Consider the following 55,533-nt stretch of genomic DNA (forward strand, 5'->3'; position numbering starts at 1 on the left):
CGTTTCCTCTCCGTCGCCGCTGTTGCCGCTTTCGCCGCTTTTGGCGCCCATGCCGATGAAGCCGATGGCTCGCAATTTGCCCTGAAGTTCGACACCAACCGCACCCGCGCTGAAGTGGCTGCAGAAGCTGTTGTCGAAGCCCGCACCCACAACATGGAACCCGCAGGCTCGCGTGTGGTGACCTACCAATCCACCGCTGACCGCGCTGCCGTGCGTGCACAGGCTGCCGAAGCCGTGCGCACCGGCCAAATCCCTTCGGGCGAATTCAGCGCCATGTAATTTGGCAGACCAACTGCTTGGGTTGGATTGAAGCAGTTGCGGGACTTCCCATGGTGGTGGCACTTCGCGCGGTGCGGGTGCTGCTGCCATGGGGAGTGTTAACTGAACCGCAGGGGCGGGCAGGCAAAAAGGGCTCCTTTTGGGAGCCCTTTTTGTTGTTGGGCCGCATAGACTTGCGGGTGGCCACACGCTCGGCACGGTCAGCCCTTCATAGAATGACGGACTGTTCGCACGCCGCTTCATGTCCCTCCCACCTTTCCCCATCCGTACCGAATGCCCCCCTGGCACCTGCGTGTGCGACCGGGAGGCGTTGCTGCAAGCACCGGGGGGAGATCTGCGCATCCTGATGCTCACGCGCAGCGAAGAAAAGAAGATGCTGGAGCGCCTGGAAAACCTGGGCAGTCTTGCCGACCTGCGCAGGATGCAGGAGCGCATGGAGCAGCAACTGGGCATCCGCCTGTCCATCACCCAAAGCCCGAACGAGGTGCGCAGCCTGCGGGGCATTGCGATCCTGGTGCACGAACAGCCGGGCCTGTGCCGCAAGACACGGCAGGCCATCCCGGCTGCCATCAAGAAAAGCATGGACACCCACCCCCAGATCACGTTTGACCTGCTGGACGAGAGCGGGCTGTTTGGCAGCTCGTAGCGCAACCTACCCCGCCGTACCGCACCAAACCTCACCACCGCAGCGCATGCAAGACGATCTTTTTGGCGACACGCTGCCCAAGCCCCCGTCGGCAGACGTGCCGGCCAACGGGCCATCGGCACCATCACCCAAGCAAGGCGCTGAGTCCACGGCACGGCGTACCCGGTCTGGCACGGTGGCCCCGATTGTTCCGGACGATGCTCTGGAAGCCTTGGCTGCTGCCCTGCCCCGCCAGTTGCGCCTGGGCACTTCGTCATGGACCTACCCCGGCTGGAAAAGCCTGGTGTGGGAGGGCGAGCATTCCGACACGCAGCTGTCCAAACAGGGGCTGGCCGTGTACGCCCAGCACCCGCTGATGCGCACGGTGAGCATCGACCGCAGCTTCTACCGACCGCTCACGGTGAGCCAGTACGAGCGCTATGCGTCGCAAGTGCCCGACGACTTCCGATTTGTGGTCAAGGCGCCCGGCGTGGTGACGGATGCACTGGTACGCAGCGAAGACGGACGCGGCCGCCAGCCCAACCCGGCGTTCCTCAGCCCCGAGCTGGCCCGCAGCGAATGTGTGGAGCCGGCGCTCCAGGGCCTGGGCCACAAGCTGGGCGCGCTGGTGTTCCAGCTCAGCCCCCTGCCGCTGGCGCAGCTGGATCGCATGCCCGCCTTGCTGGATCGCCTGCGTGCCATGCTGCTGGCCCTGCCCCCGCTGGCACCACTGGCGCCCGATGGGGTGATTGCCGTGGAGGTGCGCGACCCCGAGTGGCTGACGCCCGACTTTGCGGCCGTGCTGCGTGAAGCGGGCGCCACCTATTGCCTGGGGCTGCACGCCAAGATGCCGCCGCTCCACGACCAACTGCCCCTGCTGCGTGCTCTGTGGCCTGGCCCGCTGGTGTGCCGCTGGAACCTGAACCCTGTGCACGGCCCCTACGGCTATGAAGAGGCCGAGCGGATGTACGAACCCTACGACCGCCTGCACCACCCGGACCTGGACACCCGGGCGGCACTGGCCGCAGTGATCGCAGGCATCACAGGCCGTGGACAGAACGCCTTCGTGACCATCAGCAACCATGCCGAAGGCTGTGCGCCACTCACGGTGCGGGGCGTGGCGGAAGAATTCGCTCGGCTGGCGGCCAGGTAAAACCGACCCACCCCGTTTTATTGCTCCGGCGCCTGCTCGATGCGGTTGCGGCCGCCTTGCTTGGCACGGTACATCGCGCGGTCCGCGCGGCGTACCAGCTCTTCGGCCAACTGCTCGCGCTGCGGCGCCATGGTGGCCACGCCGAAGCTCACCGTCACGATGCCCCACGGCGCACCCTCGTGCGGCAGGGCCAGTGCCCGGATGGCTTGCTGGATGTGCTGGGCCATCTCCAGGGCGACCCGGGCATCGGCGCCGGGCAGCAGCACCACAAACTCCTCGCCGCCAAAGCGCGCCACCAGGTCACCGTCGCGCCGTCCCCCGGTCTGTGCCAGCGTCAGGGCCAGGGATTTCAGGCAGGCATCGCCCGCCAGATGGCCGTAGTGGTCATTGAAGTGCTTGAACACGTCAACGTCCAGCATGATCAGCGACAGCGGTCCGTGGGCCCGTTGTGCGCGAGCCCATTCATGGGCCAAGGTCTGGTCAAAATGGCGGCGGTTGGCGATACCGGTCAGGCCGTCGGTGTTGCTGAGCAGCTGCAGCTGGTTGTTGGCCTGGGCCAGTGCCTGGGTGCGCTCATCCACCAATGTCTGCAGCTCCTGGTTGCGCTGCTGCAGGCGGCTGACGGGGTACACCTCGCCGTCTCGGGCCAGTCCATACGGGATGGAGATGCTGCTGTGCGCAATCTTCCAGTCATCGCCCTCCTGCCGGAAGACGAGCACCAAACGGGCGGTCTCGCTGGCAAACAGCGGGTCGGGATGGGGCAAATGAATATGAAAAAACGCGGTCATGGCCAGCACATCGGCGCCCAGTTCCTGCGGGAACAGGTCCAGCACCTCGATGCCGATGCGCCCGGGCACCTGCGCAAAGTCGGTCTGCGTGATGTCCACCCATTCGCTGCGGGTTTTGATGAGCTTGTCGCTGCTGCCCGCAAAGCCGCTGAAGTTCTCGCTGAAGCGATCCACCAGCCGGGCATCGCGCCCGGCATACATCTCGATGTACTCGTCGAAGAGCATGCGGATGAGCCGTTGGCGATCTGGAGACATGCGACGGTTCCTCAGCGAAGACAGTGACATTCGGAAAACAGTCCAGCAAATGGCGCTCACTGCAGCGGATGCTACGGACAAATGTAACACTCGCAACCGCCATCTTGAGGCCTGCTGGCGCTGCGTCTGACAGGTCTCTATGCGCTGCCAGACGGTGATGAAGAGGTGCTGCGTCCAGACTGGGTCACTGTCCTGTCCACCCTGCAGAAGCTGGCGCCATGCTTTTGCGGTCTATGGCAGACACACCGGCGCGGCGCCAGTGCTGAGAGGTGCTCGCCCCACGCCGCGCGGTGTCGCCATCTGGCGGCGCATATGGGCCGCAAGCAAAGACCGTACGTACGGGGCAAGGTCTGGACAGCATCGGGGGCCCACGGGGCGCAGTTGAATGAAGCAATCCATGCAATCGCCAGCGGCCGATTTGTCTAAAAACCGTCGGGCAACCGCCGCTCGGTACCAGCACGGCAAAAGTCAGCGCTGGTCCATCAGCGGCCCATGGCTTTTCAGAAGAGACGTTGACCGCACACCACCGCGCGCGCACATCGCTCAGACAACCTGGGCGGCCTCGCGCAGGCTGTCCACCAGCGCCCGCAGCCCGGCCAGGTAGGAGTGGGGACCGAAGCCCTGCACCGTGGCCTTGACGGCGGGCGAGATGATGGAATGCGCGCGCCAGGCCTCGCGCGCGGCGATGTTGGACATGTGCACTTCGATCACCGGGAAAGGCATGGCCTTGATGGCGTCGTGCAGCGGCACGCCGTGCTGTGTCAGCCCCGCAGGATTCACGAGTGCGCCCTGCGCCACATGGATGTTGGCGTGCAGGAAGTCGATGAGCGCGCCTTCGTGGTTGGACTGCACGATATCGAGCTCCACACCCAGCTCCGCAGCGAGCTTGAGCAAACGCTCGTTGATCTGGGCCAGCGTGGTGGTGCCGTAGATGTGGGGTTCGCGGCGCCCGAACAGGTTGAGATTGGGGCCGTGGAGGATGAGGATTTTCATGGGGTGTTCAGGGTTGGGAGCGGCTGACAAAGCTCAGCGAATCGGTTCTGGCTAGGCGCTGCGTCGCAGGCAGTGCGAATAGCACGACAAGACGCAGCAACGACGCCAGAAGAGTTTTGCCAGGCGCTCTTACTTGCGGATGCGGGCGAGTTCGTCGTTGTAGAGCTTCACAATCGCCGGGTCATAGGTGGCCGCGAACTTCTCGATCACGGGCTTGGCGATCTGCTGCATGCGGGCCAGCTCGGCGGGCGTGATCTCGTTGTAGGCCATGCCTTTGGCCTGCAGGTCACCCACCGAACGCTGCGCTGCAGCGCGGCTCACCTGGCGCTGGTAGCCACGCGACTCGTTGGCAGCGTCGTGCATCATCTTCTGCTCGGCAGGGGTGAGCTGGTCCCAGAACTTCTTGCTCACCAGCACGATGTTGGCGGCGTACACGTGGTTGGTGGCGCTCACGTACTTCTGCACCTCGAACATCTTGTTCGACAGGATCACGGCATAGGGGTTCTCCTGGCCGTCCACGGCCTTGGCTTCCAGCGCGCCGTACAGCTCGGCAAACGGCATGGGCACAGGGTTGGCCTTGAAGGCCTTGAAGGTCTCCAGGAACACCGGGTTGGGGATCACGCGCAGCTTGAGGCCATCAAAATCATCGGCCTTGGTGATAGGGCGCCTGCTGTTGGTCACGTTGCGAAAACCGAGGTCCCAGTAGCCCAGGGCCACCAGGCCCTTCTCGGGCAATCGGGCGATCAGCGCCTGGCCCAGGGGGCCGTCGAGCAGCGCATCGGCCTGCGCAAAGTTGGCCACAGAAAAGGGAAAGTCCACCAACCCGAATTCCTTGACGATGCCGGCCAGCGAGGTGGTGGCCGGGGCCGACATCTGCTGCACACCGCCCTGCAGCGCCGACTGCTGCTGCATCTCGTTGCCCAGCTGCGAGGCGGGGAACTCCATCACCTTCATCTTGCCGCCGCTCTTGGCCGCCAGCAGCTCGCCAAAACGCTTGACGCCAAAGCTCACGGGGTGGTCGGCATTGTTCAGGTGTCCGAAGCGGATCACGCGCTCCTGCTGCGCGGCGGCGGGCAGCGCCATCAAGAAGGACAGGCCAGCGGCCGCCAGAAGGCAAGCAGTTTTTTTCACAGGGACTTCTCCAACAAAAAGAGACCAGCAATGTGCACACCAGGCCCGGAGTGCATCGGGAACTGCATCGTATGAATAAAGTGGAAACTGTTTCCACAGTAGAAACCCTTTAACAATTTTTGATACATTGCGCCCGAAGAACCAGCGCCTGGGTATCCTGGAAAAACCGGTCCACGATCACGAAGAGCCCCCGCCATGAGCAGCATCCTTGAACGCAGTTTCAAAGTCCTGGAGCACCTTGCTCCACACCCTGAAGGCAAGGCCCTGTCGAGCCTGGCCTCCGAACTGGACATGCCACTGAGCGCCACGCACCGCCTGCTGGCCGAGTTGATCCGTTGCGGCTACGTGCGGCAGGACCAGAGCCAGGGCAACTACATGCTCACCATCAAGCTGGTGTCGCTGGGCCTGGGCTATCTGAGCGCCACGGGCGTGGTGGACATTGCCCAGCCCCTGCTGGACCGGCTGGCCGCCGAATCTGGCGAACTGGTGCGTCTGGCCGTGGTGGATGGCGACGCGCTGACCTTTGTGGCCAAGGCGCAAGGGGCCGTGCGCGGCCTGCGCTACGACCCGGACATGGGCCTGTCGGTCAACCTGTCGTGCAGCTCGGCCGGCCATGCCTGGCTGTCCACGATGAGCGATGAAGAGGCTCTGGCCCTGGTGGCGCGCCAGGGCTTTGGCAAACCCGAGGAGTACGGCCCCAACGCCCCCACCACCGTGAAGGCCCTGCTGGCCTACCTGCGCACCGCACGGCAGCAGGGCTTCAGCACCATCGTCGAGGTGTTTGCTCCGGCCATGACGGCCATGGCCGCACCCATCCGGCAAGGCAACGGCCCGGTGATCGGGGTGGTGACCATTGCGGGCCCGCTGGTGCGCCTGACGCCCGAGCGCATGCAGGCCCTGGGCCCTGCCCTGCTGAACACCACGCACGAGCTGGCCATGGCCAGCGCGGGGTCGCCCCTGCTCAAAAAGCGCGGCTGAACCCCTTCAGCCCCTGGGTGCAAACAGCGCCAGGGTCTCGTGCGCAAACGCGCCCTCGATGTCCAGCATGCGCATCTTGGTGGTGGCGCCGCCACCGGCCGAAAAACCGCCGGTCTTGCCGTTCGCCGCCAGGATACGGTGGCACGGCACCACAGGCGCAAACGGGTTGTGGCCCAACGCCTGGCCCACGGCGCGCGCAGCACCCGGTTCGCCCAATGCGGCAGCCATCTCGCCATAGGTCATGGTTTTGCCGGGTGGAATGCGGCGGGCCAGCTCGTACACGCGGGCGTGAAAGGGAGGCACGGCGTCGAGCGCCAGGGGCACATCACGCAGGTCGTCCTGCGCACCTTCAAGCAGGGCCACCACGCGTGCTGCCCAGGCTGCCACATCGGGTGGCATCGCACCTTCGGCAAGCTGCGGAAACCGGCGCTGCATGCGGGCACGCGTTGCCACCTCGCCCGCGTCTTCCGGCAACTGCACCCCCACCAGCAGCGCCCCCCGCCATGCAATGCCGCAGTGGCCGATGGCCGTGGGGAACAGCGCATAGCCGCCTGTGGGGCGGTGCGACGTGTCGCTGGCGTGCAGCTCTGCGGCCATTTGCTACTCTTTGAATAGCATTCAGGGCATGTAAATCAAGCGCCTCTGGCTTAATCAGCCCTCAGCGCTGCCCGCAACTGTGCACCCAGCTCGGGCTTGGCGGCAAACGGGTCGGTGGGGTTGCGGCCCATCATCACGTCTTCCATGCGCGTCTGCACCGAGGCCAGGGCCTTAGGGTGGCTGTAGATGTAGAACTGGCCCTGGGCAGCAGCGTCGAAGACCTTTTGCGCGACCTCGGCCGCCGTCACCTTGCCACTGCCCACGGCCTTGTCGCTCATCGCCTGCCCGATGAGCTGGCTCTTGGTGGGCTTTTCGGCAGGCAGGTCGCCGGGGCGGTTGCGGTGGCTCTGGTTGATGCCGGTGGGCACAAAGAACGGGCACAACACGCTGGCGCCGATCTGGTCAGTGACCAGCGACAAATCCTGATACAGCGTCTCCGACAGACTGACCACTGCGTGCTTGCTCACGTTGTAGATGCCCATGTTGGGCGCTGCCAGCAGGCCCGCCATGCTGGCGGTGTTGATGATGTGGCCGCGCCACGCCGGGTCGGCCTTGGCGGCTGCCAGCATCATGGGTGTGAACAGGCGCACGCCGTGCACCACACCCCACAGGTTCACGCCCAGCACCCATTCCCAGTCCTTGACCGAGTTTTCCCACACCAGGCCGCCCGCGCCCACGCCTGCGTTGTTGAACACCAGGTGCGGTGCGCCAAAGCGCTGCTGCACGTCGGCGGCGAGTTGCTCCATCTGGGCGGCGTTCGACACGTCCACCTTGCGCGCCAGCACCTGCGCGCCTGCGGCCTGCATCTCGACCGTTGCAGCGTCGAGCGCGTCCTGTTGCACATCGACCAGCACCAGGTTCATGCCGAGGCGAGCGCCAATACGCGCGCATTCCAGGCCAAAGCCCGAGCCTGCGCCGGTGAGGACGGCGGTTTTACCGGCAAAGTTGTCGATCATTTTTCTGTCTCCTTGAAATCGTTGCCATTTACGGCGTTGGTCAAAACTGACGGGACCCAGGCCAGAGACGCCTAGCAAGGGCCGCCGAGCCGCGTATGCGGCGCCTCGCTTGCGTGCGAGGGCGCCGTCCCCCTTCCAGAATTGCCACTGCAATTCGAGAGAAGGGGCTGAGGGCCGCGGCTCCAAGCCTGCCTGCGCAGGCTTGGACGTGCCCGAAGAGCGGTCGCCTCTGGCGCCAGCACGGAGGGGCGCTCCTCAGGGGGTTGCTCTCAAAACGTAGCCGATACGGGGGAAGTGAACGTGCACCGTGCCCGCACGCGGATCGGTACGGCGCAGCGTGTAGCGGGTGCGGGTGGCGGCAATCAGCTCACCTTCCGTGGGCTCTGTGCCAAAGCTCTCGGCGGCAATCGTGACCTGGGTACCCAGCGGGATGCCGTGCTCGTCCTGGAACACGTCGTCGGTCAGCGGCAGCGGCTCCATGCCCGCGGCCACGGTGATGGCGTCGGCGGCACTGAACTTCTCCATGCGGCCGTGGCCCAGCGCAGCGATGCGGTCCATCCACTCCAGCACGGCGGGTGTGGCGGTAAAGATGTCGGCCATCACGGGCACGCACTGGCGCGTGAACCACAGCGGGTGGTAGGCCGCAAAGTCGGCCAGGCAAGGCTCGGCGCCGAACAGGAAGTCGTGTTCCTCGGCCATGTGCGCAATACGCCGCAGGTACGAGCGGTAGGCGGCTGTGGCATCGGCCGGTCGCAGGCGCTGCATGCCCGCGCTCATCTCGCGGCGGTCTTCGCCAAACACTTGCGCGGCAGCCGGCGGCAGGTTGGCAAACAACACGGCGGCGCCCTTGGGCTGCAGGTTGTAGGCCATGGCAGCCCAGAACAGCGTGGTGTCGGCCCACTGCGCAAACACGCGCGACACGCCTTTGAGGTGCGGCGGATACAGCACGGGTTCGGGATGCTCATGCTCCAGCACATCGCAGATCAGGGCCGAGTCGCAATAGATGTCGGCGCCGATCTGCAAGAACGGCGTCTTGCGATACCCGCCGGTCAGCGCCACCACATCGGGCTTGGGCATGACGCTGGGGACGATGACGGACTTCCAGGCCAGCTGCTTGAAGCCGAGCACCGCACGGATCTTTTCGGAAAACGGGGACGAGGGGTAGTGGTGCAGGATGAGGTGGGACATGGGTTTCTCCGCAAAATTCTGTGGGATGGCTCAGGCCGGAAGTGCGCGGTCCAAGATGGCTTCAAGGTTGACACCCGCGCCCAGCGTGCCAAAGCTGTAGCCCCAGTCACCAGAGAGGCGCGAGTCGCAAAACGCGCGGAACACTGCGCCGGGCGCACTGCGCAACAACAGGGCCGCCTGCACTGCCAACGCTACATCCTGGGCGAGTCGCCGGGCCTCGGCCTCGGTGGTCATGGCGTCTACACGCAGGGGCAGTGCGCCGGCCAGACGGTCCAGCGCCGGGTGGGCGCCGCGTGCGGGTGCCAGTTCGGCGTCCAGCGCGGCAGCGGTGTCGGCGCGGCGCACGGCGCGCATCAAATCCAGCGCCATGATGTTGCCCGCGCCTTCCCAGATGGAGTTGAGCGGCATCTCGCGGTAGATGCGAGCCATGACGCCTTCACCGCCCTCCTCCACATAGCCGTTGCCGCCCAGGCATTCCATGGCCTCCTGCGCAAACACGCTGCCGCGCTTGCACACCCAGAACTTGGCGACGGGCGTGAGCAGGCGGGCCATCACGGCTTCGTGCTCGCTGGTGGCCTTCTTGTCGAAAGCGCTGGCCAAGCGGATTGACAGCGCGGTGGCGGCTTCGCTCTCCAGCGCCAAATCGGCCAGCACGTTGCGCATCAGCGGCTGCTCGATGAGCTTTTTGCCAAAGGCCGATCGCTGGCGCGTGTGGTGCAGCGCAATGCTGAGCGCCTGCCGCATGAGCCCGCTGGTGCCCAGGGCGCAGTCCAGCCGCGTCATGGTGCCCATCTCCAGGATCTGCGCCACACCCCGGCCCTCTTCGCCCACGCGCCAGGCCATCGCGCCGATGAACTCGACCTCGGAGCTGGCATTGGCGTGGTTGCCCAGCTTGTCTTTCAGGCGCTGGATGCGAATGGTGTTGACCGCCCCTTCGCCACCATCAGGCAACACGCGCGGCAGGAAGAAGCAAGTGAGCCCGCCGGGCGCCTGCGCCAGGATCAGGAAGGCATCGCACATGGGCGCCGAGAAAAACCATTTGTGGCCGGTGATGCGATAGCGCGCGCCCCAGGCATCGTCGCCATCGTGGACAGCCTGTGTGGTGTTGGCACGCACGTCCGATCCGCCCTGCTTCTCGGTCATGCCCATGCCCATGGTGAGCGCGGATTTCTGCGAGAACAGCGCCAGGCGCGGGTCGTACTGCGTGCTTGCCAAACCCTTGCTCCAGTCCGCCCATACTGCTGAATTGCCTCGCAGTGCCGGGGTCACGGCGTAGCTCATCGACACGGGGCACAGCACCGAGGGCTCGGCCTCGGTGAACAGCATGAAGCCCGCCGCGCGCTCCACATGCGCGTGGCCCGTGTCCTGGCGCGACCACGGCGTGGCGTGCAGGCCGTGGCGCAGCGCGGCGCCCATCAGCGCGTGGTAGCTGGGGTGGAACTCCACCACATCCGTGCGGTGGCCAAAGCGGTCGTGCGTGCGCAACTGGGGCTTGTGGGTGTTGGCCAGGCGCGCGTGGGTCAGCATGTCGGCCGAGCCCATCTCGGCGCCCAGCGCGGTGAGGCCCTCCACACGCAGGCCAGGTGCATGCAGGCGCAGCGCGTCCTGCAGCGGCTGGTTGGTGGTGAACAGGTTCACATCCGCCCACGGCGTGCTCTGGTTGAAGACGTCATGGGTACGCGCCAGGGTGGCGGTGGGCAAGGTCATGTCGGCTCCTTCACGGGTGGGCTGTGTGAATGGTCGAAGGGGCTGCGGCTGTGTCAGCCCGCCTTTCGCAGCATTTCAATGTGCGGGATATCGTCTTCCAGGTATTCGTCGGACACCGCCTCAAAACCCAGGCTGCCGTAGAAGCCCCGCAGGTGCGCCTGCGCACTGATGCGGATGCCCCGGCCCGGCCACGCCTGGCTGCAGCGGGCGATGCCCTCTTGCATCAGCGCCCGGCCTGTGCCGTTGCCGCGCGCCTCCTTGGCGGTGACCACGCGGCCAATGGAGGGCTCGGGGTAGTTCACGCCCGGGTCCACCACGCGCAGGCAGGCTTGCAGCGCACCCGCCTCGTCGTAGCCCAGCAGGTGGTAGGACTGCTTGTCCGCTTCGTCCGGGTCCTGGTAGGGGCCTTGCTCCAGGATGAACACCTTGCAGCGCAAGGCCAGGGCGTCATGCAGCGCATGCACGCCCAGGTCATCGAAGCGGGCCCAGGTCCACGTCAGCATCATCAGATCAGCTTGACCAGTTGCTTGCCAAAGTTCTTGCCCTTGAGCAGGCCCAGGAAGGCCTCGGGCGCGGCGGCAATGCCTTGGGCAATGGTTTCGCGCGGGCGCAGCTTGCCGGTGCCGACCAGCGTGCCCAGCTCCTTGAGGGCATCAGGCCAGACTTCCATGTGCTCGCTGACGATGAAACCTTCAACCTTCATGCGGTTGATGAGCATGAGCGCGGGGTTGGCCATGGGCAGCGGTGCGCCGTCGTAGCCGGCGATCATGCCGCACAGGGCGATGCGGCTGAAGGCGTTCATGCGCAGCATGACGGCGTCCATGATCCAGCCGCCCACGTTCTCGAAGTAGCCATCGATGCCGTTGGGGCACGCTTCCTTCAGGGCCTTGGACATGGCCTTCACGTCGCTGTGTTGCTTGTAGTCGATGCAGGCGTCAAAGCCCAGTTCTTCCACTGCGTACTTGCACTTGTCGGCACCGCCCGCAATGCCCACCGCGCGGCAGCCACGGGCCTTGGCGAGGGCCGTAAAAGCGCTGCCCACGGCGCCCGTGGCGGCGCTCACCACCACGGTGTCGCCTTCCTTGGGCGCAATGATCTTGACCAGGCCGTACCAGGCCGTGACACCCGGCATGCCCACGGCGCCCAGGTAGTGCGACAGCGGCACATGGGTCGTATCGACCTTGCGCAGCGCGCCGGGCTGGTCGGCATTGACCACGCTGTATTCCTGCCAGCCGCCCATGCCCACCACCTTGTCGCCCACGGCGTACTTGGGATGCTTGCTCTCGGCCACTTCACCCACGGTGCCACCGATCATGACTTCGCCCAGCGCCTGCGACGCGGCGTAGCTCTTGCTCTCGTTCATGCGGCCGCGCATGTAGGGGTCCAGGCTCAGGTAGTGGTGGCGTACCAGCACCTGGCCATCCTGCAGCGCGGGCGTGTCGGTCGCGACCAGCTTGAAGTTGCTGGCCACCGCTTCGCCCTGGGGACGGTTGTCGAGAACGATTTGTTGGTTGCGTGGCATGGAAAGCTCCTTCAGAAAATTCAACACTATGTTTTTGATAGCTGCCAGCGCATATATACATTGCGCTTGCAGGCAAAAAGGCTTTAAAAACTGCTGGCGACCTCAACCACTGGCTCAGTCGGTGGAGATGACCTTGAGGTCATTCACATTGCGCCCGTCCACCGGCAGGCGCTTGACGTACTTGAACGTGCCGGTGGCGTGGCAGCACACCTTGCCTTGGGCGTCGTACACCGTGCCCTCGGTGAACGCCATGGTGGCCGTGCGGTGAATCAATCGCCCCTTGGCCACCAGCGGCCCGCGCGCGGGCTGCATGAAGCTGGTCTTCATCTCGATGGTGACCACCCCCATGTCCGGCGTCACGCTGCGCGCGGCCGTCGCCATGGTCACGTCCAGCAGCGTCATCGACGCGCCACCGTGGGTCACGGCAAACGAGTTCAGGTGCTCAGGCTTGGCTTCGTAACGCAGCTCGGACTCGCCGTCCTCCATGCGGTGCAGCGTGAAGCCCAGGTGGCTGACAAAGGGGATTTCGACACCAAAACTAATCAAGGTTTTTTCCTTTGGAAATGTAGGTCGCAACGGGCGCGGCACAGGCGAGGGACGCAGAGCAAGGGCCGCCCCGCAGCGATTGCGTCGTCCCCCTTCCCGAATCGCGCAGCGATTCGAGAGAAGGGGGAAGCGGCGCAGCCGCTCAGGGGGATGTTCACCCTCCGGTCACAATGCTCACGCCGCCATCCACCGCCAGCCATTGGCCGGTGATGTGCTTGCCCGCATCCGACGCATACAGCGCGCACAGGCCCTTCAGGTCTTCATCATCGCCCAGGCGGCCCAGGGGGGCGTGTGCAGCCAGCGCTTCTTCGCCCATGGCCTTGAGTGTGCCCACCGTCATCTTGCTAGGGAAGAAGCCCGGGCAGATCGCGTTGACGCGGATGTTGTAGGCCCCCCATTCGGCCGCCAGCGCCCGGGTGAAGTTGATCACCGCGCCCTTGGAGGTGTTGTAAGCAATGGTGTTCATGCCCTTGGGGTTGCCGCCCAGGCCGGCGATGGACGCCACATTGATGATGCTGCCGCTGCGGCGGCCGATCATGCTGTGCTTGGCGATGTGCTGGCTCAGGATGAAGTACCCACGCACGTTGAGGTTCATCACCTTGTCCCAGGCCTCCACGGGGTGGTCTTCAGCCGGAGAGCCCCAGGCCGCGCCTGCGTTGTTGACCAGGATGTCCACATGGCCCAGGCGCTGCAAGGTCTCGTCGGCCAGGCGGCGGATGTCCTCTTCCTTGGCGCAGTCGGCGGCAATCCAGCGCGCGTCGATGCCTGCGGCTTGCAGGTCGGCCGTGGCTTCTTCCAGGTCAGACGCCTTGCGCGAGCTGAGCACGATCTTGGCGCCCGCCTCGCCCAGCGCGTGGGCCAGTTGCAGGCCCAGGCCGCGCGAGCCGCCGGTCACCAGGGCGGTCTTGCCCGTCAGGTCAAACAGTTGTTGGATGGTGCGTGTCATGTGAATGTCTCCTTGGATTTTTGCCAGTCGATGGATGTTCTCGGACCACAGCCCGGCGCTGGGATGCGCCAGCCAGGGGGTGGAATACAGGCAGCCATTGTGCGGCGCCAGAAGGCTGCATTGTGTCGCCGCCGCGTCCGCTCCGCAGTGGGCCGGCCAGGTGGCTACAGCGGTGCCGCAGCGTCAGCCCTGGGGGTCGGCCTTGAGCCGCGCACGCACGGCGATCAGCACCACGCCCACTGCCGCCACCACGCCCCCACCCACCATCAGCACCCAGCCCGTGGCCGCGTCGGTGCGGGCGGTGGCAATGCCCAGCACCAGCGTGAGCAGGCCGCCGTAGATCAGCACCCAGATGAGCTTTTGCAAGCGCTGCAACGTGCTCAGAGCCGCCATCAGAAAGCCTCTTCCGGAAAGCTGGCGCAGGTCGCGTCGCGTGCACTGACCACTTGCAGCCAGGCGCCAATCTTGGGCAGCTCGTAATGGAAGAAAAAGCGCATGGCGCCCATGCGGCCCACGCTGGCGGGCTGCGCCAGGGCTGCATCGGCCGCCAGGGTGGCCAGCGCCACGTCCAGCCACACCCAGGCCAGCACCGTGTGGCCAAAGGCCTGCATGTAGGGCACGGCGTTGGACAGCGCATCAGCGGGTTGGCCCGTGGCCCAGGCGGCCTTGGTGGCAGCGCCCACGTCCTGCAGCGCCTTGCCCAGCGCGTTGGCGTGGGCGGCGAGCGCGGGCACCTGGATGGCACGCTCGATGGTGGCGTTGATGCGCCCAGCCAGCAGTTGCAGGCCCCGGCCGCCTTCCATCAGCACCTTGCGACCCAGCAGGTCCATGGCCTGGATGCCGTGGGTGCCTTCGTGGATCATGTTCAGGCGGTTGTCGCGCCAGTACTGCTCCACCGGGAAGTCGCGCGTGTAGCCGTAGCCGCCGTGGATCTGGATGGCCAGGCTGTTGGCCTCCAGGCACCATTCGCTGGGCCAGCTCTTGGCGATGGGGGTCAGCACCTCCAGCAGCAGGCGGGCTTCGTCGGCCGCAGCGGCATCGCCCGTGTGTTGCTCGTCCACCAGCCGCGCGCAGAACAGGTTGAGCGCCAAGGCGCCCTCGCCGTACGACTTTTGCGCCAGCAGCATGCGCTTGACGTCTGCGTGCTCCACGATGCGCACCTGGGGCTGGGCGGCGTCCTTGACCACGGCAGCCGCGCCGTCCTTGGGGCCCTGCACGGGCCGGCCCTGGGGTCGGTTCTTGGCGTAGTCCAGGCTGGCGTAGTAGCCCGCCAGGCCGAGCATGGTGGCGGCCATGCCGATGCCAATACGCGCCTCGTTCATCATGTGGAACATGCAGTGCAGGCCCTTGCCGGGCTGGCCGACCAGGTAACCCACGGCGCCTGCCTGACCATCCACGGGGTACTTGCCCTCGCCAAAGTTCAGCAGCGTGTTGGTGGTGCCGCGCCAGCCCAGCTTGTGGTTCAGGCCCGCCAGCGCCACGTCGTTGCGCACGCCGGTCAGCTGGCCGTTGGTGTCCACCAGCTTCTTGGGCACGATGAACAGCGAGATGCCCTTGGTGCCGGGCACCAGCTTGCCTTCTGGCCCCGGGATCTTGGCCAGCACCAGGTGCACGATGTTTTCGGTCAGCTCATGGTCGCCCGAGCTGATCCACATCTTGTTGCCCTTGAGGCGGTAGCGGGGACCGAGCGGGTCGCTCTCAAAGCCCTCGCCATCCGGCACGGCGCGTGTGGCCACGTCGGACAGGGACGAGCCCGCCTGTGGCTCCGACAGGCACATGGTGCCCGACCAGCGGCCGTTGAATTCATTGAGCGCAAACACCTGCTTTTGCAGATCGGTGCCATGCACCATGAGCAGGTTGGCGTTGCCCGAGGTCAGCAGGTTGGACCCAATGCTGATCGAGGCGGCCGCAAAAAAACTGTTGGCCGCAGCCTCCACCGTGTAGGGCAGCTGCATGCCGCCAATGTCGTAGTCCTGCGCGGCGCTCAGCAGGCCCGACTCGGCGTAGGCGCGCCGTGCTTCGTAGGTGGCTTGCGGCAGCACCACGCGCAGCGTGCCGTCGGGCTCGGTCTCGGTGCGGGGTTCTTCGGTGTCCACCACGCGGTTGAAGGGCGCGTACTTCTCGCGCGCGATGCGCTCGGAGGTGTCGAGCACGGCATCGAAGGTTTCGCGGGAGTGGTCTGCAAAGCGCTCGCGAGTTTGCAGCTTCTCGGCGTTCAGCCACTGGTAGAGCAGGAAATCGACGGTGGGACGTAGGCTCATGGCATTTCAGGGTTAAAACAGCCACAGGCGCAGATAAATCATGCGCCAGCAGCTATCAAATAAGGAGTTAACGGCGCAAGAGTGAGGAGGAACATGCTCCCATCCCTTGCCACCATCAGGCGCCTGCAGGGGCCGGCGCTGCGTCTTCGCGCGGTGGCAGTGCGGCAATGGTGCCTTGCGCCATGGCGCACAGCTTTTCGGTGCCTGCCTGCACCACCAACACATCGCAGCGGCACACCGCCTGCGCACGGCCATGGTGCACCGCCTGCGCACGGGCGATGAGCAGTTCGCCCACCGCAGGGCGCAGGTAGTTGATCTTGAACTCGGAGGTCACCACGGGCACCCGCATCGCGGTGCCTCCTGCGTAGGTCAGGGCGTTGTCGGCCACATAGCTCAGCACGCCCCCGTGCACAAACCCGTGCTGTTGCAGCAACTGGGGCGTGATGGGCAGGTGCAGCTCGCAGTGCCCTGGGGACAAGGCATGCAGCCGCGCCCCCACCAGGATGCTGAACGGCTGCGATGCCAGTACCTCACGCCCCATGGCCAGGAAGACCTCGGGCGACACCACGACATCAGGGATGTCGGTGCGCGGTGGCGACGAGGCCTGCCCGGACATGGCTTACAGCACCTCGAAAATGCCCGCAGCGCCCATGCCGCCGCCGATGCACATCGTCACGCACACCTTCTTGGCGCCACGGCGCTTGCCTTCGATGAGGGCGTGGCCCGTGAGGCGCTGGCCCGACACACCGTAGGGGTGGCCCAGAGCGATGGCGCCGCCGTTCACGTTCAGACGGTCCGCCGGGATGCCCAGCTTGTCGCGGCAGTACAGCACCTGCACGGCGAAGGCTTCGTTCAGCTCCCACAGGTCGATGTCCTGCACCGTGAGGCCCAGCTTCTTCAGCACCTTGGGCACGGCAAACACAGGGCCGATGCCCATTTCGTCAGGCTCGCAACCGGCCACTGCAAAGCCGAGGAAACGGCCCAGGGGCTTGAGGCCCTTCTTGCTGGCGTACTCTTCGCTGGTGATCACGCAGGCACCGGCGCCGTCAGAGAACTGGCTGGCATTGCCGGCCGAGATCAGGCCACCGGGCAGTGCCGACCGCAGGCCGCTGATGGCCTCCACCGTGGTTCCTTCACGCGTGCCTTCATCCTTGCTCACGGTCACTTGCTTGGTGATCAGGCCCAGGGTCTTGTCAGCCACACCAGCCGTCACGGTGATGGGGGCGATTTCTGCATCGAACAAGCCGTTGGCCTGAGCGGCACAGGCCTTTTGCTGGCTGCCTGCACCGTACTCGTCCATGGCTTCGCGGCCGATGTTGTAGCGCTTGGCCACTTGCTCGGCGGTCTGCAGCATGCTCCAGTAGATCTCGGGCTTTTGCTTGGCCAGAGCCAGGTCCTGGATCATGTGCAGGTTCATCTCCTGCTGCACGCAGGAGATGCTTTCAACACCACCGGCCACGAACACATCGGCTTCGCCAGCGATGATGCGCTGGGCGGCCATGGCAATGGTCTGCAGGCCCGAAGAGCAAAAGCGGTTGACCGTGACGCCGGAGGCGGTGATGGGCAGACCGGCCTTCAAGGCGATCTGGCGCGCGATGTTGCTGCCGGTGGCGCCTTCGGGCGTGGCGCAACCCATGATGACGTCGTCCACGTCAGCGCCATCAATGCCGGCGCGCAACACGGCGTGCTGCACGGCATGGCCGCCCAGGGTGGCGCCATGCGTCATGTTGAACGAACCCTTCCAGCTCTTGGCGAGCGGCGTGCGGGCGGTGGAAACAATCACTGCGGAGGTCATGTGAATTCCTTTGATTCTGTAGATGGGTGCACGCGGCTATTTACTGGAAGGCCTTGCCTTCGGCGGCCAGCTTGGCCAGCAGCGGAGCGGGCTTCCAGAACGCTGCGTCATCCAGCGGGTTCTTGGCAAAACGGTCCATGGCCTGCACCACGTTGAACAGACCCACTTCGCTGGCGTAGTGCATGGGGCCGCCACGGTGGATGGGGAAGCCGTAGCCGGTCAGGTACACCATGTCGATGTCGCCGGACTTGCTGGCAATGCCGTCTTCCAGGATGTGCGCGCCTTCGTTGACCAGTGCGAACACCAGGCGCTGCACGATTTCTTCGTCCGAAATCTTGCGCGGCGTGATGCCCAGCTCCTTGCGGTGGTCTTCGATCATCTTGTTGACCAGGTCGCTCGGGATCGCGTCGCGCTTGCCGGCCTGGTAGTCGTACCAGCCTGCGCCGGTCTTCTGGCCGAAGCGGCCCAGTTCACACAGCTTGTCGGCCGTGCGGCTGTACTTCATGTCGGCGCGCTCGACGGAGCGGCGCTTGCGGATGGCCCAGCCAATGTCGTTACCCGCCAGATCGCCCATGCGGAACGGGCCCATGGCAAAGCCAAACTTTTCGATGGCCTTGTCCACCTGCTGGGGAGTGCAGCCTTCGTCCAGCAGGAAGCCAGCCTGGCGGCTGTACTGCTCGATCATGCGGTTGCCGATGAAACCATCGCACACGCCCGAGACCACGGAAGTCTTCTTGATCTTCTTGCCGATGGCCATCACGGTGGCCAGCACGTCCTTGGCGGTCTCCTTGCCACGCACCACTTCCAGCAGCTTCATCACGTTGGCAGGGCTGAAGAAGTGCATGCCCACCACGTCCTGCGGGCGCTTGGTAAACGCTGCGATCTTGTCCACGTCAAGCGTGGAGGTGTTGGAGGCCAGGATGGCGCCGGGCTTGGCCACAGCGTCGAGTTGCTTGAACACAGCTTCCTTGACGCCCATCTCCTCGAACACGGCTTCGATGATGAGGTCGCAGTCCTTGAAGTCGTCGTAGCTCAGCGTGGTGCTCAGCAGGGCCATGCGCTGCTCGTACTTGTCCTGCTTAAGCTTGCCCTTCTTGACCTGGGCTTCGTAGTTCTTCTTGATCGTGGCCACGCCACGGTCCAGGGCTTCCTGCTTCATTTCCAGGATCTTGACGGGGATGCCTGCGTTCAGGAAGTTCATAGAAATGCCGCCACCCATGGTGCCCGCGCCAATCACGCCCACCAGCTTGATGTCGCGCTTGGGGGTGTCGGAGGCCACATCAGGGATCTTGCTCGCCGCACGCTCAGCCATGAACAAATGGCGCAGTGCACGCGACTCGGGCGTCCACATCAGGTTGATGAAGATCTCGCGCTCGACCAGCATGCCTTCGGCGAACTTCTTCTTGGTGGCGGCTTCAACAGCGTCCACGCACTTGGCGGGTGCGGGGAAGTTCTTGGCCATGCCCTTGACCATGTTGCGCGCGAACTGGAAGTACGCGTCGCCTTCGGGGTGCTTACAGGGGAAGTTGCGCACCAGGGGCAGCGGGCGGGCATCGGCCACGCTCTGGGCAAACGCCAGGGCTTCTGCGGCCAGCGATTCGGCCGACGCGGCCATCTTGTCAAACAGCTTCTGGCCGGGCACGGCGCCGATCATTTCGCTCTTGACGGGCTCACCGCTCACGATGAGGTTGAGCGCGGCTTCCACACCAATCACGCGGGGCAGGCGCTGCGTACCGCCTGCGCCGGGGATCAGGCCCAGCTTGACTTCTGGCAGTGCAATCGAGCAGCCAGGCGCCGCAATGCGGTAGTGGCAACCCAGGGCCAGCTCCAGCCCGCCACCCATGGCCACGCTGTGCATGGCGGCCACGACGGGCTTTGCCGAGTTTTCAATGGCGGCAATCACCGACAGCAGGTTGGGTTCTTGCAGCGACTTGTCGGTGCCGAACTCCTTGATGTCGGCGCCGCCAGAGAACGCACCACCGGCACCGGTGATCACGATGGACGTGACCGCTGCATCGGCATTGGCACGGCCAAGGCCGTCCACGATGCCCTGGCGGGTCGCCAGACCGAGTCCGTTGACAGGAGGGTTGGCCATGGTGATCACGGCAACGGAGCCGTGGACTTTGTATTCAGCGGTCATGGTGCTGTTGTTCCTTGGAAAATGAAAAAGAACGATCGTGCGTTTTTATTGTAGAGACTTCAAACCCATTTGGCGTGTCAATTTGTCCCGGGCGGGACAAGGGGGTTTCAGACATTCCCTGAAGAGCACACTCCGACAGGCAAAAAAAGAGGCACCACCGAAGACAGGGCACCTCTGCAGATCGACATGGGAGCAGCTTCTCAGGCTTCACCATGACCTCAGTCGGTGAAACTGGCGCGCCGCAGACAAGCGCCTCCGCGCAAGGGCCGCCCCGCCGCGCTGGGGGCGTCCCCCCAATGGGGGGAAGGCGCCGCCAGGCGACTCAGGGGGGCTTCACACCTCAAGCCATTCCTTGCGGATGTAGTTGTCGGCCCGCAGGCTGTCTGGTGTGCCCTGGAACACGATGGAGCCATGCCCCATAACCAGTGCGCGGTCTGAGATCTTCATGGCAATGGTCAGCTTCTGCTCGATCAACAGCACCGAGATGCCGCGCGACTTGATGGTCTGCAGGTACTGGCCCACCAGCTCGACGATCTTGGGTGCCAGACCCTCGGTGGGCTCGTCGATGATGATGAGGTCCGGGTCACCCATGAGCGTGCGGCACAGGGTCAACATCTGCTGCTCGCCGCCCGACATCACGCCCGCCTCGGTGTGCTGGCGCTCCTTGAGTCGGGGGAACATCTCGTACATATCGTCAAACGACCAGCGGCTGTTCTTGCCACTGCCCTTTTGGCCGAGCATCAGGTTCTGGTGCACGGTGAGGTTGGGGAACACATCGCGGCTTTCGGGCACATAACCCACCCCCAGGTGGGCGATCTCGTAGGCCTTCCTGCCATTGAGGTCCTGCCCCTTCCAGTTGAGTGTGCCCTCCCAGTCCACCAGACCCATGATGGCCTTGGCGGTGGTGGAGCGGCCCGAACCGTTGCGCCCCAGCAGGGCCACGATTTCACCGGGTTGCACATCAAAGGTCACGCCATGCAGCACATGGCTCTTGCCGTAATAGGCGTGGAGATTTTCGATTTTCAGCATGTCAGTGTCCCGCCCCTTGCTCGTCCGCAACGACCGAGCCCAGATAGGCCTCTTGCACGCGCTGGTTGGCGCGCACCTTGTCGGGCGTGTCAAAGGCAATCACCTCGCCATACACCACCACAGCGATCTTGTCGGCCAGGCCGAACACCACGCCCATGTCGTGCTCCACCGTCAACAGCGTGCGGCCTTCGGTCACTTCCTTGATGAGGTGGATGAAGCGTGAGGTCTCGGTCTTGCTCATGCCGGCCGTCGGTTCGTCCAGCAGGATCACATTGGCACCGCCCGCGATGGTGATGCCAATCTCCAGCGCGCGCTGCTCAGCGTAGGTCAGGTTCATCGCCAGCGTGTCGCGCTTCTTGTCGAGCTTGATCATCTCCATGAGCTGCTTGGCGCGCTCGTTGGCATCGTGCAGGTTCGACAGGAAGCGCAGGAACGTGTACTTGTAGCCCATGCTCCACAGCACGCCGCACCGCAGGTTTTCGAACACCGACAGCTTGGGAAAGATGTTGGTGATCTGGAAGCTGCGCGAGAGCCCGCGCCGGTTGATCTCGTACGGTGCCATGCCGTTGATGCGCTGGCCATTCAGGATCACATCGCCGCTGGTGGGCGCAAAGCGCCCGCTGATCAGATTGAACAGCGTGGACTTGCCCGCGCCGTTGGGGCCGATGATGGCCACGCGCTCACCGGGCGCGACGGCCAAGTTGGCGCCGCGGATGATCTCGGTCTTGCCAAAACTCTTGCGCAGGTCGCGCAGTTCGAGCGCATAGGTTGCGTTGTCAGCCGCCATGGTTACAAAGCCTCCCCGCGCTTGATTTCATGTTCTATTTCTTCCTGGATCCTGCTCCACTGGCGCACAAATTGGCGGCGGCAGAGTTCAAACAGGGCAAAGCCCGTCACCATCACAAACACCGCGCCAAACCAGCTGGTAAAGCCCTTGGCGTTGAGCGTGGCGCCGAGGAAGGTCAACTCTGGCCCCAGTGCGGCATTGAGCTGCAGGTGGTAGGTCATCTCGATCATGCAGGCCGCGCCCATCACACCCACCAGGGCAGTACCGCCCAGCGCAAGGTAAGAGGTCCACAGCTGGCGGAGCTTGCCGAACTTGGCCAGGCGCAGGTTCATCATGATCAGGCTGGCCACGCCACCGGGCGCATACATCACCATGAACAGGAACACCAGGCCCAGATACAGCAGCCAGGCCTTGGACAGCTCGGACAGCAGCACAGACGCCAGCACCAGCAGCACGGCACCAATGATGGGGCCGAAGAAGAACGTGGCCCCGCCCAGGAAGGTGAACAGCAGGTAGCCACCCGAGCGCACCACGTTCAGGCTGTCAGCACCCGTCACGATCTCGAAGTTGATGGTGGCCAGACCACCACCAATGCCGGCAAAGAAGCCCGCAATGATGAAGGCGAAGTAGCGCACCCGCTGCGTGTTGTAGCCAATGAACTCCACACGCTCGGGGTTGTCGCGCACTGCGTTCAGGATGCGGCCCAGCGGTGTGCCAGTGAAGGCAAACATCGCCGCAGTGCACACGAAGCAGTACACGGCAATCAGGTAGTACACCTGAATGGCAGGACCGAAGGTGATGCCGAAGAACGACTGGCCATACACGCGGTCGGTGGTGATGCCGCCTTCGCCCCCGAAGAACTCGGGGAACATCAGCGCCATCGAAGCCACCAGCTCGCCAATGCCCAGCGTGATCATGGCGAATGTGGTGCCCGACTTCTTGGTAGTGACGAAGCCCAGCAAGATGGCAAAGAACGCCCCCGCCAGCCCGCCCACGATGGGGATCAGCACCAGCGGAATGCTGAAGCTGCCTTTGCTTGCCATGTTCATGGCGTGGATGGCTATGAACGAACCAAGACCGGTGTACACGGCATGGCCGAAGCTCAGCATGCCGCCCTGCCCCAACAACATGTTGTAGGACAGGCAGATGATGATGAGGTAGCCGATCTGCGAGAGCATAGTCAGCGCCAGGCTGCTGCGAAACAGCATGGGCGCCACGATCAGTGCTGCGGCAAACAGCGTCCAGATCACAAAGCGCCCGACGTTCCAGGGCTTGAACCGGTAGTGCGACGTGGCACTGGAGACAGGATGAGTGGTTGAATTCATGGCATCAGTCCTCCCGCGTGCCCAAAAGGCCCTTGGGGCGGAAGATCAGGATCAGCACAAGGAACAGGTACGGCAGGATGGGCGCCACCTGGGAAATCGTGAGCTTGAGCAAGGGATAGCCAAAGGTCTGGTCGGTCACCGCCACACCCACGGCCTTGAAGACGTGGATCAGCGAGTAGTCCAGCGCCACGGCAAAGGTCTGCACCACGCCGATCAGCAGCGAGGCAATGAAGGCCCCTGCCAGCGAACCCATGCCGCCCACCACCACCACCACGAAGATGATGGAGCCCACAGACGCCGCCATCGCAGGCTCGGTCACATAGGTGTTGCCACCGATCACGCCCGCCAGGCCCGCCAGCGCGGCACCGCCACCAAACACCAGCATGAAGACACGCGGCACGTTGTGGCCCAGCGCTTCCACCATTTCTGGGTACTTCAGAGCCGCCTGGATCACCAGCCCGATGCGGGTGCGTGTGAGCAGCAGCCACACCGACAGCAGCATCAGCAGCGCCACCAGCATCACAAACGAACGCGACTTGGGAAACTGCGTGCCGTACAGCGAGAACAGCGGGCCCTGCAATTGCTCTGGCAGGCCGTAAGGCACCGTGGAGCGACCCCAGACCAGCTGCACGACTTCCAAAATCAGGTACGACAGCCCGAACGTGACCAGCAGCTCGGGCACATGGCCAAACTTGTGCACCCGGCGCAGGGCGTAGCGCTCGAACGCAGCCCCCAGCACAAACACCACAAGCGGTGCCAGCACCAGCGCAGGCCAAAAGCCCACCACCCCGGAGATGGTGAACGCGAAATAGGCACCCAGCATGTAGAAGCTGGTGTGTGCGAAGTTGAGCACGCCCATCATGCTGAAGATCAGCGTGAGGCCGGAACTCAGCATGAACAGCAGGAGCCCGTAGCTCACGCCGTTCAGCAAAGAGATCACGAAAAACTCAGGATTCATTGGAATTTTTCATCACGGAGGGAAAAAAAAGGCCCGAGTACGTCGGGCCTCGAAGTTCTGGCGCCGAAACGCCAGCGCCGGATTTAGGGGCGCTTCATCTGGCACGACGTGGGCGTGCTGGCCACGTAGGGCTCGTAGTACTTCAGCGGCACGAAGGTGTAGCCGGTGTTTTCCGAGTCGATGGGGTACTTGCCGCCGGCCTTTTCCCACTTGGAAATGAACAGACCCTGCTGCAACTGGTGGTCGGTCTTGCGCATCTCGACTTCCCCGTTGAAGCTCTTGAACTTCATGCCTTCAAACGCTGCGGCCACCTTGACGGGGTCGGTGGACTTGGCTTTCACGAAACCTTCGGACAGCATGGTGAAGGCGTGGTACACGGCGCCGGTGTACATGTCGTCGTTGAACTTCTTCTTGTAGTCCACAACGATCTGGTTCAGCGGGCCAGGCAGGTTCATGTGGGCGTAAGCCACCATGTAAACGCGGCCTGCAGCGGCAGAGCCCATGGCAGTGGGGCTGCCGGTGACAGAGCCGTAGTAGGTGTAGAAGTTGACGTTGTTCAGGCCCGCGTCGTTGGCGGCCTTGATCAGCAGTGCCAGGTCAGAACCCCAGTTGCCGGTGATCACGCTGTCAGCGCCCGACGCCTTGATCTTGGCGATGTAGGGCGAGAAGTCGCGCACCTGGGCCAGGGGGTGCAGGTCGTCACCCACAAACTGCACGTCGGGGCGCTTGCGCTGCATCATCTCCTTGGCGAACTTGGAGACCTGGTGGCCGTGCGAGTAGTTCTGGTTGATCAGGTAGACCTTCTTGACCTCTGGCAGGTCCTTCATGTAGGTCGTCAGCGCTTCCATCTTCATGGAGGTGTCTGCATCCAGACGGAAGTGCCAGTAGCTGCACTTGCTGTTGGTGAGGTCTGGGTCCACGGCAGCGTAGTTCAGGAACAGGACTTCCTTGCCGGGATTGCGTGCGTTGTGCTTTTCGAGCGCGTCCATGATGGCCAGTGCGGGACCAGAGCCGTTGCCCTGCACCACGTAGCGCGCACCCTGGTCCATGGCCGAGCGCAGGGCGCTGGTGGTTTCCTGCGGGCTGAGTTTGTTGTCGATGCCGATGATTTCAAATTTGACGCCGGCAGGGTTCTTCTTGTTGAACTCTTCAGCGATGAACTGGAAGCTCTTGAGCTGGTTCGTTCCCACGGCCGCCATCAGGCCAGACAGGGGGTCGAGCCAGGCGATTTTGACCGTCTCGCCCTTTTGAGCGAAGGCCCCGCCAGCGCTTGCCAAGATTACCGAGGCTGCTACAGCCTTAATAGCGAACTTCATGCTTTTGTCTCCTTGTAAATCGACACAACGCAGCGTACCGCGTTGCAACAAAGCGATGCTCAGGGATTGCCCCTACCAGCGTCGCACACGTGACTGGCGCTGCGCTCCCCCGAGCGCGCACCAGCCTGGGGCAGTGCAAAAAATGGCGCTCGCAAGCGATGCGCACACATGCATTGCCCCACCTTGATCACAGGCCGGGAAGCTTGTAATCCTTGAGCTGCTCACGCAGCTTGGTCTTGAGCATCTTGCCGGTGGCACCGAGCGGAATGGCATCGACAAACACCACGTCGTCAGGGATCTGCCACTTGGCCGTCTTGCCTTCGTAGAAGGCCAGCAGCGCTTCGCGCGTCACCTCTGCGCCAGGCCGCTTGACCACGGCCACGATGGGGCGCTCGTCCCACTTGGGATGAGGCATACCCACACACGCTGCCATGGCAATGGCTGGGTGGGCCATCGCAATGTTCTCGATGTCGATGGAGCTGATCCATTCGCCACCGGACTTGATCACGTCCTTGCTGCGGTCGGTGATCTGCATGAAGCCGTCGGCGTCGATGGTGGCCACGTCACCGGTGGGGAACCAGCCCCTGCCCTGCGCGTCGCGCACCAGCGGGTCACCGCCCTCGCCCTTGAAGTAGCTGCCCACGATCCAGGGGCCCTTGACCAGCAGGTCGCCATAGGTCTTACCGTCCCAGGGCAGCTCGTTGCCGTCGCCACCCACGATCTTCATGTCCACGCCATAGATCGCACGGCCCTGCTTTTGCAGGATCTTCATCTGCTCGTCCTTGGACATGACGAGGTGTTTGTTCTTGAGCGTGCACAGCGTTCCCAGCGGGCTCATCTCGGTCATGCCCCAGGCGTGCAGCACCTCCACACCGTAGTCTTCCTTGAAGGCGTGGATCATGGCGGGCGGGCAAGCCGATCCGCCGATCACCGTGCGGCGCAGTGTGGAGAACTTGAGGCCCGCAGGCTTCATGTGGCCCAGCATCATCTGCCACACGGTGGGCACGCCCGCCGCGTAGCTGACCTTCTCCGCTTCGATCAATTCGTAGATCGACTTGCCATCCATCGCCGGGCCGGGGAACACCAGCTTGCAGCCAGTGAGCGCGGCCGAGTACGGAATGCCCCAGGCATTGACGTGGAACATGGGCACCACGGGCAGCACCGAGTCGCGGGCCGAGAGGCACATGACATCAGGCAGCGCCGCAGCATAGGCGTGCAGCGTGGTGGAGCGGTGGCTGTACAGCGCGGCCTTGGGGTTGCCTGTGGTGCCGCTGGTGTAGCACATGCTCGATGCAGAGTTCTCATCGAACTCAGGCCATGCGTAGTCCGAAGACTGCGCACCAATCCAGGCTTCGTAGCTGGTCAGGCCGGGGATGCCGGTGTCGGCCGGCAGCTTGTCGGCGTCGCACAGGGCGACCCATTTCTTGACGGTGGGGCATTTGGTGTGCACCGCCTGCACCAGGGGCAGGAAGGTGGTGTCAAAGCACATCACCTGGTCTTCTGCGTGGTTGATGATCCAGGCGATCTGGTCGGGGTGCAGGCGTGGATTGACGGTGTGCAGCACGCGGCCCGATCCGCTCACGCCGAAATACATCTCCATGTGGCGATAGCCGTTCCAGGCCAGCGTGGCCACCCGGTCGCTGAACTGGAGCTTCAGGTCATCCAGCGCGTTGGCCAGGCGGCGGGCACGTGCGGCGAGGTCGCGGTACGTGTAGCGATGGATGTCCCCCTCCACCCGTCGGGACACGATTTCGGCGTCGCCGTGGTGGCGCTCTGCGAATTCGATCAGCGACGAAATCAGCAACGGTTGACTCTGCATCAAGCCCAGCATGAATACTCCTTGGATGTTGTAGTGAATGGAACGGTCATCGTAGCGCGCGTATCGGCGTCCGGGTGTCGCCCGCGTCGTGCCCCCGCACGCCGCTGGGATGAACCCACACACGCCGCACCACCGCACTGGCATGGCATCGGCGGCGGCATGGTTGCGCGGTCGCTGGCCTCCGTGAACCGCAGCGGAGTGTGCGCCCGGCGGGCATGGCTGCCAACACTTGTCGCCCCACTGACAAAGGGCAAGGGAATACCCTGAACCGCCGGCACCGCTGCAGCGACAATCGGGCCCATGCTTTGCGCTGCCCCTTCTGCCCAACGATTCATTGCCGCCCAGCCTTGGTTCGCGAGCCTGCCTGCTGCCATGCAGGAGCGGCTGCGCGAAGAGGTGTTTGCCGAGCAGGCCGACAAGGGCGCGGTGATGATGCCCGCCGGCAGCGCCGTGCGGGGCTGGCATGCCGTGCTGTCGGGTCTGGTGATGCTGCAGAGCCCCACCAGCAAGGGCCGGTCGTCCGCTTTCATCGGCGTGCCTGACGGTGAATGGTTTGGCGAGGGCTCGGCCATGAAGCCCGAGCCCCGCCGGTACCACGTGGTGGCACTGCGCCACACCACCCTGCTGTGCCTGCCCCTGCCGCTGTTTGCCACGCTGCGCGAGACCAGCCTGGCGTTCAACCAGTTCCTGGTGCTGCATCTGAACATGCGGCTGGGCCAGGCCATGACCATCATCGAAGCCGGTCGCACCCAGTCCACCGAGCACCGCGTGGCGCTGTACCTCAGCCGCCTGTTCTGGCGCAGCACCCGGCGGCTCAACCTCACGCAGGAAGAGCTGGGCCAGCTGGTCGGCCTGTCGCGGCAGACCGTGAACAAGGTGCTGCAGTCGCTGGAGGGCATGGGCATTGTGTCGCTGGACTTCGGGCGCGTGGCCATCGTGGACGACGAGGCGCTGAACGCATACCTCGCCGCCACGGCCGCGCACTGACCCCGCGCATTCGGCCGAGGTCTGTTCGACATCTGCAGCACGAGGGTCATTGCACGCTCAGGCGCACCGCCTTCTGGTCTGCATCAAAGATGAACTTGCGGGGCCACGGCTGCCAGGTCTGGCCCAGCGTGGCGTTGTTGGGATCGCCGGTGTGCACAAAGGCGCGCAGGCCGTCCATCATGGCCCGCGACAGGGCCAGGCGCCCCGGCTGGTTGGCGGTGCTGTTGGTCGCCTTCGCAAACACCGAGGGACCGAAGTTGCCAAACACAAAGGGCAGGTCGAACGCATGGGCCGCGCCGTACACATCGTTCCACGGTGCGGGCTGCTGGGCCCAGTTGAACTGGTAGTTCCACACATTGCTCTGCTGGCTGCGCAGGGCGTTCAGCAGGTTGTCGCGGCTGGCTCCAATGAACACATTGCCCAGCAGCTGGGTGCGTGCGTTGTAGCCCGTGCCCGGGGCTGTCACCGGCAGGTAGGACGCATCCAGAATGTCCGCCGCAGTGAGGGTGGTGGGGGCATCAGGGTCGAAGCGCTGCATCATCGCAAAGCGCTCTGCATCGCCGATCTTCATGCCGGGCTTGCCGCCCAGCAGCACCAGGAACGGGGCAAACAGCTTGCCCTCCTCGGCCGTGTAGCCGGACAACACAGGCACTTTCTGATAGCGGCCCGCAGAAATCTCCGTGATCGGATCGGCCGGAACCACCACACCGTCCGGGATCGGGCCAGAACCTGTCAGCCCCTTTGCCAGCACCGTCTGCAAGACGACCCGCGCATCCTTGCCACGCAGGTAGTTGGCCACCTGCGCGGGGGGCCAGCTGGCCACCAGGGTCTGGGCTTCGGGCAGGCCAGGTGCCAGGCCATCGGCCACGGCCAGATGCGCCAGCAACTGGCTGGCCTGTGTGGCGTAGCGGGAGACCGGGTTGAGCGTGGGGATGGACCCGGCGGGCAGGTTCGACGCCAAGGAGATCCCGCCGCTGATCGGTACCAATTTGTGGAAGAGCCCGGTGGCCTGCGGTGCGGTCAGCAGCGCCAAGGCGTTGATGGCCCCCGCCGACTGCCCCATCAACGTGACGTTGCTCGCATTGCCGCCAAACCGGGCGATGTTGCCCTGGACGAACCGCAGCGCCTGCACGACGTCCAGCAGCGCGTAGTTGCCGGTATAGGTGCTGCCGCCTGCGCTGCTTCCATTGCCGTTGTTGCCGGCATGCAGGGCGGGCAACTGCAGATACCCCAGCACATCCAGCCGGTAGTTGGCTGTGACCACGATGGCATTGGCCGACTTGGCCAGCGCGGCGCCGTCGTACACCGGGTCGGCGGTGTAGCCCGAGATGGCACTGCCACCGTGGATAAAGACCAGCACTGGCAGGTTGTCCTGCGCGGTGGCCGGACGCCAGATGTTGAGGGTCAGGCAGTCTTCGCTGCCCAGCGGGGTGTTCAGCGTCTGGCCAATCGTGTCGTCAAAGCGGTTGTTGGCGCCCGGGCCGTAAATGCGGCCCATCTGCAGGCACGCACTACCAAACCGGGTGGCGCTGCGCTCGCCCGTCCAGGCGGCGGGCTCTGCAGGCGGCTGCCAGCGCAGGGCACCCACGGGGGGTTGTGCGTAGGGAACGCCCTTCCAGGCATAGGTGCCGCTGGTGGTGCTGTCATCCGTGCCGCGCACCATGCCATAGCGGGTTTCGCGCAGTTCGGGCGGCGTACCGCCAGAACCACCACACGCCGTGGTCATCACAACGGCGAGACAGGCTGCGCCCCAGCGCAGGCTCTTTGCAAAATAGGCCATGTTGTTTGTCTCCTTCGGGGTTTTCAGGAATGGGGCGGGCCTGCAGAACGCATCACACTCGCGCCTGGGACCGACCTCGGCGCCGATTGTGGAAACGCCCGGCCCACAACCCACTATCGCAACCACACCAAAACAGTGACTTCAGAACACCACCCGCGCGTAAACCCTGAGACAGGGGCTTGCCCATGAACCCACTGCCGCAGCGCACCAGCTCTGCCGCCTGGGTGCGCGGCATTGCGGAGCTGTTTGCAGCCGAAGGTCTGCCGGTGCAAGCCCTGTGCGCGCAGGCCGACATCGACCTGGAGAGCCTGCAACACCCCCACACCCGCGTGGATGTGGACCGCGTCAGCCGCTTGTGGGAGGCTGCAGCCCAGCACTACGATCGCCCGGGGCTGGGCCTGGACCGCCAGCTGGCCGCGCGCTACGGTAAGCTGGACCTGGTCGGTCACGCACTGGCCTCGGGGCCCAACCTTCTCGAAGGCTTCAGGCACCTGGACCGGCACATGGCGCTGATCTCCGACGCCACCACGTTCTCGATGGAGCGAGACCCACGCGGTTACTGGATGGTGCTCAACCACATCGGCGCCTCGCGCCCCATACCGCGACAGCGGGTGGAGTTTGCGGTGCTGACCCTGCTGACGCTGTGCGATTGGCTCACCCGGCGCGACCTCACGCCCCTGGCCGTGGAGCTGGTCACCCCAGCGCCGGCCGACGACACGCGGCATCGCGCGGCATTCGGCGTGCCCCCCCGCTTTGGCCAGCCGGTGAACCGCTTTCTGATGGCCGAAGCTGACCTGCTGCAACCCATTCCCACCCACAACCCGAGCCTGTGGGCGCTGCACGAACAACTGGTGGAGGCCGAGCTGGGACAACTGGGCCCGTTGGGCCAGTCGCTGGTCAGCGCCAAGGTGCGCACCGAGATATCGCGCATGCTGCACCTCGGTGAACCCCGGCGCGAGGACGTGGCTGCGCGCCTGCACCTCACCGATCGCACCTTGCAGCGCCGGCTGCAGGCAGAGTCGGTGAGTTTTCAGCAACTTCTGGACGACACCCGCAGCGAGCTGGCACGCCAATACCTGGCCGACCCGCGCCGCAGCCTGGCCGAGGTGGCGGACCAGCTGGGTTTCAGCGACCAGAGCAACCTGTTTCGGGCCTGCAAGCGCTGGTTTGGCATGCCCCCAGGCCAATACCGCCAGCAGCTGCTGCAGCCTGCGTCAGGCCCGGCCTGCCTGACGGCGGCAGCGTTGTTGTAGCGGTCGCGGTGCAGGCTATCCCCGCCCTGCCATGGCCCTGTGGGCGCCGGGGCATCCGGCCTGCGAGACAATCCAGCCCATGACCCTGACTGCCGACAGCGACGCCCACACCGACCTCGGCCTCGCCTGGGACCACCGCTTTGCCGCGCTGGGCACCGACTTTTTCACCGAACTGCGCCCCACCCCTCTGCCCACGCCCCATTGGGTAGGCACCAGCCCCGCCGTGGCGCAACTGCTCGGGCTGGATGAAGCCGCGTTGCGCAGCGATGAGGCCCTGCAGGCCTTCACCGGCAACCGCCTGCTGGCAGGCTCGCGCCCCCTGGCCAGCGTGTACAGCGGACACCAGTTTGGCGTCTGGGCCGGTCAGCTGGGCGATGGGCGCGCCATCTTGCTCGGGGAGACGGCTACGGGGTGGGAAGTCCAGCTCAAGGGTGCAGGCCGCACGCCCTACTCTCGCATGGGCGATGGCCGTGCGGTATTGCGCTCCAGCATCCGCGAGTTTTTGTGCAGCGAAGCCATGCACGGCCTGGGTGTGCCGACATCGCGCGCGCTGTGCATCACCGGCTCTCCCGCGCACGTCCGCCGCGAAGAAATCGAGACCGCTGCCGTCGTCACCCGCGTGGCACGCAGCTTTGTGCGTTTTGGTCATTTCGAGCACTTTGCTGCCAACGGCCAGGAGGCCGCGCTGCAAACGCTGGCCGACTACGTCATCGACCGCTACTACCCCGAATGCCGGGGCAGCACCGACCTGGCATGCAACCCGTACGCAGCCCTGCTGCAGGCCGTGAGCGAGCGCACCGCACGCCTCATGGCGCAGTGGCAGGCGGTCGGCTTTTGCCATGGGGTGATGAACACCGACAATATGAGCATCCTGGGCCTGACGATTGACTACGGGCCGTTCCAGTTTCTCGACGCGTTTGTGCCCGGCCACGTGTGCAACCACAGCGACTCGCAAGGCCGTTACGCCTACAACCGCCAGCCCAATGTGGCGTACTGGAACCTGTTTTGCCTGGCGCAGGCGCTGCTGCCCCTGATCGGCGACCAGGAACTGGCCAAGCAGGCCCTGGAGTCTTACAAGACGGTTTTCCCCGAGGCCTTCATGGCCCGCATGCGCGGCAAGCTGGGGCTGCAGGAGGCCAGCGACGGCGATGGCGCGCTCATCGACGGCATCTTGCTGCTGCTGGCCCAGAACCGGGTGGACTACCCCATCTTCTGGCGCCGCCTGTCGCAGGCCGTGGGCGCCCAAGACATGGAGCCCGTGCGCGACCTGTTTGCGGACCGTGCTGGCCTGGACCAATGGATGCTACTATATTCAGAGCACTCAAGGCATATGGATGTAGCGCATCAAGCCGATTTGATGCTCAAAACCAATCCCAAGTTCGTGCTGCGCAACCACCTGGGCGAACAGGCCATTCGTGCGGCGAAACTTGGCGACTTCGGTGAACTCCAAACCCTGCAGCGGCTGCTGGAGCGCCCGTTTGACGAGCACCCGGGGCATGACGCCTACGCCGCCTTCCCGCCCGACTGGGCGTCTTCCATCGAGATCAGCTGTTCATCATGACCCATCCCATCCAGAAGACTGACGCCGAATGGCAAGCCGTGCTGCGCGAAAAAGGTGCAGAACCCGTGGCCTTCCAGGTCACGCGCCATGCCGCCACCGAGCGCCCCTTCACCGGCAAGTACGAAGCCCACTGGGCCGACGGCAGCTACCACTGCGTCTGCTGCGGCGCCAAGCTGTTTGAATCGGTCACCAAGTTTGACGCGGGCTGCGGCTGGCCCAGCTTTTCCGAAGCCATCCCCGGCGCCATCACCGAAATCGTGGACCGCAGCCATGGCATGGTCCGCACCGAAACGGTGTGTGCACAATGCGGGGCGCACCTGGGCCATGTGTTTGAAGATGGCCCAGCGCCCACCGGGTTGCGGTATTGCATGAACTCGGCCTCGCTGGACTTCGAGTCCGGCGACCGCTGAAGCCCGGGACTCCTTGCTGACTCCATGAAAATTCTGATCGACTTTTTCCCCATCCTGCTGTTCTTCGGGGCCTACAAGTTCTACGGCATCTACGTAGGCACCGCCGTGCTCATGGCGGCCACGGCCTTGCAGATGGCCATCATCTACGCCATCGACCGGCGCCTGCAGACCATGCATAAGGTCACCCTGGTGCTGATCCTGCTGTTTGGCACGCTCACGCTGGTCCTGCAGGACGACCGGTTCATCAAATGGAAACCCACAGTGCTCTATGGCGCTATGTCGGTGGCCCTGGCGGTGGCGCTCTGGGCGCTCAAAAAGAATTTCCTCAAGATGCTGCTGGGCAGCCAGCTGGACTTGCCCGACGCCGTCTGGCAGCGGCTGAACGTGGCCTGGATCATCTACTGCGCCTTCATGTCCGCCATCAACGCGTACGTGGTGATGAACTTCAGCACCGAAGCCTGGGTGGACTTCAAGCTGTGGGGCTATGCGTTTCCGCTGGTCTTCCTGGTGGCGCAGGGTATCTACATTGCGCCCCACCTCAAGGGCGACGAGCCCACCACCTGAACGAGTGTGAAGCCCATGAACTCCATCGCAGACCAGATGCACCAGACACTGGCCGACCGCCTCACCCCCAGCCACCTGGAGGTGCTGGACGAAAGCGCCGCCCACGCAGGCCATGCGGGCGCCAACGGCACGGGATTCGGCACCCATTTTCGGGTGCGAATTTCGTCACCTTTCTTTACAGGACGCTCCCGCGTGGCCCAACACCGCCTTGTGTATGATGCGCTGCAAGAATTTATTGACCAAGGCGTTCACGCCCTCGCCATTGAAGTTCTCTGAGCCGGCCTCAAGTCAACATCTGCCGGATTTCAGTCGGCAAACAACCCCTCATTTTTTGGATTCCGCATGAAGAAACAGCTCCTGTCCGGCCTCGTTGCCGCTGCCGTGCTGGGCACGTTGGCCCTGCCCGTTTCCGCCCAGAATGTCGCCATTGTTAACGGCAAGGCAGTTCCCAAGGAGCGCGTCGAAGCGCTCAAGCAGCAGGTCGAACGCTCGGGCCGCCCCGTGACGCCCGACATCGAAGGCCAGATCAAGGAAGAAGTCATTGCCCGTGAAATCTTCATGCAGGAAGCTCAAAAGCGCGGCCTGGAAACCTCGGCAGACTACAAGGCCCAGCTGGACCTGGCACGCCAGGCCATCCTGATTCGCGAACTGTTCGCCGACTTCCAGAAGACGAACCCCGTCACCGACGCTGAAATCCAGGCCGAATACGACAAGTTCGTGGCAGCCAACAGCGGCAAGGAATACAAGGCCCGCCACATCCTGGTGGAAAAGGAAGCCGACGCCAAGGCCATCATCGCGTCCATCAAGAAGGGCGCCAAGTTTGAAGACATCGCCAAGAAGCAATCCAAGGACCCAGGCTCCGGCGCAAAGGGCGGCGACCTCGACTGGGCCAACCCATCGAGCTACGTGAGCGAGTTCACCGAAGCGCTGGTCAAGCTCGAAAAGGGCAAGATGACAGAGACGCCCGTGAAGAGCCAGTTTGGCTGGCACATCATCCGCCTGGACGATGTGCGCCAGGCAGAGCTGCCCAAGCTCGAAGAAGTCAAGCCCCAAGTGGCGCAGCAACTGCAGCAGCAAAAGCTGGCCAAGTTCCAGGAAGACCTGCGCGCCAAGGCCAAGGTGGAATAAGCCACTCGGCCCCGCAGCCGTCATGGCTATAAAAAAACGCGACCTCGGTCGCGTTTTTTTATGGCTCGGCCTGTTTAGCAAGACCCGACAGATCGACGAGGCTCAGGTCCGCCCCATCAGCCACACCACAGCCATCAGCAGGCCGATCATCACCGGTTGGTGGAGCATGTAATAGCTCAGGCTCCATCGCCCCAGCGTTGCCAGAGGCCGCACCACCACGGGTAGCCGCCATTGCAACAAGCCCCTGCGCGCGCGCATGGCCCATTGACCTGCAGCAAGCCCCCACCAGAGCACACCCAACCAAGGCAACACGGGCACATAGTCTTCCGTGAACGGTTTGCGGGACACCAGCCCCAGCCAATTCAGGGCTCGCCCATTGAACCAGGGTGCGGCATCGGCCCATACCCCCGCCAGAAGCTGCTGCGCAGCCCACGGCAAGGCCACGGCCACCAGTCCGGCCAGCCACAGCCAGCGCCCCCACCCTGCCGTAGAGCGCGCGATGAGCAACATCACCGCCATGCCATGCAGCACACCGAAATAGATGAAGCTGGCCGGAAACATCACAAACGACCCCGCGGACACCAGCAGCGCACACCCGGCGATCTGCACCCAGCGGCGCCCAAACCGGTGCCAGCCCTGTCCCTGATGCAACGCAATGGCCTGGCCCAGTCCCGCGCAAAACAGGAAAAGACTCACGATGAAGGTGCGCTGCGTGGTCCAGAACGGATCCACACGAAAGTTCTGTGCCCACAAGCCGAAGTGGCTCAGATCAAAACAGAAGTGGAACACCGTCATCCACACCATGGCGACTCCCCTCAGAGCATCGACCGCGTCGTATCGCTGCACTGCAGGCTGGGTAAGCGCTTCGGACTGGGGTAACGGTGTGGCAGCGGCTTTAGAGAGCACAGAGAAGGTCATGGAGATACCAGCAAGCACCGTGCGCGGTAAACGGCAGGGGCGGTGCGAATGGGAGCCAACCGGCGATGGCCACAATGGTACGTAGATTCCGCGAGCCTGCTGGAAGCGAAGGCGGTGAATAGCCCATTTCCGCTCGCCACCGAGACCCCGATCGCCCGATCGCCTCTGCGTTGAAAGGCACCAGGCGGGGCAAGAAAAAAGGCCTTGCAGCATTTGCTGCAAGGCCTTCAAACATTGGTCGGAGCGGCGGGATTCGAACTCGCGACCCTCTGCTCCCAAAGCAGATGCGCTACCAGGCTGCGCTACGCTCCGACAGCTCGTATTCTAACCCGCCAATTCCCCTGTTTTTGGCTCATCGCCTGCTTTTTTGACTTTTTTTAGAAAGTAGCAGGGCGAAGAGTTCGCAGGAGGGAGCGGTCGCGCGAACGCGACGTGGCAAGAGACGAACCAGAAAAAAACTATAAAACCGCCTCGGTCTGCCACGGACCGAAAACGGAAAGATCAGCGGCTGGAGGAAGGGCCAGGACCGCGACCGGCGAGGTGGCGGAACGTGATGCGGCCCTTGGTCAGGTCGTAAGGCGACATCTCCAGGGACACTTTGTCACCAGCCAGGATACGGATGTGGTGCTTGCGCATCTTGCCGCCGGTGTAGGCAATCAGTTGGTGGCCGTTGTCCAGCGTGACGCGAAATCGCGAGTCGGGCAAGACTTCCGTGACGGAGCCCTGCATTTCAATGAGTTCTTCTTTGGCCATGTGTTTCTCTATGTCTTCAAAGCAAATGTTCTGTGGTCGGCGCCTGCGCGGTTTTATTGCATTCACCACGGCAGCTGCAGCGTTGTCGAAACTCGACACACGGTGCATGGCGGGCGGTGGGAGTCGCTGCACCCAGGGCGCAGATCAGGCAGAGGGCCGGGAGACGGCTTCAATGAACAGGCGTCAGCGCTGTGCAAAGCCTGTCAATTGTACCGCGACAAGCCGTGTTTTGCCTATGGGACACCCGGTCTGCCCTGTGGTGCGGGCGCAGCGCTCGCAGCCAGAACCTCGAAAACCATCCGCTATCGGCCTTGCACCGCCGAGGCCAGGGTGCGCACGAGGTCGGTCTGGGTGATGATGCCAACGAGGTGATCTACATCATCCACGATGGGAATGTGATGGTGTCCGCCCTGCGAAAAGAGCGGCACGAGGTCCATCGCATGCTGGGCCGAGCGCGCCACCTGGACAGGGTGGGACATGATCTCGCCCACTGCCTGGGGTTGCCCACCACGCCCCATGACCAGTGTGCGCAACCGCTGCCCAAGCCCTTCATGGGTGTCCAGGTTGGCTAGCCGCATGAAGTCGGCCACCGTCACGATACCGATCACCTGGCGCTGCGCATCCACCACCGGCAGCGCCTTGATTTGCTGCAAACGCATCAGGGCCCACGCCTCCTTCAGCGACACGCCGGCCTCCACAGCGTGAGGCGGACTGGACATGATGTCCGCGCAGCGCAACTCTCCCAGGGTTCTCTGGAAAGCTGCGCGGCCCGCCAGGTGCAACAACCCCTCTAAATCCGCCCGGCTCACATCGAGCACCTGGTTGTAATGGGCCAGCGCCGCATCGACATCCGACGCAGTGAAAGCGCCCTGACTCGTTGCCACCCGCGGCGTGACACGCTGAGGATGTGGGTAGCGACGGCCTGTCAAACCGTTGTAGACCACGGCGGCGATCAACAGGAGTACGACGTTGAACAACACCGGGAATGCCGCAAGGTGCCACCCATCGCCAGAGGTCAACACCACGTACAACGCCATGGCCCCACCCGGAGGATGCAGACAACGCAATGGCACCATGAGCGCGATGGCCAGCCCCACTGCCACCGCCCCTGCCAGGGCCTTGTCCGGAATCAACGCAGAGCAGACCGCCCCCACCAGCGCCGACAAGGTGCTGCCACCCAACACAGGCCAGGGCTGCGCCAGCGGGCTGGAGGGCATGCCAAACACCAGTACGGCACTGGCGCCCAGAGAAGCCACCATCCACGGTCCAGTGCCATTCCCCTGGGCCCACCAGCGGCTGAGCCATGCCGTGAGCAGCACACCGATCACCGCGCCCACCACAAAGCGCAGGCGCTCTTTTCCATCAATACCCAGCGGGGCGGGCCAGAAATGCCGCAGCCATTCGGCTAGGCGCGCCGCCAATGGCGGCCGGGACGGTGCAGAAGGAGAAAGGTCGGAGGGAGAAGAAGGAGGCATACAGAATTAAAAATGCGGATGCAACCGCAAGCTGCATCAACTCAGCGCAGACTGGATGGTGGCGGGCGCCGTGCAGTCAACACTGCTATCACCCCGGCAAGACGTCCTGCCATGTACGACGGGTCCGATGATCAGTCCGCGATTGTGCAGGCAGGGCCATGCGGCAGGAGCGCGAGAGGTCATCGGTCCGTTGGAACACCTCCGGGCACCGGTCGGCGCCGCTACCGCCTCCCTGCTGGAAACTACCTAGAACGCAGGCTCAAATCGGCCACCCGAATCCAAAAAACACGATCTATACTGCACAAAAATTCTACACATGCATTTTAATTCATGTTTCAAAGTTACCCTTTGGCTGCAGTAGCCATCAATGTTCGCAGCCATGTCGCGCGGATCCGGCGGGCCTCAAGCAGCGAAGACAAAGAAGGCATGGAAGCCACGCCCCATGCACTCGGAACCCCACGCCAGCACCGGTACGGGTAACCCATAGGTATTCACCACCGAACGCTTGCAGTAAATTACTTTAAGCCTAAACAAAGGAGACAAGCCCCATGACCACCCGCCGCCTCGTCATCAGCCGCAGTGCCGCCCTCGTTGGCGCAGCATCCACGGGCCTGCTGCTGCCCTCCATCGTGCGTGCTCAAAGCGGCAAGGTGCGCGTGGGGTTCATGTTGCCCTACACCGGCACCTTTGCTCAACTGGGTGTGGCCATCGAAAACGGCGTGCGCCTGGCCATCGACCAGCAGGGAGGCAAGCTCGGCGGCCGCGAGATCGAATGGTTCAAGGTCGATGACGAGTCCGAGCCCAGCAAGGGCGTGGAAAACGCCAGCAAGCTGGTCCAGCGCGACAAGGTCGATGTGCTGATTGGCACCGTGCACTCGGGCGTGCAGATGGGCATCCAGAAGGTGGCGCGCGACACCGGTGTGCTCAACCTCATCCCCAACGCGGGCGTGCACGCCGCCACCCGCGCGCTGTGCGCGCCCAATGTATTCCGCACTTCGTTCAGCAACTCCCAGCCCACGCTGGCACTGGGCAAGGCCATGGTCGAAAAGGGCCACAAAAAGGCCGTGTGGATCACCTGGAAGTACGCTGCTGGTGACGAGGCGTTTGAGGGCTTCAAGGAAAGCTACACCAAGGCCGGCGGCACCATCGTCAAGGAGCTGGGTCTGCCCTTCCCCAACGTCGAATTCCAGGCGCTTCTGACCGAGATCGCGGCCCTCAAGCCTGATGCCGTGGCCTGCTTCTTCGCCGGTGGCGGCGCGGCCAAGTTCATCAAGGACTATGCGGCGGCCGGCCTCAAGGACAAGATTCCGCTGTACGGCTCGGGCTTCCTTACCGAGGGCGTGCTGGACGCTGCCGGCCCCGCAGCCGACGGCATCATCACCACCATGCACTACAGCGATTCGCTGGACACGCCGCGCAACAAGCAGTTCCGCTTGGAATACGCCAAGGCCTTTCGCAGCCAGCCCGACGTGTATGCCGTGCAAGGCTACGACACCGGCCTGCTGCTGGTGCAGGGCGCCAACGCGGTCAAGGGCGACCTTTCTGCCAAACCGGCCGTCATCAAGGCGATGGAAAGCGCAGTCATCGACAGCCCACGCGGCAAGTGGACGATGAGCAAGTCGCACAACCCCGTGCAGGACATCTACCTGCGCCGCGTCGAGAACAAGGAAAACAAGGTGATCGGCGTAGCCGCCAAGGCGCTGGCCGACAGCGGCGCCGGTTGCAGGATGGGATAACCCCCCCTGAGGCGCGCGCGCCTACCCCCGTTCTCGCAGCGCTGCGCGCAGCGGGCAGGGGGACGCAGCCCTCGCTGCGGGGCAGCCCTTGCTCGGCTGCCCTCCATGGGGCCGCGCCAGTTACCAACTCCACGGGTACATCGCCCGCACAAGGCCCTTTTCACCAGTGGCTGCCAGCCACCTCGGCAGGCCGCCAACATCACCACATTCATGGACTTCGCCACCTTCCTGATCCAGCTGCTCAACAGCGTTCAATACGGCCTGCTGCTGTTCATGTTGGCGGCCGGGCTCACGCTGATCTTCGGGATCATGGGCGTGGTGAACCTGGCGCACGGCAGCTTTTACATGCTGGGTGCTTACCTCGCGTATTCACTCTCTGGGCATTTCGGCAGCCTGGCGTTGGCCATTGTGGGTGGCGCGCTGCTGTCGGTGGTCTTTGGGCTGGCGCTTGAATGGCTGCTCTTTCGCCACTTCTACCACCGCGACCACCTGGACCAGGTATTGCTGACCTTCGGGCTGATCTACATCTTTGAAGAACTGCGCTCCATCCTGTGGGGCGACGATGTGCACGGCGTACCCATCCCCAAGGTACTGGACTGGTCGATTCCGCTCACCGACACCCTCTCCTACCCGGTCTACCGGCTGTTCATCTCGGGGGTGTGCATCGCACTGGCGGTGGCGCTGTACCTGCTGATCTCCAAGACGCGTTTGGGCATGAAGATCCGCGCGGGCGCCTTCAACCACGACATGGCCGAGTCGCTGGGCGTGAACATCAAGCTCATCCATGCCATCGTCTTCGCGCTGGGTGTAGGCCTGGCGGCCGTCGCGGGCATGGTGGCTGCACCGGTATCCAGCGTGTACCCGAACATGGGCTCGTCGGTCCTCATCATGTGCTTTGTGGTGGTGGTGATTGGTGGCATAGGCTCAGTGCGAGGAGCACTGATTGCGGCACTGCTGGTGGGCCTGGTCGATACGTTTGGCAAGGTGCTGCTGCCGCAGGCAGCGGGCATGCTGGTCTATATGCTGATGGCGGCCGTGCTGCTGTGGAAACCCGAAGGCCTGTTTAAGCAATGATTACCCCCACGCTCATCACTTCGTGTATCTCGCTGCCCCCCCAGGGGGCCTTCGCTGCCTTGGGGCGGCCCGGCGGCCGCTCATGAGCACCCCGCGCGCCAATATCGAAGTGCTGCCGCGCAGCGTGCAGTTCGCCCTGGCACTGGGGCTGGCTGCGTTGCTGCTGTTCCCTGTGGTGGGCAGCGACTTTTACGTACAGATGGTCACCCGCATGATGATCATGGCCATCTTTGCCATGAGCCTGGATCTGCTGCAGGGCGTGACCGGACTGGTATCACTGGGCCATGCTGCGTACTTTGGCGTGGCGGGCTACGCCCTGGCCTTTCTCACCCCTGCAGACATGCCGGTCAGCCTGTGGTGGTCGCTGCCGCTGGCCGTGGCTGTGTCCGGCCTGGTGGCACTGGTAATCGGGTTCTTTGTGGTGCGCACCCACGGCATCTACTTCATCATGGTCACCATGGCTTTTGCGCAGATGGTCTTCTACCTGTTCTTCGACAACAAGGTGCTGGGGGGATCGGACGGGCTGTACATCAACTTCCGGCCCGATGCGTCGCTCTTCGGCTGGCTGCCGTTCGATCTGGAGGGACGCAAGACCTTCTACTACTTCACGCTGGCGCTGGTAGTGCTGGTGTACGTGCTGCTGCGTCGCCTGCTGTGGAGCCCGCTGGGCCGCGCGCTGGCGGGCATCCGCATCAACGAGCACCGCATGCGCGCCATGGGCTTTGGCACACGGGGCTACAAACTCACCGCCTTCACCATCGCTGGGGCGCTGGCAGGCCTGGCGGGTTACCTGTGGGGCGCGCAGACCGGCTATGTGAATCCTGAGCTCATGGGATTTCACATGAGCGCGCATGCCATCATGATGGTCATTCTGGGCGGCATGGGCAACTTTGCAGGCGCCATCGTGGGTGCGTTTGCCTTCGAGTACCTGCTGCACGTGTTCAAGGACATCAGCAAACACTGGCAGCTTCTGATGGGAGGCTTCATCGTGCTGGTGGTGGTGGCCGCGCCGCGCGGGCTGCTGGGCATGTTTGCGCAGCGGAGCGCAGCCAAGGCTTCGGAGGGATCGCACCATGGCTGAAGTCCTGTTGTCTGCACAGAAGGTCACCAAACGCTTCGGCGGCCTGGCTGCCGTCAATGGTGTCTCGGTAGACCTTTGGCGGGGCAAGATCCATGCGGTGATCGGTCCCAATGGCGCTGGCAAGTCCACCCTGACCAACCTGCTCTCGGGCGACCTGCCCCCCACCTCGGGCCAGGTGCTGCTGGGCGGCACCAATGTGACCGGCTGGGCGCCCGAACGCATTTCGCGCCAGGGCCTGGGCCGCAGCTACCAGAAGACCAACATCTTCCTGCCGCTCACCGTGCACGAAAACGTGCGCCTGGCGGCTCAATCGCGCGATGCGCAGCAGCCCTGGAACCCGTTGCGCTGGTGCCAGGACACCCGCTCGGACACTATCAAAAACAGAGCAACCAGCGCACGTCTTGAAAGCGCTATCGAGCTGTCTGGTCTCAAAGACCGGCGCATGGCCATTGCGGGTGCCATGAGCCACGGCGAGCAGCGCCAGCTGGAAATTGCGATGACCCTGGCCACCGAGCCGCAGGTGCTGCTGCTCGACGAGCCCCTGGCCGGCATGGGCGTGGCCGAGGCCGAACGCATGGTGGAGCTGCTGCAACGACTCAAGCCTGCCCACGCCATGATGCTGGTCGAGCACGACATGGATGCCGTGTTTGCGCTGGCCGACCGCCTGACGGTGATGGTCAACGGCGAGGTGATTGCGCATGGCACACCGCCCGAGGTGCGCGCCGATGCCACTGTGCAGGCCGCCTACCTGGGGGAGGACCACTGAGATGACCACTCCATGGATCGATGCCAAGGGCATCCACACCTTCTACGGCAGCAGCCACATCCTGCACGGCATTGATTTCACCGTGGGCCGGGGCGAGACCATCGGCCTCATGGGCCGCAACGGCATGGGCAAGAGCACCCTGCTCAAGTCGCTGATGGGCCTGGTCAAGCCTCGCTCGGGCAGCGTGGCCGTGGCCGGCCGCGACATGACCGGCAAGCCGCCCTACGAAGTGGCCCGGCTGGGCATTGCCTACGTGCCCGAGGGCCGGGGCATCTTCGGCAACCTGAGCGTGGTCGAGAACCTGCAGATGGCCGCCCGCGCCGGCACACGTGGGCAGCGCGACTGGACCTACGAGCGCGTGCTGGAGACCTTTCCGCGCCTGAAGGAGCGCCTGGGCCACGGCGGCCAGCAGCTCAGCGGTGGCGAACAGCAGATGCTCACCATCGGCCGCGCGCTGATGACCAACCCCGACGTGCTCATCCTCGATGAAGCCACCGAGGGCCTGGCGCCGCTGATTGCGCGAGAGATCTGGCGCATCTGCAGCCTCATCAAGGACAGCGGCATCAGCAGCGTGATCGTGGACAAGAACTGGAAGCACGTCACGCAGATCACCGACCGCAACATCATCCTGGTCAAGGGCCAGGTGGTGTTTGACGGCAGCTCGGATGCACTGCATGCGCAGCCCCTGCTGCTGGAGCAGTACCTCGGGGTTTGAGCGCACCGGCTACAGCCAGCCCGGGATAAAGCGGGAGCTCGGTGGCCGCGTAGCGGCTCGACCTCCTAGCGCGGGTTGATCGTCACCGGCACATTCAGCTGTGCGGACAAACCTGCCGAGTCTTTGGCTGTGACCACCAGTTGATAGCTGCCAGCCACCGGCTTGGGCCAGTTGGCCGTGATGGTGCTTCCGGACACAGCAAAGCCCATGCCCAATGGCACACCGGTGATGGAGACGGAGAGCGAGGTGGCGCCCGGCGAGGTGATGTTGATGCTGCCGGACAGCGGTTGACCGGCTACGCCCACCATGGCTGAGGCCGTGATCACCGGCCCTGCCGTGGCGATCTTGACCGTGAAGACGCCCTTGCCCGACAAGCCCGTCTTGGTGTCCTTCGCCGTCAAGGTCACGCTGTACGTACCAGCCACCGGTTTGGGCCAGCTCACCACGCCATCTGCAGCCACAACCATTCCCGATGGAGCCCCTGCAAGGGAATACGCCACCGGATTGAGAGCGCTGACATTCGCCTTGAAAGACAGGGCGACACCAGGGCGGCCTGCAATGCTCGCGCTTTCGATCGTCGGGGCCACCGGAGCGATCACGTTGATGTTGTAAACCCCCTGCCCAGTGAGCCCCGTCTTGGTGTCCTTTGCCACAACGGTGACGGCGTAGGCCCCTGCCACAGGAGCCGGCCACGACACCACACCGGCAGCACTGATCGACATGCCAGTGGGCGCACCGGCAAGGCTCAGAGTCACGGGGTTGGGAGCGTTGACGGACACCGTGAAGGTCAGTGCCGCACCTACGATGCCGCTGATACTGGTCGATGTGACCACCGGCGCTGGCGCAGGTGCTGCAGCGCCAGCCAGCAAGCCCACCAGCGCGCTGGCATTGGGAGTACCCAGGCCTGTCAACTGGTCATAGCCAGGCCCGGCCGAGCAAGTACCGCAGACGCCGTGGCTGCCCAGGCGAATGTCGGAAAAACTGCTCGCATAGTTGGATGCCACTGCGCCTATCTGCCCATAGAGCAACGCGTGCCCACCGCCCATCACTGGTCGCGCAGCTTGCTGCCTGCCTGCGTTGGCCACTGCTACAAGTCCGGCCCACATGGGTGCTGCCAGGCTGGTACCGCCTGCACTGATCCATTGCACAGCACTGCTTCCTGGCTGCATCACCGCCACGTACTGCCCGGTGGCAGGGTCGGCATTCATGGCCACATCAGCCACCGTGCGACGCACCAGCGAGCCAGTACCCGGCACAGACGACTTCTGGTACACCGGCACGGCGATGAAGCCGCTGGTACCACCACCCGTGCCCGACCAGCTCACCTCACTACGCGCCCCGCTGCCGGAATAGGTCAGGGTTGTGCCGCCCACCGCGATGACATTGGAAGAAACTGAAGGCCAGTTCACCCCTGCGCCAGAATCGCCGGTCGCCGCCAGATAGGTCATTCCCGCGGCAGTAAAAGCAGAGTCCACAGAGGCTGTCCATGCACCTTCCTGCGCACCGAAGCTCATGGACACCACTCCCGGCCCCATGGTGTTGGCCAGCCGTACGGCGCCCAGCAAGCTGTTCACCGATGCGTCGGGCGCCTCCACAAGAACGATACGTGCCAGCGGCGCAATCGCATGCACCCACTGAACGTCCAACGCGATTTCCGTCGCCCACCCGGCGTCGTATGCGGGCGCCACGCCAGAAATGCCGCCGGATGCTGTGCTGTAAGCCACCCACAATTCGCAACCCGCTGCAGGGGAGGCAGCGGCCAGGGGCAGCCCAGTGGTTACTGGCAACACCTTGGCAGCACAGGTGGGCAACCCGAACTTCTGATTAAAAGCTGCCAGTTCGGCTGCCACGTTGGGGTTGTGCTTCGCTCCAATGACATACACCGTCTGCCCTGCCCCCAGTTGAGCGGCTTGGGCTCCGGACGGCTTGGAGCCTACAGCGGGCAACGCCCCGAAGCCGTAGGCCGCGCGTACCTGAGCGACCGAATAGGTGGTGACCACACCTGTACCTGCGAGAGGCGCTGCCAGCGCATCCTTGGACCCCGTCCAGGTCATATTCGCCGACTTCTGCTGCACCTCCTCCAGGGTGGAGGGTGTGAGACGGCGGGTGGACAATGCCTTGAACATCTCCGGCACCGGCTGCGACTTGGGCGCACTCCGCGCGGACTGGTTGGCATCCTCCACGTCCATGTCGTCAGGAGCCTCTAGCACCACTGGCGCGATGTGGAACGTGGGCTGCGCCCCCAAGCTCTCCACCTCTGGCGGCAACATCTCGGCAGACACTTGCAGCGTCGTGGTGGTGGAGGCCACGTCGCTAAGTCCTTCCGTGTCGGCAGATCCGCCGCACCCCAAGACAGCCAACGGAACGACAGAGAGCAACGCCCAGCGAGCATGCTGGGGCTTGCGAGTGAAAAGGTGACGGCGAGTCTGCGTTGGCATTCTGTTCTCCATGACATGCGGGAATCACACCGCACACACCGAAGAAAGCTGGGATGCAAACACCTGTGAGGATTGCCGACGCGCCCTGGAGCACCCCCCAAGCAAACACCCTGGAGAACCGTGGCAACCCCGCTGCCATGCCCATTCAAAAGGGGTTAGACCGGTGGCTTTGCGACCCCGACTTTCGTGCGGGTGTGCCTTGATGGAGCAAATGTAATTGTTTGAAACGGAAAAATCAATAAATTTGATAATAATTTCAACTTTATCACCTGACTACCAGAAGTGCCAGACTCCATCCACCGCATGCACACGCACCCTTGATAACCCGGGTCGCCAGCAGCCCCCCCGTCGTTAGAATCATTCGCTCTATCGACTCAGGAAGAACGTTTTGTCCGATCGCCTCGCCGTACTGCCCCAATACGCGCTTCCCAAACGCGCACTGACCACCCTGGCGGGCAAGTTCGCATCGGCCCGCCTGGGCGGCCTCACCACCTCGGTGATCCGCTGGTTCGTGGGTCGCTACAACGTCAACATGGCCGAGGCGGCCAACCCCGACATTGCCAGCTACACGTCGTTCAATGACTTCTTCACGCGGGCGCTCAAGCCCGGCGCCCGCCCGCTGGCCCAGGCCGATTTGATCTGCCCTGTGGACGGTGCGATCAGCCAGTTTGGCGCCATCGCCAAGGACCAGGTTTTCCAGGCCAAGGGGCACACCTACTCCACCACCGCCCTGGTGGGTGGCGATGCGGCCGCCGCAGCCCGTTTTGACAACGGCCACTTCGCCACGCTGTACCTGAGCCCGCGCGACTACCACCGCATCCACATGCCTTGCGCGGGCGAGCTCACGCGCATGGTGCATGTGCCGGGCGATCTGTTTTCGGTGAACCCGACCACGGCACGAGGTGTGCCCGGCCTGTTCGCGCGCAATGAACGCGTGGTGTGCTTTTTTGAGTCGGCCCAGGGGCCTTTTGTGCTGGTGCTGGTAGGCGCCACCATCGTGGGCAGCATGGCCACCGTGTGGCATGGGCAGGTGAACCCGCCGCGCACCGGCACGCTGCGGCAGTGGGATTACGCCAAGGGCCAGGTGAGCCTGCAGCAAGGTGAGGAAATGGGCCGCTTCTTGCTCGGCTCCACCGTGGTGATGCTGTTCCCACAGGGGCCGCTGCAGTTCAATCCGCAGTGGTCGCCCACGCGCCCCATCCAGCTGGGCGAGGCCATGGCGCAGTGCACTGGCGGCTGACCTTCAGCCCAGTAGCCCTTCGGCCGGAGCGCCGCGCTCACAAACGGTCTGGCGCGCGCGTGAGCCGGAAGGCGGTGGGTGCCAGGTGCAGCGCTTCAGGGTGAACGGGGGATTCGTGCCCCACCAGATACACCATGAGAGAGTTGCGGCGCACCACCACATGGCTCACGGTTTCGCGCTGGTGGTTCCATTGCACAAACGCGCCGGGCTTGAACAGGGGCATGTAGTAGTAAGCGGTGGGGTCCATGGGGCGCGGCTCCTCCCGCTACAACGGGCCCTTGCGTGAATGCGGGCCCTGACGGCGGTCCATGGCGGACCGACCAGTTCATACTAGCACCGATCCCTCCCGCCGCGGGGTGCCCATTTCAAACTGATTGCGTTGCCGCAAAGGCCAGCGTGGCCTGCAGCATGCGGCGCAGGTGCGGCTGCACGCCTGCCGCCACATCGGGCAGATAGTCAAACGGCAAGGCTTCTTGCATGTAGCTGCACTGCGTCATCTCCAGCTGCACCGCGTGGATGTTCTGCGCGGGCTGCCCATAGTGGCGCGTGATGTGGCCGCCCTTGAAGCGACCGTTGAGCACTGCGGTGTAGCCCTGGGCCTCTTTGGCGATGGACAACAGCTCCTGCGCCAGCGCCGGATCGCAGCTTTCGCCGTTGGCCGTCCCCAGGTTCAGGTCGGGCAGCTTGCCTTCAAAGAAGCGCGGCAGCACCGAGCGGATGGAGTGTGCGTCCCACAGCACCGCCACACCATGCTGCGCGCGGATGCGGTCCAGCTCGGCACGCAGTTGCGCGTGGTACGGCGCCCAGACGGCGTCGCGGCGCGCGGCCACCTCGGCATCATCGGGCACGTCGCCCCGGGCATAGATGGGCGTGTCGTCAAACGTATCGACCGGGCACAGGCCGGTGACGCTTTGGCCAGGGTAGAGGCTGGTCCCATCCGGCGGGCGGTTCAGATCGACCACATAGCGCGAGTGCGTGGCCACGAGGATGGACGCGCCCAGGTCCTTGGCGAACGCATAGAGGCGCTCCATGTGCCAGTCGGTGTCGGGCACCTGGCGGGCCTCATCGGTGAAGCGAGCAGCCAGCGCTGGCGGCACGTAGGTGCCCGCATGGGGCATCGACACCAGCAGCGGCGCGGTGCCGGGGTAAAGGACAAAAGAAGGTGGAGAGGTATCTGTCATCACAAGCTCAGGGGTATGAATTCAATCGGACGCGTCAATCGGGTGCAATGGTGGCCGAGCGCGCGGCCACGAACGCATGGGCCGCTGCATCATGCAGCGTGTGCCGGCCGCTGGCGATACGCCGCTGCCCCGCCACCCACACGCTGTCGATGGCCGAGGTGCGGTGGCTGCCAAACACGTGGGCCGACAGCATGCTGTGCGCAGGCAAATCGCGCAGCGCCAGGTGCTGCGCATCCAGCGCCACCAGGTCGGCCTGCTGGCCCACGGCGAGGCCCCCAATGGCGCGGCCCGCGGCCTGCGCCCCGCCCTGCACGGCCTGCAAGGTCATGGCCGTGGCCACCTCGGGTTGCGCAGCGGTGGCCAGCACATTGCGCTGGCGCAGCGACAGGCGCTGGCCGTATTCGAGCATCAGCAATTCCTCTGCAGCATTCACGCAGGCATGGCTGTCCGAGCCCACGCCCCAGCGCCCGCCGTGCTGCAGCCACAGCGGCATGTCGAAGATGCCATCGCCCAGGTTGGCCTCGGTGGTGGGGCAGATGCCTGCCACGGCGCCCGTGCGCGCTGCGTCCTGGTACTCCTGCGGGGTCATGTGCGTGGCGTGCACCAGACACCAGCGCTCGTCCACGGGGGCGTTCTCCAGCAGCCACTGCACCGGGCGCTGGCCGCTCCAGGCCACGCAGTCATCCACTTCCTGCGTCTGCTCGGCAATATGTATGTGAATGGGCGCCTGCGCGTTGAGCGCCGTGAGGCCCTGCACCGCAACCTCCAGACTGCCAGGCGGCACCGCGCGCAGCGAGTGCGGCGCCAGACCCAAAACGGCCGCTTGCGCTTTTGCAGCGGGTGCAAGGCGCTCCAGCAATGAGAGCATGTTGTCCGGGCTGCGAATGAAGCGGGCCTGGTCCGCACGCGGTGGCTTGGCACCAAAACCACTCGTCTGATACAGCACCGGCAGCAGCGTGATGCCGATGCCCGCATTCTGCGCCGCACGCAGCAGGGCCAGCGAGAGCGTGGCGTCATCGGCATAGGGCGTGCCGTCCTGGTCGTGGTGCACGTAGTGGAACTCGCACACGCTGGTGTAGCCCGCCTCCAGCATCTCCACGTACAGCCAGGTCGCAATGGCCTCCAGCGACTCGGGCGTAATGCGTGCCGCAAAGCGGTACATCAGGTTGCGCCAGCTCCAGAAGCTGTCCTGGCTTTCGCCCCGGTATTCGGTCAGGCCCACAAACGCGCGCTGAAAAGCGTGCGAGTGCAGGTTGGGCATGCCGGGCAGCACGGGGCCCGGGGCCATGGCGGCACCATTTGACTGGGCGTTGGGCGTGACGGCAGTGATGCGCCCTGCCCCATCCCATGTGATCAGCACGTTGCGCGCCCAGCCCGTGGGCAGCAGTGCATCGGCGGCGAACAGTTGTTGCGTCATGGCATGACTCCGTGAATGCGCCCTTGCCGCACGATGGTGCAGGCAGGCTTTTGGCCCAGCCAGTAGGCCAGTTCGGCCGCCTCGCCCACCGGCCACAGCACAAAGTGAGCGGGCCTGCCGGATGCGATGAGGCCGTGGGTGTCTTGCAGGCCGAGCGCGCGTGCGGCGTGGGTGGTGATGCCCGCCAGCGCCTCGGGCACTGTCAGACGGAACAGCGTGCAGGCCATGTTGGCCATGAGCAGCAGGCTCAGCGCGGGCGAGGTACCCGGGTTGTGGTCGGTGGAGACGGCCATGGGCACACCCGCCGCGCGCAGTGCCGCGATGGGCGGCAGGTGCGTGTCGCGCAGTGTGTAGTAGGCGCCGGGCAGCAGCACGGCCACGGTGCCTGCGGCTTTCATCGCAGCGATGCCGTCGGCCGACAGGTGCTCGATGTGGTCACATGACAGCGCACCGTAGCGCGCAGCGAGTGCCGAGCCGCCCATGTCGGACAGTTGCTCCGCATGCAGCTTGACGGGGATGCCGAGCTTGCGCGCGGCCTGGAAGACCTGCTCGGTCTCGGCCAGCGTGAAGGCGATGCGTTCGCAGAACACATCCACGGCATCCACCAGGCCTTCGGCCGCCAGCGCAGGCAGCATCCCGTTGCAGACAAGGTCGGTGTAGTCCTGGCTGCGCCCAGCGTATTCGGGCGGCAGCGCATGCGCGCCGAGGAAGGTGGTGCGCACCGTGACGCCAAAGGCCTCGCCCAGGCGGCGGGCCACGCGCAGCTGCTTGCGTTCGTGCTCCAGCGCCAGTCCGTAGCCGGACTTGATCTCGATGGCACACACGCCCTCATCCAGCAGCGCCTGCAGGCGCGGCGCGGCCAGGGCAAAGAGCTCGTCTTCGCTGGCCTCGCGCGTGGCGCGCACCGACGACACGATGCCCCCGCCCGCCCTGGCCACCTCTTCATACGTGGCACCCGCCAGCCGCATCGCGAACTCGTTGGCGCGCTGCCCGCCGTACACCAGGTGGGTGTGGCAATCGACCAGACCGGGGGTGGTGACGGCGCCCCTGCCGTCAATGCGAGGCAAGGCCACAAAGGCTGCTGGCACATGGGCCTGCGGGCCCACCCACTGCACGGTGCCGCCCCGCACCACCACACACGCCAGCGCGCCCTCAGGCACCGGCACATCCGTCGCCCACAACGCGGCTACGGGCCGCAGGTTGGTCCACACGCCATCGGCACTGGGTGCGGAAGATGCTGGCGGGACAACGCCCTGCTTGTTGCTACCTGCTGCTGTGTTCATGGATTGATTTGCTATTGTTTATATAGCTAATGGAGCATATTCCACTAGCGCTTGCAGCCCATTTGATTCAAATTATGGTGCAGAGCCCCTGCGCAAGGCCACCCAGGCCAGCACGGGTGCATCGTCGGCAGACCCACCGCTTTCGGCGCGGCGCACAGGGGTGATCGACGGCGCTGCTTCGCCCCCTTCGTTCACCCACCACAGGCCCTGCCCCGCTGCCAACATACGCACTTGGTGGGTATCGCAGTCCTCGCATCGCCAGGTGCCCTGCAGCACCATGCACAGACCCGCTGCAGCCCCCTCAGCGGGTGGCGGCGCATCGCGCAGCACCTTCAGGTTCCCGGTCCACTCACCCCGGCGCAGCATCAGGTTGAAGTCGGTGGAAACACCGCCCAGCATGCGGCAGTCCACCGGCTCTTCGCCGGAGAACGCAAACGGCTCCCAGCGATGCGTCAGCGCATGCTGCCAATGTCCTTCTGCGCCTTGCAGATGTACGCCATCGCCATCCAGCAACATGATTTGCCGATCCACTCCCACAAAGGCCGAGAACGGCCCGGGGCGTGCAATGGTGGCAACGCTCACGCGCCATGCAAAGCTGTCCATGCCCGCGCCGGGCGGCCAGCACGTCAGCTCGCGTGTGCTGCCGCCGCCGTTCTTCCACGGCACCGGGGGCGTGGAGGCCAAGTCCAGAAACTGCTTCACGCGCCTTCACCCTGCGGCACACCGTTCCCGTCCACCAGCAGCGGGAACAGCGGGTGGTCCATGGCGGCCCCAGCGGGCAGCTGGTCCGCCAGCCCCGGGAACTCGGGCGAGGTCGTCCACGGCCTAGGCGCGTGGCGCGTGTCGTCGCCCAAGAAGCGCACCGAGAACACGCGGCGCCGGTTGGGCCCCTCCACCCCGCCCGCCGCATGCAGCGTGAGCATGTGAAAACACACCACGTCGCCCGGCTCGATCTCCCAGCCCACGATGGGAAAAGCGTCGCGATTGGCCTCGACGTTGGGCAGGTCCTGCAGGCTGCCTTCAGGGAACCACTTGGCCTGGTTGTCCATGAAGGTGCGCGGCATGAGCCAGGGGCCCTTGTGCGATCCCGCCACAAACTCCAGCGTGGCCGCACGCGAGACCGGGTCCACTGGTATCCACATGCTCACGTTCTGCCTGCCTTCGATGTTGTAGTAAGGCTGGTCCTGGTGCCAGGGCGTCTTCTGGCGCGTGCCAGGCTCCTTCACCAGCACATGGTCGTGGTACAGCCGCACGGTGCGTGACTGCATCAGGCGCTGCGCGGCCAGGGCCAGCGGCGTGTCGCGCACAAAGCGGCCAAACTGCGGGATGTCCTGCCAGTTGCAGAAGTCCTCGAAGAAGCGGCCCGGGTCATCCGGCCTGCTGGCCACTTTGGCGCGCGGGCTGGGCGCGGCCAGATTGGCGTCGATGCCGTCGCGCAGCAGCGCTACCTCTTCGGGCGTGAGCAGCTGCTTGATGCAGATGGCGCCGTCGCGGTCAAACCGCGCGATGTCGTCGGCGGTCAGGCGCTCCTGCAAGCGCTGTTGAAAGTGCTGTTGTTGGCTCAGGTCACTGGCAGGTGAAACCGGGTGCATACGAGCTGTCTCCTTGTAGGCTATTGACCGTTGTCGTCCATCACGCACACCCAGCCTCAGGCGCGCGTGAGCACCGCCTGCAGAAAGGAGCGCGTGCGCTCCTGCGTGGGGTTGGTGAAGATGGTGGCAGGCTGGCCGGACTCAATGATCCCGCCGCCGTCCATCACCACCACCACGTCGCCCACCTCGCGTGCAAAGTCCATTTCGTGCGTCACGACCATCATGGTCATGCCTTCGCTGGCCAGCAGCTTCATGACCTGCAGCACCTCGCCCACGAGCTCCGGGTCCAGCGCCGACGTGGGCTCGTCGAACAGCATCACGCGCGGCTCCATGGCCAGTGCGCGGGCAATGGCCACCCGCTGCTTTTGCCCGCCCGACAGGCTGGCAGGCATGGCCGACGCCTTGTGCGCCAGACCCACCTTGGTCAGCAGGGCCTGTGCGCGCTCTTCGGCGTCCTTGCGCGAGAGGCCGCGCAGCTTGCGCGGGCCCAGCGTGACGTTGTCGAGCACCGACAGGTGCGGAAACAGGTTGAACGACTGGAACACCATGCCCACCTCTTCGCGCAGGGCGTTCAGGTCATGGTCAGGCAGCATGCGGCCGTCCTGCACCAGTGTGCGGCCACAGATCTCGACCGTGCCGCCTTCGGGCTGCTCCAGCCCGTTGCAGCAGCGCAAAAAGGTGCTCTTGCCCGAGCCGCTGGGCCCGATGACCACCACCACCTGCGACGGCAGCACGTCAAAGTCGATGCCGTTCAGCACCACATGGTTGCCAAACGATTTGCGCAGTCCGCGAATGCGCACGATGGGCTCGGCGGATGGGCTTGCTCCGGTCATCACAGAATTTTTCTTCATTGCACCATCCCCCCGGCACGCAGGCGCAGCTCCATGCGGCGCAGCACCAACGAAGTGACACCCGTGAGGATGAAATACACCACCGCAATCGCCAGGTACACCTCCAGCGAGCGGTACGACACGCTGATGATCTTCTGCCCTTCGTGCATCAGGTCGTGGATGGTGAGCAGCGACACCAGCGCCGAGTTCTTGATCAGCGCGATGAACTCATTGCCCAGTGGCGGAATCATGCGCACCACGGCCTGTGGCAGCACCACGGTGCGCATGGCCAGGCCCGACGACATGCCGATGGAACGCGCCGCCTCCATCTGCCCCTTGTCAATGGACTGGATGGCGCCGCGCACCACCTCGGACACATAGGCGCCCGAGTAGATGCCCAGGCCGATCACGCCGCACACAAAAGCGGGCAGCAGGATGCCGAACTGCGGCAGGCCAAAGAACAGGATGAACAGTTGCACCAGCAGCGGCGTGCCGCGTATCGCGGCCACGTAGGCGGTGCACAGGGCGTAGACCACGCGGCGCTTGGGGTTCAGGCGGCCAATGCCCACCAGCAGGCCCATGACGCAGCCCAGCAGCAGCGAGGCAGCCGTGATTTCCACAGTGACCAGCGCACCCGCCAGCAACTGGGGCAACCCGGCCCAGACAGGAGAAAAATCGAGTTCCATGGCTCAGTTCGGCAACGTGTGGCTGCGGTTTACTTGGCAGCGCTGTTGCTGAACCACTTCTTGACGATGGCCGCATAGGTGCCATCGGCCTTGAGCTTGGTGATGGCACCGTTGACGGCCTTCGTCAGCTCGGGCGTGTCCTTGCGCAGGGCCATGCCGTACTCTTCAGTGGTGAGCTGCTCGTCGAGCACGCGCAGGCCGGGACGGGTGCGCACATACTGGAACGCGGCGGGCTTGCCGGTCACGGCAGCGTCGGCGCGGCCGATGTCCACCAGGTTGAACATCTCCTGGTTCTTTTCGACCTCGACACGCTGCACCTTGGGGAATTTCTCGGTCAGGTACGCCACCGACTTGGTGCCCACCTGCACGCTGACCTTCTTGCCGTCCAGGTCGGCCAGCTTGTTGATGGCCTTGTTGTCGGCCTTCACCATCACCACCAGGCCGCCGGCGTAGTAGGAGTCAGTGAAGTCCACCACCTTCTTGCGCTCGTCGGTGATGTAGATGGCCGAGACCGCCATGTCAAAACGCTTCGAGATCAGGCCGGGAATCAGGCCCTTGAAGTCGATGTCCACCCACTCGACCTGCTTGCCCATGGTCTTGGCAATGGCCTCCACCAGCTCGATGTCGAAGCCCGTGCGTTTGCCGTTCTCGACAAACTCCATGGGCGGGAACGTGGCATCGGTGCCCACACGCAGGACGTTGTCCTGGGCCTGTGCACCCGTGGTGCAGAAGGCTGCGGCGGCCAGGCTGGCCAGAAGAAGGTTGCGGCGAAGGTTCATGGGGAAAGCTCCTGAGGAGGGGTGAGGGAAAATCAAGGAGAAGTGAGTTGGCGGGAGATGCGCGCTGCGGCGACGACGGCCATGCCGGTGAGTGCGGTCTCCTGCCCCTGGGCCCGCAAGATCGGGGCCATCAGGGTGATGGCCCCGGCGGCCTGCCGGGGAGAACCGAACACGGGCACGCTGACGCCCCAGACACCGGCATCCACTTCGCCGGAGCTGACGGCGTAACCCGCCTTGGCAATGCCCTCCAGCTCGGTCAGCGCCGCCTGGCGCTCAGCAGTGTCTGCGCCGTAGTGCAGATCCAGAATGGCATTGCGCGTGGCCGAGGCCACGTGGGCAAGCAGGCACTTGGCGGATGCACCCGCGCGCAGCGGTACGCTGCGCCCTTTTTCAAACGAGCAGCGCAGGGCCTGCGTGCTGTCCACCATGTCCAGGCACACCACGCTGTCATTCACGGCCACCACCAGCCCCACGCTCTCGTGGGACTGCCGGGCCAGGGCCTGCATGTCCGGCCGCGCGTGGTGCACCAGATGCGACGCCATGTCAAAGCCCAGCGCCAGTTGCAGGCTCAGCGGCCCGGGCGCGTAGTGCCCGCTGCTCTCCAGCACAAAGCCCCACAGCTTGAGCCGCGCCAGCTGCCGGTACAGCGTGCTGCGCGCCAGGCCCGTGGCCTCCACCAGCTCGGCAGCCGACATGGGCTGCCCGTGCTGCGCCAGCACCGCCAGCACGTGCAGAACACGGTCGGCGGCGGCAACGGAGGTGGGTCCACGGGTCGGCATGGACTCAGTATCA

54 protein-coding genes, 1 tRNA gene and 1 riboswitch are annotated in these 55,533 nt (G+C 64.5%); of the genes, 17 read left to right on the forward strand and 38 right to left on the reverse strand.

What is annotated here, in order from left to right:
• The 3 genes from ACTJKQ_RS20925 to ACTJKQ_RS20935 all read left to right on the forward strand — a co-directional run.
• On the forward strand, positions 1 to 279 hold a 279-nt coding region (locus tag ACTJKQ_RS20925; protein ID WP_440597617.1), incomplete at its 5' end, for a DUF4148 domain-containing protein.
• Positions 280 to 520: 241 nt separating this feature from the next.
• Entirely contained in the window at positions 521 to 925 is a 405-nt protein-coding gene (locus tag ACTJKQ_RS20930; RefSeq protein WP_056063453.1) for a hypothetical protein, read from the forward strand.
• Positions 926 to 971: 46 nt separating this feature from the next.
• A complete protein-coding gene (locus tag ACTJKQ_RS20935) occupies positions 972 to 2,057 on the forward strand; it encodes a DUF72 domain-containing protein (protein ID WP_440597955.1) in 1,086 nt (361 codons plus the stop codon).
• Between the two features lie 17 nt (positions 2,058 to 2,074).
• Here ACTJKQ_RS20935 and ACTJKQ_RS20940 read toward each other — a convergent pair whose 3' ends face one another.
• From ACTJKQ_RS20940 to ACTJKQ_RS20950, 3 genes are all read right to left on the reverse strand, one after another.
• On the reverse strand, positions 2,075 to 3,100 hold the full coding sequence (locus ACTJKQ_RS20940) for a diguanylate cyclase (RefSeq protein WP_440597956.1): 1,026 nt from the start codon (positions 3,098 to 3,100) through the stop codon (positions 2,075 to 2,077).
• 543 nt (positions 3,101 to 3,643) lie between these two features.
• Positions 3,644 to 4,093 carry a type II 3-dehydroquinate dehydratase gene (locus tag ACTJKQ_RS20945; protein WP_440597957.1) on the reverse strand — a complete coding sequence of 150 codons (450 nt, stop codon included), beginning with the start codon at positions 4,091 to 4,093 and terminating at the stop codon, positions 3,644 to 3,646.
• Positions 4,094 to 4,222: 129 nt separating this feature from the next.
• Positions 4,223 to 5,176 carry a TRAP transporter substrate-binding protein gene (locus tag ACTJKQ_RS20950; protein ID WP_099732131.1) on the reverse strand — a complete coding sequence of 318 codons (954 nt, stop codon included), beginning with the start codon at positions 5,174 to 5,176 and terminating at the stop codon, positions 4,223 to 4,225.
• Positions 5,177 to 5,419: 243 nt separating this feature from the next.
• Between ACTJKQ_RS20950 and ACTJKQ_RS20955 the strand changes: the two genes are divergently transcribed.
• Positions 5,420 to 6,202, forward strand: coding sequence for an IclR family transcriptional regulator (locus ACTJKQ_RS20955; protein WP_288850539.1), 783 nt, complete (start codon positions 5,420 to 5,422; stop codon positions 6,200 to 6,202).
• 6 nt (positions 6,203 to 6,208) lie between these two features.
• Here ACTJKQ_RS20955 and ACTJKQ_RS20960 read toward each other — a convergent pair whose 3' ends face one another.
• The 19 genes from ACTJKQ_RS20960 to ACTJKQ_RS21050 form a co-directional block, all read right to left on the reverse strand.
• A complete protein-coding gene (locus ACTJKQ_RS20960; protein WP_440597958.1) occupies positions 6,209 to 6,799 on the reverse strand; it encodes a methylated-DNA--[protein]-cysteine S-methyltransferase in 591 nt (196 codons plus the stop codon).
• A gap of 50 nt (positions 6,800 to 6,849) precedes the next feature.
• A complete protein-coding gene (locus ACTJKQ_RS20965; protein ID WP_440597959.1) occupies positions 6,850 to 7,755 on the reverse strand; it encodes an SDR family oxidoreductase in 906 nt (301 codons plus the stop codon).
• Positions 7,756 to 8,010: 255 nt separating this feature from the next.
• Complete coding sequence (locus ACTJKQ_RS20970; RefSeq protein WP_440597960.1) at positions 8,011 to 8,943, reverse strand: glutathione S-transferase family protein; 933 nt, start codon at positions 8,941 to 8,943, stop codon at positions 8,011 to 8,013.
• Positions 8,944 to 8,973: 30 nt separating this feature from the next.
• Complete coding sequence (locus ACTJKQ_RS20975; protein WP_440597961.1) at positions 8,974 to 10,650, reverse strand: isovaleryl-CoA dehydrogenase; 1,677 nt, start codon at positions 10,648 to 10,650, stop codon at positions 8,974 to 8,976.
• 53 nt (positions 10,651 to 10,703) lie between these two features.
• Complete coding sequence (locus tag ACTJKQ_RS20980) at positions 10,704 to 11,156, reverse strand: GNAT family N-acetyltransferase (protein ID WP_440597962.1); 453 nt, start codon at positions 11,154 to 11,156, stop codon at positions 10,704 to 10,706.
• A complete protein-coding gene (locus ACTJKQ_RS20985) occupies positions 11,156 to 12,172 on the reverse strand; it encodes an NADP-dependent oxidoreductase (protein ID WP_440597963.1) in 1,017 nt (338 codons plus the stop codon). The genes ACTJKQ_RS20980 and ACTJKQ_RS20985 overlap by 1 nt, the downstream gene beginning before the upstream one ends.
• A gap of 114 nt (positions 12,173 to 12,286) precedes the next feature.
• Positions 12,287 to 12,718 carry a PaaI family thioesterase gene (locus ACTJKQ_RS20990; protein ID WP_056063497.1) on the reverse strand — a complete coding sequence of 144 codons (432 nt, stop codon included), beginning with the start codon at positions 12,716 to 12,718 and terminating at the stop codon, positions 12,287 to 12,289.
• A 154-nt stretch (positions 12,719 to 12,872) separates the two neighbouring features.
• Positions 12,873 to 13,664: an SDR family oxidoreductase gene (locus tag ACTJKQ_RS20995; protein WP_056063500.1), complete on the reverse strand. Its 792-nt coding sequence runs from the start codon at positions 13,662 to 13,664 to the stop codon at positions 12,873 to 12,875.
• Between the two features lie 183 nt (positions 13,665 to 13,847).
• Positions 13,848 to 14,057 (reverse strand): hypothetical protein, encoded by a 210-nt coding sequence (locus ACTJKQ_RS21000; RefSeq protein WP_121942757.1) that lies wholly within the window; start codon positions 14,055 to 14,057, stop codon positions 13,848 to 13,850.
• Entirely contained in the window at positions 14,057 to 15,925 is a 1,869-nt protein-coding gene (locus tag ACTJKQ_RS21005; protein ID WP_440597964.1) for an acyl-CoA dehydrogenase, read from the reverse strand. Before ACTJKQ_RS21005 ends, ACTJKQ_RS21000 begins: the two co-directional genes overlap by 1 nt.
• A gap of 115 nt (positions 15,926 to 16,040) precedes the next feature.
• Complete coding sequence (locus ACTJKQ_RS21010) at positions 16,041 to 16,541, reverse strand: PaaI family thioesterase (protein ID WP_440597965.1); 501 nt, start codon at positions 16,539 to 16,541, stop codon at positions 16,041 to 16,043.
• Positions 16,542 to 16,544: 3 nt separating this feature from the next.
• Complete coding sequence (locus tag ACTJKQ_RS21015; RefSeq protein WP_056063507.1) at positions 16,545 to 17,720, reverse strand: acetyl-CoA C-acyltransferase; 1,176 nt, start codon at positions 17,718 to 17,720, stop codon at positions 16,545 to 16,547.
• Positions 17,721 to 17,760: 40 nt separating this feature from the next.
• On the reverse strand, positions 17,761 to 19,860 hold the full coding sequence (locus tag ACTJKQ_RS21020; protein WP_121942754.1) for a 3-hydroxyacyl-CoA dehydrogenase NAD-binding domain-containing protein: 2,100 nt from the start codon (positions 19,858 to 19,860) through the stop codon (positions 17,761 to 17,763).
• A 333-nt stretch (positions 19,861 to 20,193) separates the two neighbouring features.
• Positions 20,194 to 20,889: an ABC transporter ATP-binding protein gene (locus tag ACTJKQ_RS21025; RefSeq protein WP_056063513.1), complete on the reverse strand. Its 696-nt coding sequence runs from the start codon at positions 20,887 to 20,889 to the stop codon at positions 20,194 to 20,196.
• A 1-nt stretch (position 20,890) separates the two neighbouring features.
• Positions 20,891 to 21,676, reverse strand: coding sequence for an ABC transporter ATP-binding protein (locus ACTJKQ_RS21030; RefSeq protein WP_015014388.1), 786 nt, complete (start codon positions 21,674 to 21,676; stop codon positions 20,891 to 20,893).
• A gap of 2 nt (positions 21,677 to 21,678) precedes the next feature.
• Entirely contained in the window at positions 21,679 to 23,001 is a 1,323-nt protein-coding gene (locus ACTJKQ_RS21035) for a branched-chain amino acid ABC transporter permease (protein ID WP_056746259.1), read from the reverse strand.
• Positions 23,002 to 23,005: 4 nt separating this feature from the next.
• On the reverse strand, positions 23,006 to 23,959 hold the full coding sequence (locus ACTJKQ_RS21040; RefSeq protein ID WP_056063520.1) for a branched-chain amino acid ABC transporter permease: 954 nt from the start codon (positions 23,957 to 23,959) through the stop codon (positions 23,006 to 23,008).
• An 83-nt stretch (positions 23,960 to 24,042) separates the two neighbouring features.
• Entirely contained in the window at positions 24,043 to 25,275 is a 1,233-nt protein-coding gene (locus ACTJKQ_RS21045) for a branched-chain amino acid ABC transporter substrate-binding protein (protein WP_108499645.1), read from the reverse strand.
• Between the two features lie 187 nt (positions 25,276 to 25,462).
• Positions 25,463 to 27,106 carry a 3-(methylthio)propionyl-CoA ligase gene (locus tag ACTJKQ_RS21050; protein ID WP_146871968.1) on the reverse strand — a complete coding sequence of 548 codons (1,644 nt, stop codon included), beginning with the start codon at positions 27,104 to 27,106 and terminating at the stop codon, positions 25,463 to 25,465.
• Positions 27,107 to 27,394: 288 nt separating this feature from the next.
• Between ACTJKQ_RS21050 and ACTJKQ_RS21055 the strand changes: the two genes are divergently transcribed.
• Positions 27,395 to 28,081, forward strand: a complete 687-nt coding sequence (locus ACTJKQ_RS21055; RefSeq protein ID WP_440597966.1) for a Crp/Fnr family transcriptional regulator — start codon at positions 27,395 to 27,397, stop codon at positions 28,079 to 28,081.
• Between the two features lie 46 nt (positions 28,082 to 28,127).
• Here ACTJKQ_RS21055 and ACTJKQ_RS21060 read toward each other — a convergent pair whose 3' ends face one another.
• Entirely contained in the window at positions 28,128 to 29,861 is a 1,734-nt protein-coding gene (locus tag ACTJKQ_RS21060) for a carboxylesterase/lipase family protein (protein WP_440597967.1), read from the reverse strand.
• A 185-nt stretch (positions 29,862 to 30,046) separates the two neighbouring features.
• On the opposite strand from ACTJKQ_RS21060, the gene ACTJKQ_RS21065 reads away from it, so the two are divergent.
• The 6 genes from ACTJKQ_RS21065 to ACTJKQ_RS21090 all read left to right on the forward strand — a co-directional run bounded on the left by ACTJKQ_RS21065 (position 30,047) and on the right by ACTJKQ_RS21090 (position 34,777).
• Positions 30,047 to 31,114, forward strand: coding sequence for an AraC family transcriptional regulator (locus ACTJKQ_RS21065; protein WP_056746266.1), 1,068 nt, complete (start codon positions 30,047 to 30,049; stop codon positions 31,112 to 31,114).
• A gap of 79 nt (positions 31,115 to 31,193) precedes the next feature.
• Positions 31,194 to 32,675: a protein adenylyltransferase SelO gene (locus tag ACTJKQ_RS21070; protein WP_440597968.1), complete on the forward strand. Its 1,482-nt coding sequence runs from the start codon at positions 31,194 to 31,196 to the stop codon at positions 32,673 to 32,675.
• Complete coding sequence (gene msrB, locus ACTJKQ_RS21075) at positions 32,672 to 33,085, forward strand: peptide-methionine (R)-S-oxide reductase MsrB (protein WP_440597969.1); 414 nt, start codon at positions 32,672 to 32,674, stop codon at positions 33,083 to 33,085. The genes ACTJKQ_RS21070 and msrB overlap by 4 nt, the downstream gene beginning before the upstream one ends.
• 24 nt (positions 33,086 to 33,109) lie before the next feature.
• On the forward strand, positions 33,110 to 33,649 hold the full coding sequence (locus ACTJKQ_RS21080) for a septation protein A (RefSeq protein ID WP_056063543.1): 540 nt from the start codon (positions 33,110 to 33,112) through the stop codon (positions 33,647 to 33,649).
• A gap of 15 nt (positions 33,650 to 33,664) precedes the next feature.
• A complete protein-coding gene (locus ACTJKQ_RS21085; protein WP_056746271.1) occupies positions 33,665 to 33,925 on the forward strand; it encodes a BolA family protein in 261 nt (86 codons plus the stop codon).
• Positions 33,926 to 33,991: 66 nt separating this feature from the next.
• Positions 33,992 to 34,777: a peptidylprolyl isomerase gene (locus tag ACTJKQ_RS21090; RefSeq protein WP_056063551.1), complete on the forward strand. Its 786-nt coding sequence runs from the start codon at positions 33,992 to 33,994 to the stop codon at positions 34,775 to 34,777.
• A gap of 102 nt (positions 34,778 to 34,879) precedes the next feature.
• On the opposite strand, the gene ACTJKQ_RS21095 is transcribed toward ACTJKQ_RS21090, so the two are convergent.
• The 4 genes from ACTJKQ_RS21095 to ACTJKQ_RS21110 form a co-directional block, all read right to left on the reverse strand.
• Entirely contained in the window at positions 34,880 to 35,695 is an 816-nt protein-coding gene (locus ACTJKQ_RS21095) for a DUF1624 domain-containing protein (RefSeq protein WP_440597970.1), read from the reverse strand.
• Between the two features lie 235 nt (positions 35,696 to 35,930).
• Positions 35,931 to 36,007: transfer RNA gene (locus ACTJKQ_RS21100), tRNA-Pro, on the reverse strand.
• A 189-nt stretch (positions 36,008 to 36,196) separates the two neighbouring features.
• Positions 36,197 to 36,448 (reverse strand): translation initiation factor IF-1, encoded by a 252-nt coding sequence (gene infA / locus ACTJKQ_RS21105; protein ID WP_015014402.1) that lies wholly within the window; start codon positions 36,446 to 36,448, stop codon positions 36,197 to 36,199.
• Between the two features lie 302 nt (positions 36,449 to 36,750).
• Positions 36,751 to 37,923 carry an HPP family protein gene (locus tag ACTJKQ_RS21110; RefSeq protein WP_260667344.1) on the reverse strand — a complete coding sequence of 391 codons (1,173 nt, stop codon included), beginning with the start codon at positions 37,921 to 37,923 and terminating at the stop codon, positions 36,751 to 36,753.
• A 548-nt stretch (positions 37,924 to 38,471) separates the two neighbouring features.
• Between ACTJKQ_RS21110 and ACTJKQ_RS21115 the strand changes: the two genes are divergently transcribed.
• The 5 genes from ACTJKQ_RS21115 (at position 38,472) to ACTJKQ_RS21135 (ending at position 43,295) form a co-directional block, all read left to right on the forward strand.
• Positions 38,472 to 39,659, forward strand: coding sequence for an ABC transporter substrate-binding protein (locus ACTJKQ_RS21115; protein WP_015014404.1), 1,188 nt, complete (start codon positions 38,472 to 38,474; stop codon positions 39,657 to 39,659).
• 210 nt (positions 39,660 to 39,869) lie between these two features.
• Positions 39,870 to 40,733 carry a branched-chain amino acid ABC transporter permease gene (locus ACTJKQ_RS21120; protein ID WP_440597971.1) on the forward strand — a complete coding sequence of 288 codons (864 nt, stop codon included), beginning with the start codon at positions 39,870 to 39,872 and terminating at the stop codon, positions 40,731 to 40,733.
• Positions 40,734 to 40,815: 82 nt separating this feature from the next.
• Positions 40,816 to 41,814, forward strand: coding sequence for a branched-chain amino acid ABC transporter permease (locus tag ACTJKQ_RS21125; RefSeq protein ID WP_056063564.1), 999 nt, complete (start codon positions 40,816 to 40,818; stop codon positions 41,812 to 41,814).
• Complete coding sequence (locus tag ACTJKQ_RS21130) at positions 41,807 to 42,580, forward strand: ABC transporter ATP-binding protein (protein WP_440597972.1); 774 nt, start codon at positions 41,807 to 41,809, stop codon at positions 42,578 to 42,580. The genes ACTJKQ_RS21125 and ACTJKQ_RS21130 overlap by 8 nt, the downstream gene beginning before the upstream one ends.
• Before the next feature lies 1 nt (position 42,581).
• A complete protein-coding gene (locus ACTJKQ_RS21135) occupies positions 42,582 to 43,295 on the forward strand; it encodes an ABC transporter ATP-binding protein (RefSeq protein ID WP_056746282.1) in 714 nt (237 codons plus the stop codon).
• Positions 43,296 to 43,360: 65 nt separating this feature from the next.
• On the opposite strand, the gene ACTJKQ_RS21140 is transcribed toward ACTJKQ_RS21135, so the two are convergent.
• Complete coding sequence (locus tag ACTJKQ_RS21140; RefSeq protein ID WP_440597973.1) at positions 43,361 to 45,604, reverse strand: S53 family peptidase; 2,244 nt, start codon at positions 45,602 to 45,604, stop codon at positions 43,361 to 43,363.
• A 248-nt stretch (positions 45,605 to 45,852) separates the two neighbouring features.
• Positions 45,853 to 45,942, reverse strand: a riboswitch (cyclic di-GMP riboswitch).
• Positions 45,943 to 46,121: 179 nt separating this feature from the next.
• Between ACTJKQ_RS21140 and asd the strand changes: the two genes are divergently transcribed.
• Positions 46,122 to 46,973: an archaetidylserine decarboxylase gene (gene asd / locus ACTJKQ_RS21145; protein ID WP_440597974.1), complete on the forward strand. Its 852-nt coding sequence runs from the start codon at positions 46,122 to 46,124 to the stop codon at positions 46,971 to 46,973.
• Positions 46,974 to 47,010: 37 nt separating this feature from the next.
• Here the strand turns inward: asd and ACTJKQ_RS21150 are convergent, their stop codons facing one another.
• The 10 genes from ACTJKQ_RS21150 to ACTJKQ_RS21195 form a co-directional block, all read right to left on the reverse strand.
• Entirely contained in the window at positions 47,011 to 47,220 is a 210-nt protein-coding gene (locus ACTJKQ_RS21150; RefSeq protein WP_056063577.1) for a hypothetical protein, read from the reverse strand.
• A 118-nt stretch (positions 47,221 to 47,338) separates the two neighbouring features.
• Positions 47,339 to 48,154: an N-formylglutamate deformylase gene (hutG, locus tag ACTJKQ_RS21155; protein ID WP_440597975.1), complete on the reverse strand. Its 816-nt coding sequence runs from the start codon at positions 48,152 to 48,154 to the stop codon at positions 47,339 to 47,341.
• 34 nt (positions 48,155 to 48,188) lie between these two features.
• The gene (locus ACTJKQ_RS21160; protein ID WP_440597976.1) at positions 48,189 to 49,571 is read right to left on the reverse strand and encodes a formimidoylglutamate deiminase; all 1,383 of its coding nucleotides are present in this window, start codon (positions 49,569 to 49,571) and stop codon (positions 48,189 to 48,191) included.
• Positions 49,568 to 50,854 (reverse strand): imidazolonepropionase, encoded by a 1,287-nt coding sequence (hutI, locus tag ACTJKQ_RS21165; RefSeq protein ID WP_440597977.1) that lies wholly within the window; start codon positions 50,852 to 50,854, stop codon positions 49,568 to 49,570. The genes ACTJKQ_RS21160 and hutI overlap by 4 nt, the downstream gene beginning before the upstream one ends.
• A gap of 72 nt (positions 50,855 to 50,926) precedes the next feature.
• On the reverse strand, positions 50,927 to 51,556 hold the full coding sequence (locus ACTJKQ_RS21170) for a HutD/Ves family protein (protein ID WP_440597978.1): 630 nt from the start codon (positions 51,554 to 51,556) through the stop codon (positions 50,927 to 50,929).
• Positions 51,553 to 52,446: a phytanoyl-CoA dioxygenase family protein gene (locus ACTJKQ_RS21175; RefSeq protein WP_440597979.1), complete on the reverse strand. Its 894-nt coding sequence runs from the start codon at positions 52,444 to 52,446 to the stop codon at positions 51,553 to 51,555. The genes ACTJKQ_RS21170 and ACTJKQ_RS21175 overlap by 4 nt, the downstream gene beginning before the upstream one ends.
• Positions 52,447 to 52,502: 56 nt before the next feature.
• Positions 52,503 to 53,279, reverse strand: a complete 777-nt coding sequence (locus tag ACTJKQ_RS21180) for an amino acid ABC transporter ATP-binding protein (protein ID WP_440597980.1) — start codon at positions 53,277 to 53,279, stop codon at positions 52,503 to 52,505.
• 14 nt (positions 53,280 to 53,293) lie between these two features.
• The gene (locus ACTJKQ_RS21185; protein WP_010465675.1) at positions 53,294 to 53,962 is read right to left on the reverse strand and encodes an amino acid ABC transporter permease; all 669 of its coding nucleotides are present in this window, start codon (positions 53,960 to 53,962) and stop codon (positions 53,294 to 53,296) included.
• A 29-nt stretch (positions 53,963 to 53,991) separates the two neighbouring features.
• Entirely contained in the window at positions 53,992 to 54,741 is a 750-nt protein-coding gene (locus ACTJKQ_RS21190) for a glutamine ABC transporter substrate-binding protein (RefSeq protein WP_010465677.1), read from the reverse strand.
• Positions 54,742 to 54,773: 32 nt separating this feature from the next.
• A complete protein-coding gene (locus tag ACTJKQ_RS21195) occupies positions 54,774 to 55,520 on the reverse strand; it encodes an IclR family transcriptional regulator (protein WP_235511620.1) in 747 nt (248 codons plus the stop codon).
• Between the last annotated feature and the right edge of the window lie 13 nt (positions 55,521 to 55,533).

This window comes from Acidovorax sp. 22279 (assembly GCF_052045435.1).
GTDB classification, from domain to species: domain Bacteria; phylum Pseudomonadota; class Gammaproteobacteria; order Burkholderiales; family Burkholderiaceae_C; genus Acidovorax; species Acidovorax delafieldii.

Coding starts and splice junctions, on each gene's coding strand:
- ACTJKQ_RS20930 (WP_056063453.1), top strand. CDS start 521: ATGTCCCTCCCACCTTTCCCCATCCGTACCGAATGCCCCCCTGGCACC.
- ACTJKQ_RS20935 (WP_440597955.1), top strand. CDS start 972: ATGCAAGACGATCTTTTTGGCGACACGCTGCCCAAGCCCCCGTCGGCA.
- ACTJKQ_RS20940 (WP_440597956.1), bottom strand. CDS start 3,100: ATGTCTCCAGATCGCCAACGGCTCATCCGCATGCTCTTCGACGAGTAC.
- ACTJKQ_RS20945 (WP_440597957.1), bottom strand. CDS start 4,093: ATGAAAATCCTCATCCTCCACGGCCCCAATCTCAACCTGTTCGGGCGC.
- ACTJKQ_RS20950 (WP_099732131.1), bottom strand. CDS start 5,176: ATGGCGCTGCCCGCCGCCGCGCAGCAGGAGCGCGTGATCCGCTTCGGA.
- ACTJKQ_RS20955 (WP_288850539.1), top strand. CDS start 5,420: ATGAGCAGCATCCTTGAACGCAGTTTCAAAGTCCTGGAGCACCTTGCT.
- ACTJKQ_RS20960 (WP_440597958.1), bottom strand. CDS start 6,799: ATGGCCGCAGAGCTGCACGCCAGCGACACGTCGCACCGCCCCACAGGC.
- ACTJKQ_RS20965 (WP_440597959.1), bottom strand. CDS start 7,755: ATGATCGACAACTTTGCCGGTAAAACCGCCGTCCTCACCGGCGCAGGC.
- ACTJKQ_RS20970 (WP_440597960.1), bottom strand. CDS start 8,943: ATGTCCCACCTCATCCTGCACCACTACCCCTCGTCCCCGTTTTCCGAA.
- ACTJKQ_RS20975 (WP_440597961.1), bottom strand. CDS start 10,650: ATGACCTTGCCCACCGCCACCCTGGCGCGTACCCATGACGTCTTCAAC.
- ACTJKQ_RS20980 (WP_440597962.1), bottom strand. CDS start 11,156: ATGATGCTGACGTGGACCTGGGCCCGCTTCGATGACCTGGGCGTGCAT.
- ACTJKQ_RS20985 (WP_440597963.1), bottom strand. CDS start 12,172: ATGCCACGCAACCAACAAATCGTTCTCGACAACCGTCCCCAGGGCGAA.
- ACTJKQ_RS20995 (WP_056063500.1), bottom strand. CDS start 13,664: ATGACACGCACCATCCAACAACTGTTTGACCTGACGGGCAAGACCGCC.
- ACTJKQ_RS21000 (WP_121942757.1), bottom strand. CDS start 14,057: ATGGCGGCTCTGAGCACGTTGCAGCGCTTGCAAAAGCTCATCTGGGTG.
- ACTJKQ_RS21005 (WP_440597964.1), bottom strand. CDS start 15,925: ATGAGCCTACGTCCCACCGTCGATTTCCTGCTCTACCAGTGGCTGAAC.
- ACTJKQ_RS21010 (WP_440597965.1), bottom strand. CDS start 16,541: ATGTCCGGGCAGGCCTCGTCGCCACCGCGCACCGACATCCCTGATGTC.
- ACTJKQ_RS21015 (WP_056063507.1), bottom strand. CDS start 17,720: ATGACCTCCGCAGTGATTGTTTCCACCGCCCGCACGCCGCTCGCCAAG.
- ACTJKQ_RS21020 (WP_121942754.1), bottom strand. CDS start 19,860: ATGACCGCTGAATACAAAGTCCACGGCTCCGTTGCCGTGATCACCATG.
- ACTJKQ_RS21025 (WP_056063513.1), bottom strand. CDS start 20,889: ATGCTGAAAATCGAAAATCTCCACGCCTATTACGGCAAGAGCCATGTG.
- ACTJKQ_RS21030 (WP_015014388.1), bottom strand. CDS start 21,676: ATGGCGGCTGACAACGCAACCTATGCGCTCGAACTGCGCGACCTGCGC.
- ACTJKQ_RS21035 (WP_056746259.1), bottom strand. CDS start 23,001: ATGAATTCAACCACTCATCCTGTCTCCAGTGCCACGTCGCACTACCGG.
- ACTJKQ_RS21040 (WP_056063520.1), bottom strand. CDS start 23,959: ATGAATCCTGAGTTTTTCGTGATCTCTTTGCTGAACGGCGTGAGCTAC.
- ACTJKQ_RS21045 (WP_108499645.1), bottom strand. CDS start 25,275: ATGAAGTTCGCTATTAAGGCTGTAGCAGCCTCGGTAATCTTGGCAAGC.
- ACTJKQ_RS21050 (WP_146871968.1), bottom strand. CDS start 27,106: ATGCTGGGCTTGATGCAGAGTCAACCGTTGCTGATTTCGTCGCTGATC.
- ACTJKQ_RS21055 (WP_440597966.1), top strand. CDS start 27,395: ATGCTTTGCGCTGCCCCTTCTGCCCAACGATTCATTGCCGCCCAGCCT.
- ACTJKQ_RS21060 (WP_440597967.1), bottom strand. CDS start 29,861: ATGGCCTATTTTGCAAAGAGCCTGCGCTGGGGCGCAGCCTGTCTCGCC.
- ACTJKQ_RS21065 (WP_056746266.1), top strand. CDS start 30,047: ATGAACCCACTGCCGCAGCGCACCAGCTCTGCCGCCTGGGTGCGCGGC.
- ACTJKQ_RS21070 (WP_440597968.1), top strand. CDS start 31,194: ATGACCCTGACTGCCGACAGCGACGCCCACACCGACCTCGGCCTCGCC.
- msrB (WP_440597969.1), top strand. CDS start 32,672: ATGACCCATCCCATCCAGAAGACTGACGCCGAATGGCAAGCCGTGCTG.
- ACTJKQ_RS21080 (WP_056063543.1), top strand. CDS start 33,110: ATGAAAATTCTGATCGACTTTTTCCCCATCCTGCTGTTCTTCGGGGCC.
- ACTJKQ_RS21085 (WP_056746271.1), top strand. CDS start 33,665: ATGAACTCCATCGCAGACCAGATGCACCAGACACTGGCCGACCGCCTC.
- ACTJKQ_RS21090 (WP_056063551.1), top strand. CDS start 33,992: ATGAAGAAACAGCTCCTGTCCGGCCTCGTTGCCGCTGCCGTGCTGGGC.
- ACTJKQ_RS21095 (WP_440597970.1), bottom strand. CDS start 35,695: ATGACCTTCTCTGTGCTCTCTAAAGCCGCTGCCACACCGTTACCCCAG.
- infA (WP_015014402.1), bottom strand. CDS start 36,448: ATGGCCAAAGAAGAACTCATTGAAATGCAGGGCTCCGTCACGGAAGTC.
- ACTJKQ_RS21110 (WP_260667344.1), bottom strand. CDS start 37,923: ATGCCTCCTTCTTCTCCCTCCGACCTTTCTCCTTCTGCACCGTCCCGG.
- ACTJKQ_RS21115 (WP_015014404.1), top strand. CDS start 38,472: ATGACCACCCGCCGCCTCGTCATCAGCCGCAGTGCCGCCCTCGTTGGC.
- ACTJKQ_RS21120 (WP_440597971.1), top strand. CDS start 39,870: ATGGACTTCGCCACCTTCCTGATCCAGCTGCTCAACAGCGTTCAATAC.
- ACTJKQ_RS21125 (WP_056063564.1), top strand. CDS start 40,816: ATGAGCACCCCGCGCGCCAATATCGAAGTGCTGCCGCGCAGCGTGCAG.
- ACTJKQ_RS21130 (WP_440597972.1), top strand. CDS start 41,807: ATGGCTGAAGTCCTGTTGTCTGCACAGAAGGTCACCAAACGCTTCGGC.
- ACTJKQ_RS21135 (WP_056746282.1), top strand. CDS start 42,582: ATGACCACTCCATGGATCGATGCCAAGGGCATCCACACCTTCTACGGC.
- ACTJKQ_RS21150 (WP_056063577.1), bottom strand. CDS start 47,220: ATGGACCCCACCGCTTACTACTACATGCCCCTGTTCAAGCCCGGCGCG.
- hutG (WP_440597975.1), bottom strand. CDS start 48,154: ATGACAGATACCTCTCCACCTTCTTTTGTCCTTTACCCCGGCACCGCG.
- ACTJKQ_RS21160 (WP_440597976.1), bottom strand. CDS start 49,571: ATGACGCAACAACTGTTCGCCGCCGATGCACTGCTGCCCACGGGCTGG.
- hutI (WP_440597977.1), bottom strand. CDS start 50,854: ATGAACACAGCAGCAGGTAGCAACAAGCAGGGCGTTGTCCCGCCAGCA.
- ACTJKQ_RS21175 (WP_440597979.1), bottom strand. CDS start 52,446: ATGCACCCGGTTTCACCTGCCAGTGACCTGAGCCAACAACAGCACTTT.
- ACTJKQ_RS21180 (WP_440597980.1), bottom strand. CDS start 53,279: ATGACCGGAGCAAGCCCATCCGCCGAGCCCATCGTGCGCATTCGCGGA.
- ACTJKQ_RS21185 (WP_010465675.1), bottom strand. CDS start 53,962: ATGGAACTCGATTTTTCTCCTGTCTGGGCCGGGTTGCCCCAGTTGCTG.
- ACTJKQ_RS21190 (WP_010465677.1), bottom strand. CDS start 54,741: ATGAACCTTCGCCGCAACCTTCTTCTGGCCAGCCTGGCCGCCGCAGCC.
- ACTJKQ_RS21195 (WP_235511620.1), bottom strand. CDS start 55,520: ATGCCGACCCGTGGACCCACCTCCGTTGCCGCCGCCGACCGTGTTCTG.